Below are 57,671 nucleotides of genomic sequence, written 5' to 3' on the forward strand. Positions count from 1 at the left end.
ATAAACAAAGGCACTTTCCCATTGGAAGTGCCTTTTGCTATTGTGGTCCCATACGACTCAGAATGGTTGCTATTGCAAACTCAACCGTATTAGTTCCTGCTATATCCTAAATACCGCTAATGCATTAACAGTGGTACTCTGCGACTTAGATTATCTCAGCTTAGGTTGGTTATCTTAACGTGCATGTTTAAGCGCGCTGTTCGTATCGAAAAAATGGCAAAAAAGAAAGTGCTCTCTTGATAGAGAGCACTGCAAAATGAAGAGGTTAGGCCATATTGACCCTTTTTATTTAGACCTTATTTAATGCCATATTTGGACAAAATGGCATCGAAGGTTCCATTGGATTTGATTTCCGCCAAACCTTTGTTGTACGCATCAATATACTTTTGCGAATTGGGGTTGGCTTTACCAGATGTCACATGCAGCGGATTTTTAGACAAGGCTTCTTTTGTAAAAGCAAAGTCATCTTGATTCAAACCCGCTTTTTCCATCACAGAAAGTGCAACGAGACGATCTTCTAACGTTAAATCAATACGTTTAGCCAACAGTTTTTTCAGATTGGAGACCAAATCCCCCGCTTCAGGCTTTCTAAAATTAGTGGCCTTTAAAAAGCTGTCGCCATATCCGTAGCCACGAACAATCCCTACAATTTTTCCATCAAGACTGCTCATACCCGTATACTCAAACGGATCACCAGCTCGTTTAATAAACTTCAGTTCGTTTTCTAAATAGGGGTCACTATAAACCAAAAAGTCTGTTCGCTCTTGGGTAAACCAGGTTGCGGGAAGTAAATCTACACGACCTTTTGAGACTTCATCTAGCGCTCTAGACCATGGAAGGATTTTGAATTTGACCTCGTAGCCTTGCGTTTTCATTGCAGCAGTGAGCAAATCAATCGAGATACCATTGCCTAAATCACTTTTCTCCACCACAAACGGTGGCCAAGGATCTTGAGCCGCGGTTAACACCGTGGCGTTGGCTGAAATCGAAAAAGATAGAAAGATAAGTGAAATTACTCGGGTATAAAATTTGACATTCATTTACATATGCCTCCATGCAACCATAAGTGACTGTGAGGCAACGACTCCTTATGCCACACTATAAAAATTATAGTCGCGAATAGCATATATGGTATTTCTACACCTATTTACCCGGTGACTTAGATACCTAAGTTACGACAAGAGCGCTAGCTCGACCCACCTCTCCCCGGAGTATGTGTCAACAGAGATAGGTCGAAAACGAAAACTTACTGCTGAGCGTATATAGATTCAAGCGCCTGAATTCTTCGTTGCTGTTTGGCGCTAAACATGGTCTGGCGTAACTTTTGTACCGCCCTGTTTTTAGCGTCTTGACCCATTGAACTATCAGACTCTATCTTGTCTCGGCGCTTTAGGTAATGGTCAAACGTATTTTGAAACTCCGCCCTTTCGCTGCGAAGGTGCGCTAGCCTATCAGCAGCTGCTGGACCCACCAACTCCTCTTGTTGTAAATATCGGTCTTGCCCAGCCATCTTGTCGGTCTTTTGCAACTGGCCCAAAAGGCTGGCATTTCGATAACTCTTTTGAAGGTTTTCGGGAAGGGTTTGCAGTTCTTGTTGCCATAAGGTGTTGTAATCCGCGTCATTAGCAGCGATCTGCCTGAGCTCCATTTGACGCAGTGCAATATGTCTCAACTGAGCTTCCTCTGAAAATAACTGCTGGCGTTGCTCTGGGGTAAAAAATTGCTTTTGCAGCTCTAAAAGACGGCTATCCAATTTTTTAAGCGCTGCATAGTTGAGTTGCTTAATATTTAAGTTGCCGATATTTTGTAGTGCTTTTCGATACTTAATATATCGGTTAAACAAATCGAGTTTTGCTTGTTCGTCCATGTCCTGCAATTGATCATATTCTTTGAAATGTTGCTTTATTGTGGGTAGATCCGCCTCTCCAAGACCAGATAAAAAGTATTCAAACGTGTCTCTTGGAGAACTTTTGTCCACTTTAGTATCTTGTTGAGAAGTGACCTTATAACTTGAATTAGAGGGGTCTATATCGTGATAAATATAGACCGCACCTACAGCTGATATAACTCCGATCAAAGCGAGTACGGTCTTTTTCATTATTTTATAGCCCTTGCAGTTTTAGTCGATTTGCTTGTTGGCGATATAAGGTTTTGGGGTCAGTCTCAAACAGATCCGTTAAGCCGAGTAAACCATTAATTTCATCTAAATGATTCATTTTATAGTCGTCTCTGATGACCTTACCTAAGTGTGCGCTACACGTGCCCACTAAACCATCATTAGTCCCATCAAACGCCAAACCGAGAATCACCATAAACGCATCTGACGGGTCAAGTGCATTGGTAAAGTTTCTGTCTCCAGTCCAAGAGTAATAGTACACACCGTTGGGTCCCACATAATCCCCTTCCCCACAAGCACTAGTTGGCACGCCCTCTGGATACTTCTTGTTAAACTCAAGCGAACCTTGTGTGGTCAATGATGCTAAAGCCTTCAATGGATCTTGCGGTAAGTCTTGTCCACCGGATAACAAGTTAAGTAATGCCAAAAATGCATTGGTAATTTTCACCGTGATTGCCTCAGGAATTGACCCTTCTGGCAGAGTCCCGCGCACGATGTCAGCAATACGTGAGCCTTTGTTCACACCACCAATGCTTGTTACTGATGCGACCAAATCTGGTGCAACCGATGCTACATAGCGTGCTGTCGGACCGCCATGGCTATGACCGATTAAATTGACCTTCTTAGCTCCTGTAATGGCGAGTACTTCTTGAACTTGTTTTAGTAACTGCTCTCCCCTCACTTCCGTACTATTTGCAGCAGATATCTGGGCAACATACACCGTTGCGCCACTTTTTGTTAACGCTTGAGGAATACCAAAAAAGTAATCCATCCCAGCAAGCTTATCAAAACCAAATAAACCGTGAACTAAAACAATAGGATACTTGGTTGCGGTGTACCCAGAGTCATCGCTACTTGCCTGCGCCGATCCCATGAATACCAATACACTAACTAACATCGAAATTAAGATAGATTTCACAATACCACTCCTTGTCAGACCTCCGATGTGTATTAATGTTACATAAATGATAAATTTTTGTATGTGTGTGTTTTTATATTGAGATCAGGGTAGGATTTTAAGTGTGAACGGGAACATTTCGTTACATTGGTTGTTATCGAATATTGAACACTGTTGTAGCAAAGTGCTTGTTTATCAATGATTAATCTAGGGTTAGTCTCATATTTAGAACACGGCTAGGGTCTGTTCTTTATCTCTCATCTCTTAAATTCAAATAAGGATAACAACATGAAACTGTATTCAGCACCGGGTACTTGCGCAACAGCCATCCATATTGCTCTAGAGTGGATTGGTAAACCGTACGAAGTTGAACACTTAAGTATGAAACAGATGAAAGAGCCAGAGTATTTAAAGCTAAACCCATCAGGTGTTGTGCCTACTTTTGTTAATAATGAGATTCCGTATACGGAAGCAGCCGCTATCCTATTTCACTTGACGGATGCATTTCCAGAGGCAGAACTAGGTCCAGCGGTAGGTGGTGAAAATAGAGCTGAATTTTATCGTTGGATTAGTTTTCTAAGCGGCACTCTCCATCCATATTATTGGTTGCATTTTGTCCCATCGCGATTCACCACTGATGAAGAAGGTACAGAAGCAGTCCAAGAAGCTTCGCACGTCATGATCGACAAAGCGCTAACACAAATCGATAACCACCTTGCCAATAGACCTTACATGTTAGGTGAGAAGAAATCTGTTGTGGATGCACTGCTATATCCGATGGCATCTTGGGGTTATGGTCTGCCAAAACCAACGTCTGAGTATCCAAACATCCATGATTTAGTGAAAAGACTCGCCTCAGAGGAAGCAGTCACTAACGTACACCGCTCACAAGGCACTCACCCGAAAGTGTAGAAAGCGTTAACAAACACAAAAAAGCCAGCAATTCAGTGAGAATTGCTGGCTTTTCTATTTTTAGGGCGAGCGTGTCAATCAGCCGATATGAGTTAAGCCACCCATATATTTTTGCAGTGCTGTTGGAATTGCAACACGTCCGTCAGCTTCTTGGTTATTCTCTAGAATAGCAACCAATGTACGGCCTACCGCCAGACCTGAACCATTCAGTGTATGGAGCAGTTCTGGTTTCTTCTCGCCTTTACGACGGAAGCGTGCTTGCATACGACGAGCCTGGAAGTCACCCATATTTGAGCAAGAAGAGATCTCACGATAAGTGCCTTGAGCAGGTACCCAAACTTCAAGATCGTAAGTTTTACGAGCGCCAAATCCCATATCCCCAGTACATAGGATCACTTTGCGATATGGAAGCTCCAGCAATTGCAGTACTTTCTCTGCATTCTCGGTAATTTCTTCTAACGCTGCGTTCGACTCTTCAGGCTTAGTAATTTGTACTAGCTCAACTTTGTCGAACTGGTGCATACGAATCAAGCCACGCGTATCACGGCCATAGGAGCCAGCTTCAGAGCGGAAACATGGCGTGTGTGCTGTCATTTTGATGGGCAACTCTGCTTCATCAACAATGGTATCACGGACCATATTTGTAAGAGGAACTTCTGCAGTTGGAATCAACGAAAAGCGGCGCGGCTCTTCATCGTTCACTTTTTCCGTCAATGGTTCGGTGTGGAATAAGTCCTCGCCAAACTTAGGCAGTTGCCCTGTACCAAGCAAGCTTTCTTCATTAACCAAGTACGGTACATACATTTCGGTATAGCCATGCTGATCGGTATGAAGATCAAGCATAAACTGAGCAATCGCACGATGAAGGCGAGCAAATTGGCCTTTCATCACCACAAAACGAGCACCAGTGAGTTTCGTTGCGCTAGCAAAATCTAGCCCACCCGCCAGTTCACCTAAATCGACATGATCTTTCACTTCATATGAGTAAGTTTTTGGCTCACCCCAGGTAGAGATTTCTACGTTTTCACTTTCATCTTTACCTTGTGGCACTTCGTCATCCGGCAAGTTTGGAACCGTTAACGTGATCGCCTCTACTTGGGTTTGGATTTCTGCAAGTTGTACCTTTTTAGCATCAAGATCGCTGCCGAGTGTACCAATTTGTTTTTTTATCTCTTCCGCGCCAGCTTTATCACCAGCTGCCATTTTCTGACCGATTTGCTTGGAAATAGAGTTACGCGAGGATTGTAAATTTTCTACTTCTACTTGAAGGGACTTACGTTGTTCTTCAAGTTGACGAATTGTCTCTACGTCTAAGGTGTACCCACGACGCGCTAATTTTGCAGCTGTTTCATCCAGCTCAGTGCGAAGTAATTTAGAATCCAGCATTTCTAATCCTATGCTTTAAGTTACGATAAAACGCATAAAAGCCTTTATGCGTTATAGAAGATATTATTCAGGGTTAAGATAACTAAAAGTAGCTATTTTTCATAGCGCTTTTGTGGGCTTTTTACGTCTAAATTGGCCAAATAATCTAACTTCTCGGCTATTTTTGTTTCTAAGCCCCTATTTGTCGGGAAATAGTAGCGAGTTTGGTCCATTTCAGGTGGAAAATAGTTTTCTCCAGCAGCGTAGGCTCCTGGCTCATCATGAGCGTAGCGGTACTCTTCCCCATAACCGAGATCTTTCATCAAAGCAGTGGGAGCATTTCTAAGGTGATGGGGTACTTCATATTCAGGTAAGTTCCGTGCGTCATTGAGCGCTTGCTTCCACGCCGTATATACTGCATTACTTTTTGGTGCACAGGCTAGATAAACAATCGCTTGAGCAATCGCTCTCTCCCCTTCCGCAGGGCCTACTCTAGTGAAGCAATCCCAAGCAGACAATGCCACTTGCATGGCTCTCGGATCGGCATTACCGATATCTTCAGATGCAATCGCCAATAATCTTCGTGCTATATATAACGGGTCGCAGCCAGCATTTATCATGCGTGCCGCCCAATACAGAGCGCCATCAGGGTTTGAACCACGGATAGATTTGTGGACAGCCGAAATTAAGTCATACCAGATATCACCTTTGTTATCGAAGCGAGATACTTTTTCACCTGCCACTTCCGCCAGCAATGTCAACGTTATGTGTTTTTTGCCACTATCTTCTTCATGAGCCATATCAAACAATAGCTCAAGATAATTCAATGACATACGAGCATCACCATTGACAAGCTCTGCTAACCTTTCCAATACCCCATCATCGATATCAGCGGCTTGCTTACCTAAGCCGCGTTCTTTATCAGAAATGGCCTGATTTAACGCCAATATAATGTCTTGTTGAGATAAAGAAGTCAGTTTGTACACTCTTGCACGTGACAAAAGTGCGTTGTTCAGCTCAAACGAAGGATTCTCTGTTGTCGCACCAATGAAAGTGACCATGCCATCCTCAATGTGCGGCAAAAATGCATCTTGTTGAGATTTATTGAACCGATGAACTTCGTCGACAAACAAGATGGTTCGTTTACCAACAGTTTTATTCTCGCGCGCTTTGTCGATCGCCAGCCGAATATCTTTAACGCCTGATGTAACGGCAGACACCCGTTCAACTTCCGCGTTAGCGTAATTTGCCACGACTTCCGCCAATGTGGTCTTGCCTGTGCCAGGCGGCCCCCAAAGAATCATCGAATGTAGATGACCTGATTCCACCGCACGACGTAGTGGTTTACCTGGGCCCAAAATATGTTGTTGACCAATATATTGTTCGACGTTTGAAGGTCGCATTCGAGCAGCAAGAGGACGAAAATCTTCGCCGCTCGCAAAGTCTAAGTCGTAATTACTCAAACTCAGTTCCTTTGATCATCGACTTCCACACCTTTAGGCGCTGTAAATGTAAACTCACTCAACTTAGGGGTTTTTAGAACCACATTGTTGAATGAGAACAAGCTTTGCTGACCATCTTGTTCTTTTACATTGAAATCTTTAACGATCCCCTTGGCATTGATATCAATTTGATATGTGCCTTGGTTGGAGTCTTTCGCTGTTGAAGTTAATGTGAACACATTCCCTTTTTGAGTCACTTTATAGTTATCCCAATCACTAGGTTGATTACGTGTCAGTAAGATAAAAGGTGTTTGCTGAATCGCCTTTTGCGGATTATAGATAGTCAGTTGTTGAATAGATGGCGTGTAGTACCAAAGCGATTTACCATCTGAAACTAACAAGTTTTCATCAGGTGAAGTCGTAGACCATCGAAACATATCCGGTCTTGCGATATCCACACGGCCCTTGCCTTGCATCAATAGATCGCCATCAGGGCTAATCACTTTCTGCGTAAAGTCCGCTGAAAACCCTTTATTCATCGCAAGACGAGAATTAAGTGCGTCCTTTGGCGAGGCAAAAACAGAAAAACTCAATAGCAGCAGACAGTAAAACTTTTTCATTCATGGAACTCCAACATCAGTACTTAGTGCAATTTAATATAAGAATGGATATAACGGAAATAGTTCGCATTATTTTCCAAAGCACTATTTACCACAGCATTGTTTAAATTTATTACCGCTACCACACACGCACAGATCGTTACGCCCCACATCCTTATATGGGTTGACTTGCTGCGCTTTATTACCGGTCATCACTTCATCGGCAGCCATCGCTACCTCGTTAACCATTAAATCCAGTTGAGGCAATAAATCTTTTAATTGAGGTGGCTCTTCATAGCCGACTTGCTTCATCTGCTCACGGGTTTTTTCTTCATCCAAAGCAAGCATAAAAGTGGTAAGCAGTGCTTGCATCATACGCAGCGTGCCATCGTTCATTTGTTCTTGTTGCCACTGCTGTTCAATCAACGGCCACAGCGTCATAAAACCTTCAGACAATTGAGCTAAATGCTCAGGCTGACCACTAATATCAACAATCTGAGAAATATTATAAGTACTTGATTTCAGCAGCGTGTATTGATTATTGATTTGTGAAACAACTGCGGTATCAATTTCTTTTGACGTATCCTCACCAAATAAACTAGTCAGCCAACTTTCAGGAGACAAGGGTTGGGTAGCAAAGTTGGACGCTAGCACTAATCCTTCTACAAAGTATTCGGATTGGGAAATAGAACTCTCTTTTAAATCTATTAATTGATAAGTCATTGTGATCTTCATTTTTAGGATGGAATCGCGGGCATTATACCCATAAATGAGGCCGCTATGCTCGTTTGATCAAGAATTAGTTGATGATATTTATTCCTCTTTTTGACCGAGGTACCCGGCCAATGATTAGTGACATTTCTCTTTTCTGCCACTACAATTTGCAGCCTTTATATCGAGATACAATCACAGTAAGTCAAGGCAAGTGTAAAATGCGTGTAGTTTTAGGCCCTATGGAGGGTGTTTTGGATCACCTGATGCGTGAAATCCTCACTGAAATCAATGACTATGACCTATGCGTGACGGAGTTTGTTCGTGTGGTGGATCAACTCCTACCTGAACATGTGTTTTACCGCCTATGTCCTGAACTTAAACAAGGTTCTACCACTAAAAGCGGCACACCAGTACACATTCAACTTTTAGGGCAAGATCCAAACTGGATGGCAGAAAACGCCGTACGTGCTGAAAACTTAGGTGCCAAAGGCGTCGATATTAACTTTGGCTGCCCTGCAAAACTGGTCAATAAAAGTAAAGGTGGTGCTGCGTTGCTTCAGCACCCAGACATCATCTATCAAGTAGTGAAGTCTTGCCGCGAGGCCGTATCTAAGCATGTCCCCGTGACAGCGAAAATCCGCCTAGGCTGGGACAACCCGGAAGATTGTTTCGAAATCGTCGATGCCATTGAACAGGCCGGCGCTTGCGGCCTTACGGTACATGCAAGAACCAAAGTTGATGGCTACAAAGCCAGTGAAATTAAGTGGCCTTATATCGATAAAATTCGACAAAAAGTCTCGTTACCTATCACGGCCAATGGGGAAGTTTGGTCTTATGCAGACGGCCAGTCATGCATAGAAACAACTGGGCTGAATTCACTTATGGTGTGTCGAGGGGCGTTCAATGTGCCCAATTTGGGCAATGTGGTGAAATACAATGAGGCCGTCATGCCATGGCAAGAGGTGGTTGAACTGTTACTGCGATATTCTCAGTATGAGATAAAAGGGGATAAAGGGCTTTACTATCCCAACCGAGTGAAACAGTGGTTTTCATACCTACGACAAGAGTACACAGAGGCAGCTGATCTTTTCCGTGAAATTCGTACTTTCAATAAAGCAGCGCCAATTGTTGAGCATATTGAAAATTATAAGGCATTACACTTTGCTGCGTGACTTGTGTATTGATCTATTGAATTCAACTAACGTAATAACACAATTGTGCCAACGGCGGAAAACTCGGATGTTAATTAATGTTACCGTTTGATATATAAGCAATTATATCTTCTGGTATAACACGATGAATCCTAAGACTGGTCTAGAGTTCGGTACTTTTCCTAAAAAATATGATGCAGGTCGAAAGCACTATTCAAATAAGTTATTGGATTTCCTTCCTAAGCAGGGCACTGTTTTAGAAGTTGGTGCAGGTACAGGAAAAGGTACTGACCTGCTTAACACATTGCCCATCTCATTGACTGTGTCAGAGCCTAACAAAAGCATGTGCAACATGCTCATTGATAAGTTTCCTAATTTACCTGTGTTAGCCAAAGCATTTAACGATGTTTCATCACGCTATGATTATGTTGTGGGGTTTCAGTGCTGGCACTGGTTTGGTGAAGAAAAGTATACGACTTTGAGGAAATTGGCACGTCATGGAGGATATTTTATATGGAGATGGTATGAGCTTCAGGACGCTAAGGACATTGAGCAGATTCTAGTTTTATACTCCGATAAAGCGCCACTAGAAAATTGGTTAACTCGACCTTACAACGAAAGAGTCTCAAAAATTTGTGACGAAGTCACATGCCAACAAGAGTTCCAACATAATATTCAAACGTTCCAATTTCCCTCTGTTTGGACCATTCAAGAGTATATTAATCATGCCCAATCGCGAATCGATCACCAAGAATTTGAACTCAGTTTCTGGAAGGCTCTCGAGACATCATTCAAAAACAAGAGGATAAGAGTTATTGAGTCTTATTGCATTTTGAATTTGTACTAAATCTAAGATTGTTTTTTTTGAAAAACAGACTGTAAGTGATGAACACCCCTAGCAACACTATAAAGTGACTGACTCGTATCGCTAAGGGCAGAATATTAATTATGGCTAATTCAGCAACAAACTATCATCAGCAAGCTCTTCTCCTCGGACTTTAGAAAACATCTCGAGTAAGTCTGGCACTTGCATATTCTTTCTTTGATCTCCTGCGACATCTAATACGATTTCACCTTGATGAAGCATAATGGTTCGATTGCCACAGGCTAGCGCATCCTTCATCGAGTGAGTCACCATTAGCACGGTTAAGTTAAACTCTTGCACGATTTTTTTAGTGAGATCGATAATAAATGCTGCCATTCTCGGATCGAGTGCTGCAGTATGCTCATCAAGCAGCAGAAGCTTACTTTCCGACAACGTCGCCATCACCAAGCTCACCGCTTGGCGTTGACCGCCAGACAGAAGACCGATGCTATCACCTAACCTGTCTTCAAGACCGAGCCCCAGAATACTGATTCGCTCTTTAAATAGCTTTCGGCGCTTAGAAGAGAGTGCCATTCCCCAGCCTCTACGTTTACCGCGCATAAAGGCGAGCGCCATGTTTTCTTCAATGGTTAAATCCCCACAGGTGCCAGCAAGCGGATCTTGAAAAACACGTGCGCACTGTTTCGCCCTTTGATCCACGTTTTGCCGAGTTACATCAACCTCATCAATAAGCACTTGGCCACCAACCATTGGTGTCTCGCCAGTGACTGCGCCAAGTAAGGTCGATTTCCCCGCGCCATTTGAGCCAATGACCGTCAAAAACTGATGTTCGGGCACATCGAGTGACACGCCTTTTAGCGCTCGATTTTCCAAAATAGTCCCTTCGTTAAAAGTGACTTGGATATCTTTTAAGCGAATCATACGACGTCTCCTGAATTGCTTGGCTTGTTTTTCAGCGCCGACTTTTCAGTCGGCGGTTTAGGCTTTTTTACCCGAAGTTTTCCTTTGATTTTTGGTGCTATTAGGGCAATGGCGACAAGAACCGCGGTTACAAGGTTTAGATCAGACGCTTGTAGCCCAAACATACCTGAACTTAATGCAAAGGCGACTGCGAGACGATACAGTACCGATCCTAATATCACAGCCAGCACGGCCACCCATATTTTTCGCCCTGGAATAATGGTTTGACCTAATATTACTGCGGCTAGGCCGACCACAATGGTGCCAACTCCTGATGTGACGTCTGCAAAGCTGTTCGTCTGAGCAAATAGCGCACCAGCAAAACCAACAAAGCCGTTCGACAGCGCTAAACCAAAATAGGTATAAAGCCCAATGCTTGCCCCTTGCGCCGATACCATACGAGCGTTGACCCCCGTTGCCCTTAGTCCCAACCCAAAATCACTATTTAGTAGCCGAATGACAAATATTGCTGAGATCAACACCAACACACCCACCACTAACGGACGGATATAGGTTGGATCGCCTATTGTTTCAAATGGTGTCAATATGGTCGATTCGCCAAGAAGAGCAATATTCGGACGTCCCATAATTCGAATATTGATAGAGAATGCCGCAATCATAGTTAAAATTGAGGCCAGTAAGTGCAATATTCCGCATCGTACAGCAAGAAACGCCGTCACCCATCCTGTCGCGGCCCCCGCCAAAATCGCCATTCCAGTAGCAAGCCAAGGGTTAATCCCAGCAACAATGGCAGTTGCGGCCACCGCCGCTCCCATTGGGAAACTGCCATCCACACTCAAGTCAGGAAAATCTAGTACACGGAAAGTGAGATACACCCCTAACGCGACCAATCCGTAAATAAGCCCAATCTCTATCGCTCCAAAAAAAGCAAACGCAGACATACACACTCCTATCTTACTTATTTGGTTTTGGTTGGCTTAGGAAACAAGACTAAGCCAACCAAAGCGATCACTTCACAACCGTTGCTCTATCTAATACAGATTTAGGAATGGTGATACCTAACGCTTTAGCCGCTTTCAGGTTAACAACGAGATCAGAGCCTTTCGCTACTTTCACTGGCAGATCACCGGGATTTTTACCATGTAGGATATCAACGACGTATTTCGCTGTCTGTTGGCCAACTTGATAATAGTCAAAACCTAAACTAGCAATCGCACCGCTTTTCACATAGGAAGTCGCACCACCAAATACTGGTGTTTTCGCTTGATTCGCCGCGACAATCATGCCATCAATCGCACTTGCGACGGTGTTATCCGTTGGCGCATAAATGATGTCGGACTTTGAAGCAATAGCCTGAGTGGCCGATTGAACATCAGCGCTTTTTAGTGCTGTCGCTTCAACCACTTTAATTCCTTGGGCTTTAGCGGCCTTTTTCAGTAATTCAACCAAGGTCACCGCATTCGCCTCACCAGGGTTATACACAACACCGATGGTTTTTAAATTCGGCAAAATTTCTTTCATCAGTTCTACGTGCTGGTTAACAGGCGATAAATCCGATAAACCCGTTACGTTTTTGCCTGGATGTTGCAGCTGAGAGACTAACTTAGCACCGACGGGATCAGTCACAGCAGTAAAAACGATAGGAATAGACTGGGTTGCTGCTGCGAGCGCTTGCGCAGAAGGGGTGGCAATACCAACCAATACATCTGGCTGCTCACCGACAAATTGCCGTGCAATTTGAACGGCAATGGCAGGATTGCCCTGTGCCGTTTTGTATTCAAATTTTAAATTCTTACCTTCGACGTAACCATTTTCTTTTAAGCCGTCTAGCAACCCTTGCCGCGCGGCATCTAGTGCAGGATGTTCGACAATTTGTGAAACTGCGACAGTGACCGTTTTTGCAATCGTTGCGGTGGAAGCCAATAACATTGAGCCCGCCAACACCGCTGTAGCGATTATTTTGCCTGCTTTCATTCTTACTCCTTGAGATAAGCTTACTCGGTTTTATGTTGTGTCTTTGCTTATAAAAAGAACATTAATAGCAACATATGTCCGCTTATGGAAGAATGAAGTTACATGTTTGAAACAAAAAAGAGACTTTTGTATCACATCATGAGTACAGTTGAGCAAAATTGGGTGGTGTTAAGAGATTCAAGCCAGGCTAGGGTTTGTCGGTTCTTTGCGCTTGAATCAAAATGTTTCTAGGGGATATTTGCCTGTCACAGAAAGTAGACAAGGCCACTCGATAACCATGCTCTTGCAAGTACTGTGCTCGATCGTAGACAAGCCACATTTCAAGAGGGCGTTTAAACACGTCTTGGACTAATGTTAACTTTTCCATTTTTTCAAATCGAGCCTTCCCTACCTCATGAAATTCATCGAAGTTATCACTGGGTAATGTAAGTTGGCGCTCGGTTGCCGCCCAATGACAAAACCACTCAAATCCGTTGGATAATAAAGACTTTTTGATGCTGGGAATGGTGATGTGTGCCATGTTCGAGCCCGAGGTACGTAGCATCGCATCTAGCCCTAAACGATAGCTCATTTCTTGCTGTCGATGCCGCTGGACTCTCATTCCACCCGTTACCAGTTCTTGAAGTGGAATTCTCAGCTCTTGCTTGGTGAACTGTAAGGTTGAGCTCTTGCCGATTGAGGAGAGTGGTCGATACGACTCAGAGTCTACTAGGTGATAGCAGCATGGCGCTATGGTAAAAGCAGGTATGTGCTTTTCGACGCCAAACTCCATCAATCTGACATGTAAATCGCCACACGCATGAAGTGCAACCGCGTGTTGCTTATCATTTAAGATAGATTTTGCCTGTAGGCTCAGTGCATCACAATGAACAAATTGCATGGGCAACTTTAACTTATCCGCCTCTCGCTGCCCTGAATCACATAGACACTGCTGATACTCCAAACTGGTGACGTCTTTTGCTGAGCACTGTGCCAGCACTCGGCCTAAATACCCCTTACCAGCACACCATTCCAACCACTCGCTAGGCTCTGGCCCATGTAGTGCTGCAGCGCCCATTGCGGTGATCTGGTCAAGCTTTCGCCCAGGAATGCCATTGGTGAAGCCTCTAGGTAAGCTCAGTCCAGCTAAGTTTGAAGGCGGCAGGTGAGTCAGTTCTGTTAATAAAGAAATATCGGTAACAAAGCCAGCTAAGATGTTTCTCAGCTCCTTAGGCTCGCTTCTCAACTCGGTGACTTCTCGCATAGGTAATGTAGATAGCCAAGAAGATAGCGGTTTGTTTTTTGTATGCCAAAGGCAAGGGGCATTGAGATCGGAGTATCGAAAAGGCGAAAAACGCCAATATTCCTGATGAGCGGTTAACAGACCATCTAATGCAGCAAATTTAGCGTTCATGAATACCCCCAAAATATCCGGGCATTCTAGGGACATTCATGATATTTCACAACCTATTCTATTCAGGTGTGCTTGTCGAAGTGCAAAGTTATCGAACAGGCAGGACTATGTCTTTAAACATTTCCTCTATTTCTAGATTGGACTTAAGCGATAGTGCTTGTTCTACCACAGGGCGAGTCAGGTGCGGAGCAAACCTTTCCATAAAGTCATACATATAAGAGCGAAGGAAAATACCACGTCTAAAGCCAATACTTGTTGTGCTTGGGCCAAAGATATGACTGGCATCGATTGCAACTAAATCGGTGTCATGCATCTCATCAATGGCCATGCTCGCAATCACCCCGACGCCAATTCCCATGCGTACATAAGTTTTGATGACGTCCGCATCTGTTGCGGTAAAGACGACTTTTGGCGTTAACCCTTCACGGCTAAACGCCGTATCAAGCTCTGAACGTCCAGTAAAGCCAAACACATAAGTCACCAGAGAATATGCTGCTAAATCTCGAATAGTGATTTGCTGTTTTTTCGCCAATGGATGGTCTTTAGGCACCACGATGGAACGATTCCAGTGGTAACAAGGCAGCATAATGGCATCTTGGTACAGGTGTAACGCTTCAGTGGCAATAGCAAAATTTGCCGTCCCTTTTGCTATCGCTTCTGACATTTGGCTTGGAGTGCCTTGATGCATGTGCAAAGAAACTTTTGGGTATCTAGCGGTAAACCCTTTAATCACTTCCGGTAGTGCATAGCGAGCCTGTGTATGTGTCGTGGAAATATTCAGTGTCCCCATTTCAGGATGGGTATACTCACCGGCAACGGCTTTTATGCTTTCGACTCTGGAGAGGATCTCTTGAGAAATACGTATAATTTCATCACCAGCGTGAGTCACTTGTGTTAAGTGCTTGCCACTTCTTTCAAAAATTTGAATGCCAAGTTCATCTTCCAATAGACGAACTTGTTTACTTATCCCTGGTTGCGAAGTGTACAAGCTTTCAGCGGTGGCAGAGACATTTAGGTTGTGATTAACGACCTCAACAATGTACTTCAGTTGCTGTAATTTCATTAATTACCTCGTTATCCCGTATTCGTGCCCACAAGGTTGAGCATTTGGGTCTAATATCAATACATTAATGCACAAGTTTAAGACTAATGTGGAGATAAAGAGACTCTGATAGTTTATAATTATTAGTTATAACGCCTAACAGGTGAAATTGGTAGTGAAATTCGATTTGGGTCTTAATATCGCGGGCATTTATGTCACTCACGAGCATTTTTTACATTATTATGCAGAGAATGTTGCCCATAATGCGATTTTTCATTAATAATCAATGAGCGACCGTAGATAAAATCAATTGGTTTGGAAACACCACACTAGTGTCTGTGACCTAGGTATACAAGAGTAAGATACGGATATATGAATATTGGTTTAATAGTAGGTTTAGTTGCCGTCTTATTAGTTCTGGTACTGGGCTATAACATCATGCTGCAGTACAGAGTTAAAATGGAATCCGCAAAGCGGCAAGAAGTCTCAAAGTACGTAGCAATAATAGATGCTACGGAAGAGCTCATAGGCAATGCCCACCACCTTCCCTATAGCAAGGACTTGCTAGTGTGCTTAAACAATCGAATTCTCGATTGTTTAGAGAACATGGCGGACATCGACCCCAAAAATAAACAATGGGCCCAACGAATCGTCAACATGAAGCAGCAAATAAAGCAGCTTGAAGAACAAGGCGGCGGAGAGAGCACAACGTTTAAGGTGCCTCAAAGTGATAAGCAAGCAATTACCATGTTGAAGCTCGTTAAACGCCTTAGAGACACGATTCGAAGTGAACACAATAAAGGACGATTCGATACCCAATCCTTCGTAGAGGAAAACGCACGTTTAGAAACGATGCAAATTCGCATTAATATCGAAAATGTGGTGAAAAGAGCAAACGAAGCAATTGGTCGCGGTCAGCCCGGCACAGCAATACAACTTCTTCGGAAGGGAATCGATGTCTTGAGTTCACGCAATGATAGCTACTCAAATCAAATTCGAGAAAAACTGCAAACCATGTTTAGTGAGTTAGAAGAAACACGTCTAGAAAAAAGTGCAGAAGAGCTACAGCAAATCGAAGAGAAGGAGCGCGAAGACGATATGGACGCACTCTTTGGTGAAAAGAAAAAATGGTAATATAATCCCCAACAACTTGTTTTGCTAAGGTCGCAATCTGCGGCCTTTTTTATGTGTTTAAATAATAATGATTGAAAGTTACCAACAGCTGCTTGCGCCCATTACTCAGTTTTTGCATTGCACAACACCTGACAAATGGGTCGATGAAGCTAAGAAACCAGAGAACCTGAAGATATTGCTCTTGGATCACCTTCACTGTGAACTAAAAGCTGGTCAGTCCGCTATGTTCCTTATTCGTAAATATGCGGTTGATAAAGAGAGCGCGCAACACTTACTGGAATGGTTTAAGCCATACGAAGATTTCGCCTACCGGAAGATAGGGACAGTCGACTCTCTACGAGATAAAAGCCAGATCTCCAAATCTATTATTGCCAAATCAGCCTCATCTTATTCTCAAAATCTGGTTGATAAGATGGTTCGCCTGATTAAGGAAGAGCTACACCACTTTTATCAAGTGCTAGAGATTATGCAACGAAAAGACATTGCGTATGAGCCGATCACGGCAAGTCGTTACGCAAAAGGCTTAATGGGCCATATGGCAACATTTGAGCCTCAAACTCTGATAGATAAACTCATTATTGGTGCTTACATTGAGGCACGCTCGTGCGAAAGGTTCGCCAAAATTGCGCCGCACTTAGAAGATGATATCGCCAAGTTCTACGTATCCTTACTACGGTCTGAAGCAAGGCACTACCAAGACTACCTCTCACTCGCGCAAGATATCGCAAAAGAAGATATCACTGATAGAGTTCGTTACTTTGGTGAAATAGAAGCTGATCTTATCAGCACACCAGACAACGACTTCAAATTTCACAGTGGGTGCCCTACAGCGGCTGTCCAATAAGCATGGCCTAGCACACATGTAGAAATACAAAATGCCCCGAGTCAAAAGCTTAGACTCGGGGCATTTCAATTGTATGTGGGAAAACGTTTCAGCCAAGTGTTCACTTGACCTTGTGTTCTCTTAGCCTCGCTCAAGCTCTTTGTTGATTGACTCTAATACCGCCTGAGGACTATCCGCTTGTGTAATCGGCCTACCTATCACTAAATAGTCAGAGCCAGCTTGCATCGCATCGGTCGGTGTCATAATACGCTTTTGATCACCGGCAGCTGAGCCCGTTGGACGAATACCTGGGGTCACCAGTTTAAACTCACGCCCAAGTTCCTGCTTCAGTGTCGAAGCTTCCATTGCAGAGCAAACGACTCCGTCTAACCCTGAGTTTTTAGTCAGCGTCGCGAGATTTACCACTTGATCTTGCGGAGAGGTAGTGATGCCAATCCCTTGTAAGTCAGCTTGTTCCATGCTTGTCAGCACGGTGACACCAATCAGTAAAGGTCTGTCGTTTCCGTATGGCTCGAGGATTTCTCTCGAAGCCGTCATCATTCTTTCTCCACCACTAGCATGAACGTTCACCATCCAAACTCCTAACTCAGCCGCGGCCTTCACCGCCTTTGAACAAGTATTTGGGATATCGTGAAACTTAAGGTCCAAAAACACAGAAAAGCCTCGTTGATGAAGCTCACGGACGAAATCAGGACCAAACAAGGTAAACATTTCTTTGCCAACTTTTAGGCGACAAGAGCGCGGGTCAACTCTATCAACGAATGACAGTGCGTCGGCTTTATTGTCGTAATCTAGTGCTACAATCACCTTTTGGTCGATCATTTCATCTCCTACATCTATCAGATAAAAAAATACAGCCCCTTTCCCAAACAACCATAACGCTACGATTATGTGGGTATTAAGCTGTACTCTAAGTAAAATACATCATTCACAAGGTTTGGATTACTCCCCATCCAAGCCTCTTATGGGTTTAATCGTCCCCCAACCTTTACAAGATGGGCAATGCCAGTAAAGGGAATGGGTAGAAAAACCACACTGGCGACATCGGTAGTGTGGTTTAGCTTTCAACTGTTCACCCACGAGCTTTTTCAACGTGCTTAAGCTTTCCTTCGCCCTTCCTTCTTCCGCTTCAGCTAAATGGTAGTCGATAAGCCGATAAAAACCCTTCATGGTGGGGTTGATCACCAGTTGTCGCGTCAAAACTTCTTGCGCGGCATCAATTCCATCATGTTGAGCGACCAAGTGGGCAAGCATTAACTCAGCAGAGACACCAGCATTTTTGGCAATGCACTTTTTCAGAAATTGCACCAAGCTCTCTTCTTGCGACAAATGGTAGTAACAATCAGCGAGTGTGGGTAAGACTTCTCCGATAAAATCAATATCCTGATCTAGAACTCTTTCCATGTATTTAACCGTTTGCTTATAGTTTTCAAACTCTAAATACAATTTGCCTAACTGAATGCTTGCTCTGACACACATGGGGTCTTCGGCTAACGCACGCTTATAACATTGGATAGCCTTGTTACTTTCGCCATCAGCATGTTCTTGGGCAGCAACCTCACACCATAAATGGGAGATGGCCCCCTTCATCCTTTTTCGGCCAAGCCTTACCAGCATTGAAGAATAATGAATGGCTTTGTGCCATTCTCGGGTTTGCTGATAAATTGAAACCAACTGTTGCAGCGCGGCTTCTTTATGGTCTGGCTCATCGACGAGTTGTTCAAAGATCTTCTCTGCCCTATCTAAGAAACCAGACACCATGTAGTCACGGGCAAGTTGCTGCAACGCAATGTTTTTTTGTTCTATGGTGAGCCCAGATCGAGAAATCAAATTTTGATGTATCCGAATGGCCCTATCCACTTCACCTCTTGAACGAAATAAGTTTCCTAATGCTAGATGGGTATCAATGGTCTCATCGTCGACTTGGAGCAACTCAATAAAGTGATCCACTGCTTTATCAGATTGGTCGGACAAAAGCAGGTTGAGCCCCGTAACGTATTGACGAGATATTTGATTAGATTGTTTCTGCTTGTCTTGCTGTGCACTGCGATTACCCATGTACCAGCCATAGGCAGCAGCAATTGGCAATAACAAGAAGAGGATCTCTAGCATTAAACAGAAGCCTTAGTTTCTACACTTTTCTTATTGTGTTGATCTTGAGCGGTTTGCGTCGCATTCAGTTTTTTTAGCTGTCTATTAAGTTTACGGACCTGCAATTTGGATTTTAAATGAAGGCTGCCAAAAATAAGTAATGACACTAAGAATCCAATTACAAATACAATTCCTAGCAATGCTGACAAATGAAACTCGCCCTGAGCAATCAAATAATTAAACGTGACTATTGATTGGTTTTGGGCACCTAGCGCTAATGCAATCAAAAACAGCGCTACAACAATAATGATTTTTATAATTCTCATAATACATCACACCTTAATAGATTTAAGCCGCTATGATTATGCAGCAAAATCGGCACACAAACCACGTTTATTCTAATGATTGAACACTCTGGCTAATCTTACATCGATTGGACAAGATTACTGTGATGATAAAAAAGCGGCATACCCTAGCATGCCGCTTTTTTAATCTGAATGGCGAATCAATTGGAAATATTTACTCGCTCACGTAACTCTTTGCCTGGTTTAAAATGAGGTACATACTTCCCGTCTAACTCCACTTTATCTCCAGTTTTTGGGTTACGGCCAACTCTCGGTTCACGATAGTGAAGTGAAAAGCTGCCAAAACCGCGAATTTCAATACGGTCACCACCTTCTAAAGTGGTTGCCATGTGCTCAAGAATATTCTTTACCGCATCTTCGATTTCTTTTGCTGACAAGTGTGTTTGCTCGGTACAGAGTCTTTCAATTAATTCAGACTTAGTCATAGTTTCCCTCATTACTTTCTATATCAAAGAAGGCAGAATCAAAAAAAAAGGAGCCTTTCGGCTCCCTTTTTAGCGATAGTGATTATTCGCCTTTAGCAGCCTTAAACGCATCAGCCATAGCATTACCGAACGCACCTTCTTCAGATTTGTTCAGTGAAGCCATTGCTTCTTGCTCTTCAGCTTCATCTTTAGCTTTGATAGATAGGTTAATTACGCGGTTCTTACGGTCAACACCAGTAAATTTCGCTTCAACACTATCGCCAACACTTAAGATTAGAGACGCATCTTCAACACGGTCACGAGATACTTCAGAAGCACGGATGTAACCTTCAACGCCGTCTACAAGTTCAATTGTAGCACCTTTAGCGTCAACTGCAGTAACAGTACCGTTAACTAGAGCACCTTTTTTGTTTTCAGATACATAAGCGTTAAATGGATCGCTTTCCATTTGCTTAACGCCAAGAGAGATACGCTCACGCTCAGCATCAACTGCAAGTACAACTGCAGAGATTTCGTCGCCTTTCTTGTACTCACGTACAGCTTCTTCACCTGGAACGTTCCAAGAGATGTCAGAAAGGTGAACTAGACCATCGATGCCGCCTTCAAGACCGATGAAGATACCGAAGTCAGTGATAGACTTGATCTTACCAGTAACTTTGTCGCCTTTAGCTTGAGCTTCAGCGAATGACTGCCATGGGTTAGCTTTACACTGTTTCAGACCTAGAGAGATACGACGACGCTCTTCGTCGATTTCAAGAACCATAACCTCAACTTCGTCGCCAACATTAACAACTTTAGATGGGTGAATGTTCTTGTTAGTCCAATCCATTTCAGAAACGTGTACTAGACCTTCAACGCCTTCTTCGATTTCAACGAAACAGCCGTAGTCAGTTAGGTTAGTAACGCGACCAGATAGTTTGTGACCTTCTGGGTAACGCTTAGCGATTGCTACCCATGGATCTTCGCCTAGCTGCTTAAGACCTAGAGATACGCGAGTGCGGTCACGGTCGAACTTAAGAACTTTAACTAGGATTTCGTCACCAACGTTAACGATCTCAGATGGGTGCTTAACACGCTTCCAAGCCATATCAGTGATATGTAGAAGACCGTCAACACCACCAAGATCAACGAATGCACCGTAGTCAGTAAGGTTCTTAACGATACCTTTAACTTCAGAACCTTCTTGAAGAGTTTCAAGTAGTTCATCACGCTCTACACTGTTCTCAGACTCGATTACAGCACGACGAGAAACAACAACGTTGTTACGCTTCTGGTCTAGTTTGATTACTTTGAACTCTAACTCTTTGTTTTCAAGGTGTGCAGTGTCACGGATTGGACGTACATCTACAAGAGAGCCAGGAAGGAAAGCACGGATACCGTTTAGTTCAACAGTGAAGCCGCCTTTAACTTTACCATTGATGATACCAACAACAGTTTCTGCTTCTTCGTATGCTTTCTCAAGAACGATCCAAGCTTCGTGGCGCTTCGCTTTCTCACGAGAAAGTTGAGTTTCACCGAAACCATCTTCTACAGCATCAAGAGCAACGTCTACTTCAGAACCTACTTCTACTTCAAGTTCGCCAGATGCGTTCTTGAACTGTTCAGCTGGGATAGCAGACTCAGACTTAAGACCTGCGTCAACAAGTACAAAGCCGTTCTCGATAGCAACAACAGTACCCTTAACAATAGTACCTTGTTGGAATTCAGTTTCGTTTAAAAACTCTTCAAAGAGTTGAGCAAAAGATTCAGTCATTTAAATAATCTTCAATAAATTAAACAGCCATGGGTATCCTACCGCATGGGGTTATTAACTTCGCTAGTCATCATCCTTGCGACCAACGTTCTAATCTGAATGAGTCAAAGGCTCACTCAGCTTTGATTCGATATATTGTAGTGCCTTTTCTATCACTTCGTCGATACCCATCGACGTGGAATCTAGCACTAATGCGTCTTCTGCTGGTCGCAATGGTGCGACTGGGCGATTACGATCTCTATCATCGCGCAGCATAATTTCGCTTAAAAGGTCGTCAAATCTAACATTTAACCCCTTCTCGTGCAACTGATTATAGCGTCTTCTCGCTCTTTCTTCTGCACTGGCATCAAGAAATATCTTTACTTGAGCCTGAGGGAAAACCACCGTTCCCATATCTCGTCCATCAGCAACAAGACCCAATCCTTTGGCGAAAGCACGTTGACGCCTTAGGAGCGCTTCGCGTACTCGAGGTAATGCCGCCACTGTAGACGCCGCCATACCCGTTTCTTCTTTGCGAAGTTCTTTAGAAACATCTTCGCCTTCCAGAATCACCTTAACCAAGTCTCCCTCTGCGATAAACTGAACGTCTAAATGGGTCGCTAGAGGCACTAAGGCATCTTCAGATTCGAGTTCAACGCCATGGTGAATGGCCGCCAAAGCCAGTACTCGATAAATCGCCCCAGAATCAAGTAGCTTGAATCCCAGCTTGTTAGCCAAGGCCATGCACAATGTACCCTTACCTGCCCCACTTGGACCGTCGACAGTAATAATTGCTGTCTCAGAAGACCCAGTTTCAGAAAACATAGTTAACTCCACTAATAATTGGCCTAATTTGAACAGCAACTAGGCCGATGCTGGCGGGAATTATAGAGGGAATGGCTGTTCTGTGCTAGTCAGATGGTAGAAGTTAGCATAATGATGTTACGTTTCTTTGACCTCACCGCTTTCAATGTCGACTAAAGTAGGATTCGCTCTTTGTTCTTTCCTACGATAGCAATGCCAATACCTTTCACTTTGGTGAGATCCTCTGGCGATTTAAACGCTCCATGTTCTTTTCGATATTGTACTATCGCTTGGGCTTTCTTTAGGCCCACTCCATTCAACAACGCCGCCAGCTCTTCAGCACTAGCTTGGTTAATATTGACCGTGATTTCAATACCTTCATAGTGATCGGCAGATTGATTTGCCCATGTCAAAGATGGAAGGCTAAGGCATAGAATAACGATGAGAGTGAGTGTTTTGCGTAGCTGCATAATTTTTCCTCTTTAATGATCCTAGAGGAAATAGCTTAAGGGGATTTAGATAGAAGTGTTGAGCGAGCAGATTAAAAAGGAACGGACCGCTTTCGCAGTCCGTTCTTTATTACTTATCAATTACATATCTGTGCTTATTGTGTCGCGTCATTACTGATGTTGTATTCAATATCAGTGTGCTTACGCAATTCACCTAGCACTGCAGACATATCTTGCTGAGCATCGTTCTGAGCCAATTGAGAAGCAATCTGTTGGTTGTATTGCGGCTCAACCTTTTGCTCCACCTTGTCCAGTTCCACCACAACAATATTGCCACTCATGTCTTTACTTTGACCATAAACTGGCTTGTCTTTACTTGGTTTTGGCATCGTAAACACTACATCAGCTAGAGGAGAGCGACGAGTGATGTTTTCTGCTTTACTGAACGTGAGTTTATTTTCTTTCAGTAGCTTGTTATCACCCTTGTCCAGACTTTTGACAATCTTGCCTGCTAAGTCGAGCGCATTTTCTTCGCCTTTATCCATAGAAAGCTGTTTTACCACTTTGGCACGAACTTCTTTCAAAGGAATCAACGATTTTTCTCTAGAGCTTTCAACGCGAACCACTACTACGTCCTCTGGTCCAATTTCGATGGCTTTCGAGTTCATACCATCTTCTTTGACTTCAGGGTCCATCAATGCCTGGAATACCGCCTGAGATTGCAACACTTTTGGCGCAGTTTCTTGCGTAATGAATCCCGTTGTGTGGATTGGTTGAGAGATAGCTTTTGCCGCAGCGTCCAATGAGTCTGGGGACTCATACGCAACTTTCTCTAACTTGCTTTGCAATTGGTAGAATTTGTCTGCCGCTTTTTGATCGGTTAGCTCTGATTTAATTTCAGCAGCCACATCTTTAAACGGTTTCACTTGGGCTTTCTTAATCGCATCTAGCTTTATGATGTGATAGCCGAAAGAAGTCTTAACAATGCCAGACAATTCACCCACTTTTTTCAAAGAGAATGCCGCTTTTTCAAACGATGGGGCCATGACACCTTTTTCTATCCAACCAAGGTTACCGCCTTCTTTAGCGCTACCTGGATCTTGAGATTTCTCTTTAGCCAGTTTTGCAAAGTTAGCACCTGCTTGAAGCTGTTTCAGGATTGCTTCCGCTTCTGCTTTGTTATCCTTAATCAGTATGTGACTGACTTCAATTTGAGGCTGTGTTGAGTATTTGTCCAAGTGTTCTTGGTAATACTGTTTCGCCTCTGCATCAGAGACCTTGATTTGTCCTTTCAATTCTTTTGCTGACAACTCTACATAGGCCACTTTCACTTGCGCTGGGCGAGTATAGCTTGCTGAGTGCTGCTTATAGTAAGTTTCGATTTGCTGATCATCAAGTTTAACTTTCTTAGCGAACTCAGATGGAGACAGCGTGATGGTTCTGATGGTACGTGTTTCGCTAATTAGTTTGTTCTGGGCTTCCACTTCGCCTTTCAGCGTAAACGTACTGCCTTGGATAGCAGAAAGCACTTGGTTGCGTAGTAAATCCTTACGCAAATAATCTGCGAACTGATCCGGCGTATAGCCCGCTCTTGTCAGCAAAAATTGGTAGGTTTGTTGATCAAATTTTCCATCTTTCTGGAACTCAGGCAAGGTCAAAATCATTTGACGAATTTGGTTGTCACTAACGCGAAGACCCAGCGAGTGAGCATATTGCTCCAATAATACGTTATTGATCATTCGGTCAAGCACTGACTTTCTAAATGATTTAACGTAGTTAGGATCAGCCAGAAGATTAGAAAAGTAGTCGCCTAACTGAGATTGCATGCGATTGCGTTCGTTTTGATAGGCTTGCTCAAAAGCTTGTCTGCTTATTTTCGTACTTCCTACCGTCGCAGCAGCATCGCTACTACCACGAATCAAATAGCTGCCTATGCCAGCGAAAACGAAAGATAAAATGATCAGGCCAAGTATTACTTTAATCGCGATGCTACTTGCGCCCGCGCGTAATCGATCCATCATAGTATAACTGCTCTCCAGAATCGGAAGTTCAAAAAATTAATATGCGCGATGATATCAGAAAAAGAAATGCGCATCAGTATGATGCGCATAAAATAAAAAGGTTCTATTTAAGTCTAAATAAATTAGACTTGTTTAGACTGCGGTAGCCCTAGTTGCAAGCGTCCTTAAGTGCTTTACCTGCTTTAAACGCCGGTACTTTCGCTTCCGCTATTTGAATCTCTTCACCCGTTTTCGGGTTACGGCCAGTTCTTGCTGCCCTAGTACGGACAGTGAACGTACCAAATCCTACCAGTGCGACTTGATCGCCTGATTGTAATGTATCACCCACCGCTTCAATAAAAGCATCTAGCACACGACCTGCTGACGCTTTAGAGATATCCGCACTTGTTGCAATTTTTTCGACTAGTTGAGTTTTATTCACCGTGATTCTCCTTTGCGCTATCCATTATAGTTTTGTAGGGATAGCTATCCGTTCCATATGCGTATCCAACGTGAACACAGCTTAGAGCTGCCAAGGCTTCAAGCCACGTCGGTAACGTTAGCTCCCCCTAAAAAGACTGACAAGCCTTTTTCGACTAATCAGCCTACTCTTTTACCCAGATTTTGCTACCCATCACTATTTTCTATAGAAAACTCCACACCCGTCGGATCTTGTACTAGTGCTACTTTCAGCACGTCATCTATCCATTGAACTGGGATAACTTTTAGATCAGCAATCACGTTTTCTGGTATCTCTTCTAGGTCCCTTTCATTCTCTTTTGGAATGAGTACGGTAGTAATTCCACCTCGATGCGCCGCAAGCAGTTTCTCTTTTAGCCCACCTATAGGTAACACTTCTCCGCGCAGTGTGATCTCACCCGTCATTGCCACTTCGGCTTTTACTGGGTTGCCCGTTAAGCTCGAAACCAGCGCAGTACACATTGCAATACCCGCACTTGGACCGTCTTTTGGCGTTGCCCCTTCAGGCACATGCACATGAATATCGCGTTTCTCGTAAAAATCTGGATTGACACCGAGTTTTTTAGCTCGCGAACGAACAACCGTCATCGCAGCTTGAATGGACTCTTGCATGACATCGCCCAGAGATCCGGTTTGCGTCAATTTGCCTTTGCCTGGTACCGATTCTGTTTCGATAGTCAGTAGATCGCCGCCTACTTCTGTCCAAGCTAAACCTGTCACCTGGCCAATACGGTTGTTGTCTTCCGCTTTGCCGTAGTTGAAACGCTGCACACCAAGATAATCTTTTAGGTTATCCATATGGACATGGACCGTCTCAAGCTCACTATCAAGCAGGATATTCTTCACCGCTTTACGACAGATTTTTGAAATCTCTCGCTCTAAGTTACGCACACCAGCTTCACGGGTATAGAAACGAATAATGCCAAGAATTGCGGTGTCATCGATGGCGATTTCGTGCTCTTTCAAGCCGTTTCGCTTAATTTGCTTATCAAGTAGGTGCTTTTTAGCAATATTCAGTTTTTCGTCTTCGGTGTAACCTGATAGGCGAATCACTTCCATACGGTCAAGCAACGGTCCAGGAATATTCATCGAGTTCGATGTCGCAACAAACATTACATCCGAAAGGTCATAATCCACTTCTAAGTAATGGTCATTGAATGCGTTGTTTTGCTCAGGGTCTAATACTTCTAACAAGGCAGACGACGGGTCGCCTCGCATATCAGAAGACATTTTGTCGATTTCATCGAGCAAAAACAGTGGGTTTTTCACGCCGACTTTTGACATCTTCTGAATCAACTTACCTGGTAGCGAACCAATGTACGTTCTGCGGTGACCACGGATCTCCGCTTCATCACGAACACCACCCAGTGCCATACGAGTATACTTACGGCCCGTTGCGGCAGCGATAGAGCGACCAAGAGAGGTTTTACCGACACCTGGAGGACCGACAAGACACAAGATTGGACCTTTAAGCTTGTTGATTCGATTTTGTACCGCTAAGTACTCGAGAATGCGCTCTTTCACTCTTTCAAGGCCATAATGGTCTTCATTGAGGACCTCTTCTGCTTTGGCTAGGTTTTTCTTAACCTTAGAGCGCTTCGACCAAGGGACACCAATCATCCAGTCAATGTAGCTTCGAACGACCGTGGCCTCTGCAGACATTGGAGACATCATTTTGAGCTTTTGCAGCTCTTGTTCTGTTTTCTCACGTGCCTCTTGAGGCATTTTTGATTCTTCGATTTTCTTTTTCAGAGTCTCGAATTCATCTGGCGCATTGTCCATTTCGCCCAGTTCTTTCTGAATCGCTTTCATTTGCTCATTCAGATAGTATTCGCGCTGAGATTTTTCCATCTGCTTTTTCACGCGTCCGCGAATACGCTTTTCAACCTGCAGAATGTCAATTTCGGATTCCATCTGACCCATGAGATACTCTAAACGCTCAGTCACGTCGATAATCTCGAGCACCTGCTGCTTGTCAGATAGCTTCAGTGGCATGTGAGCGGCGATGGTATCCGCAAGGCGAGCCGCTTCATCAATACCATTTAGCGAAGTCAGTACTTCTGGTGGGATCTTTTTATTAAGCTTAATAAAGCCTTCAAATTGATTGATTGCACTGCGAACGATGACTTCTTGCTCTTTCTCATCAAGTTCAGGCGTAGGCAGATATTGCGCTTCAGCAAAGAAAAATTCGTTTTCGATAAACTTATGAATTTTTGCCCTTTGCTGCCCTTCAACAAGGACTTTTACTGTACCGTCAGGCAATTTTAACAGCTGGAGTATGGTCGCGACGGTGCCAACCTCAAACAAATCATCAATTTCAGGCTCGTCAGTCTCGGCCTGTTTTTGCGCAACTAACAAGATTTGTTTGTTGTTGTCCATTGCCGATTCTAAGCAATTGATAGACTTTTCACGACCAACAAACAATGGAATTACCATATGCGGATAAACCACCACATCACGCAGAGGCAGTACTGGGATCTCGATACGCTCGGAACGTTCCAAGTTCATATTTTTCTCTCTTCTGCTTTATATCTTATGAGCAGTATATGGGGGCTAATTGGTTGGATTCAAATGAAAGAATAAAAAAAAGGAGGTAAATGATACCTCCTCTTGATATTTAGTTTAATTAATCGGCACCTGCGGCCTGATTGTCTGAATTGCTATAGATAAGCAGTGGCTCTGACTCTCCGTTTATGACTGAATCGTCAATCACTACTTTGCTGACTTCAGAAGAGGATGGCAGCTCGTACATCGTATCCAAAAGAACACTTTCCAGTATCGAACGTAAGCCACGCGCCCCTGTTTTTCGCTCCATTGCTTTCTTAGCTATCGCTCTTAATGCATCTTCACGAAACTCAAGTTCTACTTCTTCTATATCAAACAGTGCACCGTATTGCTTAGTTAACGCATTCTTAGGCTCACGTAAGATTTGAATCAAGGCTTCTTCATCTAATTCAGTTAGCGTTGTTGTTACGGGTAGACGACCGATGAACTCAGGAATTAAACCATACTTCACCAAATCTTCTGGCTCTACCTGAGCAAACAGTTCACCAGCGGTACGAGTTTCGTCTTTAGAGCGTACTTCCGCACCAAAACCAATCCCAGTACCTGTCGCAACACGTTGCTCAATCACTTTATCTAGGCCTGCAAATGCACCACCACAGATAAACAATATTTTTGAAGTATCCACTTGCAAGAACTCTTGCTGTGGATGCTTACGACCACCTTGAGGCGGTACAGACGCGACCGTGCCTTCTACTAACTTCAACAAAGCCTGCTGAACCCCTTCCCCAGACACATCACGAGTGATGGAAGGGTTTTCAGCTTTACGTGAGATCTTATCGATTTCATCGATATAAACGATGCCACGCTCAGCTTTTGCAACGTCATAGTCACATTTTTGCAGCAGTTTTTGGATGATGTTTTCTACGTCTTCACCGACATAACCCGCTTCTGTTAGCGTTGTTGCATCAGCCATAGTAAATGGCACGTCAAGGAAACGAGCAAGCGTTTCTGCGAGTAGCGTTTTACCACTACCTGTCGGGCCAATAAGTAGGATATTACTCTTACCTAGTTCAACACCATCACTGGTCACATCGCCATTACGTAAACGCTTATAGTGGTTATAAACCGCTACAGCTAATACTTTCTTAGCATAATCTTGGCCGATAACATAATCGTCAAGATGATCGCGAATTTCCTTCGGTGTCGGTAATGCTTCAGACTGTTTCTTAGGTAAAACGTCTTTAATTTCTTCACGAATGATATCGTTACATAGATCAACACATTCGTCACATATGTATACCGACGGGCCGGCGATTAGCTTGCGAACTTCGTGCTGGCTTTTACCACAGAACGAACAGTAAAGCAGTTTACTACTACCACTCTCTTTGTTTTTATCTGTCATTCACTAACCTCTTCGCCTCTAATCTTCATGTTTTGAGTGTACATCAAATTGATCCGGTTTGCGCTAAAACAATTAGTCATCGCGTCGATTCAAAACTGCATCAACCAGACCATATTCAACTGCTTGATCAGCCGACATAAAGTTATCACGATCCGTATCTTCCTCTATGGTATCTAGAGGTTGCCCTGTGTGCTCGGCAAGCAATTTATTTAACTTTTTCTTAATAGTTAGAATTTCTTGCGCGTGGATTTGGATATCGGAGGCTTGACCTTGGAATCCACCTAGGGGCTGATGGATCATCACACGAGAATTTGGCAAGGCGTATCGTTTACCCTTGGCACCGCCAGCGAGAAGAAACGATCCCATTGAGCAGGCTTGCCCCATACAGACTGTGCTCACATCAGGCTTAATAAACTGCATGGTATCGTAGATAGACATACCGGCAGTCACACTGCCACCAGGAGAGTTAATGTATAGGAAGATATCTTTGTCTGGGTTTTCTGACTCTAGGAAAAGTAACTGAGCCACGACGAGGTTTGCCATGTGATCTTCAACTTGACCAGTTAAAAAGATAACACGCTCTTTTAGCAGACGAGAATATATATCGTACGATCTTTCCCCTCGTGACGTTTGCTCAACCACCATTGGAACCAATGCGTCTAAAATCGGCGACATTGCATTTTTTTCTTGGTTGCTCATAATTTTATATCCCTAAAATAAATGGTCCGGATGACGACAATCATACGGACCATTGTTAGCAGAATAGTTAACTCTAAGTCAACCATCTGCTTTTTATAACTTGTTATGCCGCAGGCTGTTGTTGATTCATCAAATCATTGAAGCTTACTTCTTTTTCTGAAACCTGAGCTTTTTCGATGATTGCATCAATTGCTTGCTCTTCTAGAGCAACATTACGCATGTTGTTCATCATTTGCTCGTTTTGCTCGTAGTAAGCAATAACTTCTGATGGATCTTCGTATGCTGTAGCCATTTCTTGAATCAGAGCTTTAACCTTCTCGTCATCAGCTTTGATGTCTTCTGCTTTGATCACTTCGCCTAGAAGCAGACCAACAACAACGCGACGCTTAGCTTGCTCTTCAAATAGCTCACGAGGAAGCTGATCAGCCGCTTCAACATTGCCACCAAAACGTTGTGCAGCTTGTTGACGAAGTGCACCGATTTCTTGGTCAATCAACGCTGCTGGAACATCGATTTCATTCTCTTTTACTAGGCCATCAAGCGCTTGCTCTTTGATACGACCTTTAACCGCTTGCTTTAGCTCGCGATCCATGTTTTTACGAACTTCTGCTTTAAGTGCGTCTACACCGCCTTCAGAAACACCAAACTTAGCGATGAACTCATCGTTGATTTCAGGTAGTTCACGAGTTTCAACTTTTTTCACTTTGATTGCGAATTTCGCCGCTTTACCTTTTAGGTTCTCAGCGTGGTAGTCTTCTGGGAACGTCACTTCGATATCGAATTCCATTCCTGCAGTTTTACCAATGATGTCATCTTCGAAACCAGGAATCATACGACCAGCGCCAATTTCTAGTGGGAAGTCTTCTGCTTTACCACCTTCAAATTCTTCACCGTCGATAGTGCCTAGGAAATCGATAGTTGCACGAGTACCGTCTTCTACAGCAGTATCGGCTTCAGTCCAAGATGCTTGTTGCTTACGTAGCGTTTCAATCATCTCTTCTACGTCTTCGTCTTTAACTTCAACCGCAGGCTTCTCTACAGTGATGTTTTCTAGACCTTTGATTTCCACTTCTGGGTAAACTTCAAAAGTCGCAGAGAATTCAAAATCCTCACCTTCTTTAGAATCAACTGGAGCGAATGTTGGTGCGCCTGCTGGGTTTACTTTTTCTTTCACGATAGCGTCGATGAAGTGGCGTTGCATTACATCACCCATCACGTCTTGGCGAACAGCTTGACCATACATTTGAGCAACCATTTTCAAAGGCACTTTACCTTTACGGAAGCCATCGAAACGACGGTTCTTTGCAATTTTGCGTAACTCCGCTGTAACTGCATCTTCGATATTTGCAGCAGGAACAGTAATATTAATACGGCGCTCTAGACCTTCTAGCGTTTCAACAGTAACTTGCATTATTTATTAACCTCAAAAATGGCTCATCTAATTCTGAGCATAGAAATCACAATTTAGAGTGACTTCTTCCTTTAATTTGTGTACTACGGTCTTTAATCTACCCAAAGTTCCGAGACACGATATTTCGTTTAGTTCCTGGAAGGCCAAGGCTTACTTTTACTCTTCAATAAGCAGAAGAATGGTGTAAGTGCTGTCCGGCCATCCCACGGGAAGTGATTTAGACGCAGCATTCTAACGGCCTAAATCTAACCTGTCGAGCCGATCCCCCAGATAGATCGTTTTATATCCGAGTTTTCTGGGCGATCGCTCCAAATTCGCACAAGTTTTCGTACAACGAGTAAGTGGGGACTCAATTGATTTTTTCAAGTGTCGCGTAGGTTTTTTTATTGGGCTCTGGTTCGGGGTAAATACGGCATAAAATAAGGAGAGGGTACCACCGTGGGAAGGAACACGTGTTCTACCCTCTCCTATATCGTTGACAAAGGCACTTGTCGTGCACCTTTTAAGTGGGGGATTCAAATTCAACTCTACAAATAAGTATAGAAGGTTGGAAATAACCTTGTTTCTCTTTTATCAGCATAGTGTCAATTTTGTGTCAGCTTATGACAGACAATGAGAACTTAGAAACGAAAGAACATCACCACCCAAGATTGACTGGAAGTTTAATTCATTGAATCTAAACTAAACATATAAAATCAACATCAGCTAGGGTTCAAACAATGGATACCTCACTGATACTGGGCATTTGATAGTAAAATCAGGATTTTCTCTGAACTTTATCGATGATGGCATTACGTAAAGATTCATTCCCTTCCACTAGAAATATGGTCGAAATGGGACTTTGACACACCTATCACAACTGGATGTATTCAATGGGCTTAATAGCTAAGTTAACGCTTGTGGTCGCAGGCCTAACATCAAGCATCATGCTGATCATGAGCTTGATCACCTTTACCATGACTCACAAAGAGATAGAAAAATCTGTCCATCAACAACTTAATGGTACGCTTGAACTACTTTCAACCATCTTGAAAGAGCAAAATCTAGCGATGGCCTCTATCAACGAGACCACGGCACGCAATCAAGACCTCCCAGCATTAGTTAACTATCACAATTTAAATGGCTTAACTAAAATGCTAGATAGAGTGGTACATGAATATCCTGCAATGAACTATATCCTTGTCGTTGGATACAATGGTAATGTGCTTTCACGCTCAACGATACACCCTCAACCTTCCAGAAATAATAAGTTGTCGGAACTGCGCAACGTTGAATCCAGCCCAAAACTTGCTGCACTTTTGAAGGATCATACCGTGTCGAGTATGCCAGGCCAAGATGACTGGTTACCCGCTTCCACTACAAAAGAAATATCTCAATGGATAGTAAGCCCTATCAAGGCTAACAATCGGCTAGTTGGCTGGGTGATTGCTTCTTATAACTGGAAAAAAAGCTATCAAGACTTAATTGAAAAGTCCTTAAACCAGCTGAAATCGGCTTATCTACCTGTAAGCAATATCACACTACAAACTCGTACAAACAAGCCGCTACTGCTCAGTGCAGACAATCAACCGACTCAAGAAAAAATGGTGAGTGCCTCCAAGTTTTTGCAAATAGGATTGGCCGACTATAACTTGACCATCAGCTTCTCAGAAAAATCGGCACTTCACAGTCTAGACAATATCCAATTTTGGCTCGCCACGCTCGAATTGGGCACAGTATTGTTGTTGTCGTTTTCACTGTTCTTCTTGCTAAAGAATATCATTGTCAAACCCATCACCAGCCTAAAAAATCATATCAATATGCTTGGAGCCAAAGGGCTAGACTATGTTATTCCGCCAACAAGCTCAGAGGAGCTCTCATCCATTGCCTCGTCAATTAACGCGTTGGCTTCACAATTGAAAAGCACCACAACTTCCGTTAGTCGACTTGATGAAGAAATTAAAGAAAAAGAGCATATTCTCGCAGTTCAGGAAACGACAAAGCAAAAACTGTCCGCCATATTAGATACCGCCGCTGATGGTATCATCACCCTCAACTCAGAGGGCCACGTTCTTACCTTCAATCAAGCAGCTCAAACCATTTTTGGTTATTCAGAACAAGAAATGCTACATCAACCTATCGAGAGGTTGATGGATGACGGTACAGATTCAGCGAAACATCGAATTAGAGACTACCTCAATTCCGGCGTTTCAGAATACCTTGGCAATTTAAAGACCGAAGGTGCGTTAAGTATTGAGCTCAATGCGCTAGGAAAGAGCCGTGTTCGGTTCCCTATACTCCTATCTATTGCTCGAGTTGCCACAGAACAAGGGGTGCTATTTTCGGCTATCGTGAAAGACATTACAGAATCAAAAGAAGCAGAAGCAAAACTTATTGAGTCAAAAGAAAAAGCCGAACAAGCTGCAAAGATAAAGAGTGAATTTTTAGCAGTGATGAGCCATGAAATACGCACACCGATGAATGGTGTCATTGGCATGTTGGAGCTGCTAATGGAAAATAATCTGAATAATTCCCAACAACACCAAGCCTACCTAGCACACAATAGCGCTGTATCTTTACTGAACATCATCAACGACATTTTAGACTTTTCTAAAATCGAAGCCGATAAGCTAGAACTTGAGTCGCACCACTTCGACCTTCGCCGAGTACTCGGTGACTTCTGTGAATCCACAGCGGCAAGCCTTTCTAACCCAGATATCGAAATCGTACTGGATACTATTGAAGTAAATCAAACCATGGTACTCGGCGACAGCAGCCGAATCCGGCAGATATTCGCCAACCTCGTGGGTAACGCTGTCAAATTTACCCAAGCAGGTGAAATTATCGTTACAGCAAAGCTGGTCGAACTTTCTGAAAACCAATGGACACTTCAGGCCTCGGTGTCTGACTCAGGAATAGGTATTCCTACCGATAAAATCGCAAACTTGTTTGATAAATTTAGCCAAGTCGATGCCTCTACGACCCGAAAATACGGCGGGACAGGGCTGGGGCTAGCCATTGTAAAAAAACTGTGTTTGATGATGGATGGCAACATCCAAGTGACCAGTGAAGTCGGTAAAGGCAGCACGTTTTCCTTTGAGATCCAAGTTGGCAAATCAAACCAAGCTGAGCTTGTGGTACCCAAAACCGACATCAGCAAGTTGTCCATCTTGGTAGTGGATGATAATGCCGTTAACAGAGAAGTGCTATGTAAACAGCTTGAACACTGGGGAGCTCATGTCTCTCAAGCTTGTGATAAGGAAAGTACATTGGCTCAATTTGAGCGCGCTTCTCGTTCCATTGAAGGGCTTTATGATATTGCATTTCTCGATATGCAAATGCCTGAGTGTGATGGATTGGAGCTATGTAAAGCGATACGATTGCAAAGCGAATGGCAACAGACCAAGCTCATTATGATGACTTCAATGGAAAGTATCGCTAATAACCAAGAGTTCAAGGCATTAGGTTTCTCCGGATATTTTGCCAAGCCAGCCACCACGTCCGACCTATTCAACGCGTTAAATGTCATTGGCAGTGATGACTTCTCTGACAAAGATGCACTGGTGACTCACAACTACCTCACCAGTTTGAAAACAGATACGGATGCTGCTGTAAGCAATACCATTAGCGATAAAACGAAGATTCTGGTCGTTGAAGATAATCGTGTCAACCAGGTGGTGATTCGTGGGGTATTGAAGCAACTTGATGTGCAAGTCGTGTTGGCTGAAAACGGCAAGCAAGCCATCGAAAAGTTGTCAGATGATCAGGAAATCAATTTAATTTTAATGGATTGCCAAATGCCAGAAATGGATGGTTATGAAGCCACGCAAAGAATTCGATTGGGAGAGGCAGGCGAATTGCACGCCAACACCCCAATTGTGGCGATGACAGCCAATGCGATGGAAAGCGACAGGCAAGATTGCTTAAATGCTGGCATGAACGACTTCTTAACCAAGCCGATTAATAAGGCATTAGTCATAAAGAAAATCCATCAATGGAGCAACCTTACCGAGTCAAAGGCATCCTAGCTTTTCTTTTTGCCACGCCCTGAATGTATTTTTAGCTTGGCTTTCATTTTTTGCTTATCGCGATTGCGCCCCCGGCGCGGACGCGGAGAGCCGGGGTTATCACTCTCTGAGATTGGGCTTGGTTCAAACCCGGCCAGCCACTCTTGTGGTATTCGCCTATCTAACAGTCTCTCTATAGGCGCCAAGAGATACTCTTGGTCGTGAGACATAAGTGAAACCGCCAGTCCGTCTCTTCCTGCACGCCCGGTTCGGCCGATACGGTGAACGTAGTCTTCTGCTTTAAAGGGCATATCAAAGTTCACGACCTGGTCGAGTTGGGGAATATCTAACCCTCGCGCCGCAACATCGGTTGCAATCAAGGCACGTACCTGACCGGATTTAAAATCGGCTAACGCTTTGGTTCTCGCACCCTGACTTTTATCGCCATTGATGGAGACAGCCTTTATTCCATCCAGTTTTAGTTCCTTGACCAATTGATCACTACCTTCTTTGGTTTTGGTAAAAACCAATACCTGTTGCCAGTTTCGCGAGCCAATGAGATAGGCAAGTAACGCGGTTTTTTTCTGCTTATCCACCGGGTAAAGCATCTCCTTTACCGTCGCTGCCGTGCTATTTTTCCCCGCCACTTCAACTTCTGCTGGCTGATTTAGCAGCTTATACGCCAGTGCCTTAATCTGAGGGGTAAAGGTGGCAGAGAACAACAAAGTTTGCCGTTGTGAATTGAGATTGCGAAGAATTCTTTGAATATCTGGTTTAAACCCCATATCCAGCATTCTATCAGCTTCATCGAGAACAAAGTGCTCAATATGTTTCAGACTAATGTGACCACAGTGATGGTGATCAAGTAGGCGACCCGGAGTCGCTATCACAATGTCGCACCCAAGCTTTAACGCGTCTCTTTGCGCTTTTATACTCGTTCCGCCATAAACCGCAACACATCGTAGGCCGGTGTCTTTACTAAAACTCACCATAGCTTCATAAACTTGCTGAGCAAGCTCACGAGTGGGCACAAGAACTAAGCAACGTACTTTTTTCTCCGAGTCTTGAGCAATCGGATCGATAAGCATTTGATCAATGATAGGAAGTGAAAAAGCGGCGGTTTTACCCGTTCCGGTTTGCGCAGCGGCTAATAAATCCTTACCCGACAACACCTGAGGGATCGCCTTGGATTGAATTGGGGTTGGCTCGGTATAACCCAATTGCTCTACGGTTTCACACAAAAAAGATGTGCTGAGGCCTAGTTCGCGAAATAGCATATGTTTACAGATACAAGGTGGTAAAAACGGCTCACTTTACACCAGTCAGTACCATACTGAAATCAGAATTCTTCGATTGGTTCAATTAACATGCTCCGCTTTAGCCACTCCGCGACTAAGAAGAGCAACTAATCTCTAGCTTTTTCCCCCACTCGGGAGGCAAACTCGCATACTTTTCATATTCGGGTTGTTCGTCAAAAGGCTTAGTCAGCAACGAGGCCAATCGATGCACCTCGCTGAAATCACCTTCTTCTGCTCGCTCGATGGCTTGCTGAACCAGATAATTGCGCAAAATGTACTTAGGGTTGTGTGTTCGCATGACTTCGCAGCGCTGCTGCATAGTCAATACCTCTCCCGACTCGACTTTGCTTTCCAGTTCTAGGCGTTCAAAATATTGTTTTAGCCAGGGTTGGATTGCATCGACAGAACAAAATAAAGCACAAATAGGCTCGTTCCCCAAAGTGCCCATGTTCGAGAGGTAACGAAAGAAATTTGTATAATCAATGCGCTGTTCTTCTAACAGTAGAAGAAGCGACTCAATCAACGCACCGTCGTGCTCGTGAGGCATGCGCAAACCAAGTTTATTGCGCATTAGCTGATAGTACTTTCGACTCAGTATGGATTCGTATTGATCCAATGCCGATTCCGCGTCCTCTTTTTCAATGAGAGGTGATAACGCATAGGCGAGTGCAGACAGGTTCCACAGGCCAATATTAGGTTGTTGATTAAATGCATAGCGACCATGGTAGTCAGAGTGATTACAAATATAGCCAGCTTCAAAATCATCAATAAAGCCAAACGGGCCAAAATCAAAAGTCTGACCTAATATCGACATATTATCGGTATTCATTACCCCGTGAGCAAAGCCTATGGCTTGCCAATGAGCTATCATCTCCGCAGTAGATTTCACAACCTGGTGAAACCAGTCGACATAAGGTGTTTTGCTATTGGCAAGATCTGGGAAATGCCATTCAATAACCTTGTCTGCTAACAATTTAAGTTCTCTGTGTTGATTGGTATAGAAAAAATGCTCAAAATGGCCAAAACGGATATGAGTTTCAGCAATACGGATTAGCATCGCCCCTTTTTCCTGCTTTTCTCGATAAACAGGCGTATCACTGGCAATTAAACCAAGTGCCCTCGTTGTGGGGATGTTTAGTGCAAACAGCGCTTCACTGCACAAATACTCGCGGATGGAAGATCGTAACACAGCGCGACCATCGCCCATTCGTGAATATGGCGTGATACCTGCGCCTTTTAAGTGCACGTCATAAACGCACTTATCTTTCCCTTCAATCTCACCAAGCAACAACCCTCTGCCATCACCTAATTCTGGATTGTAACCCCCGAACTGATGACCCGCGTATTTCATTGCTAAAGGTTCAAAACCTTGATGTAAAGCCGAACCATCGAGTTTTGGCAACCATCGAGACAAGCTATCGACATCATCGGGAAATTGAAGCAGATCCGCCAGTGTTTTGTTCCAAATTACCCATTGGGAATTGGTTAACGGCTGGGGAGCAAGGCGGGTATAAAACGAACTCGGCAGTTCAGAAAAGCGGTTAGAGATGGCAAGGGTATCGAGGTTAGACATGTGTCAATCCATAAGTACTGATATGGAGCAACGTTAGCACACTCTGAGTCGGTCAATCTAGCAAAGATCGACTACCGCAAGCGGTAGCGTCTCTTTATACACGACTACTGAATAATCAATAGGACACAGAAAATACCTAGTAAAGAAAATATACAGGTTTTACTGATAAGCCCAAGATTGGTAGGTTGGATCATTTCTTGATGTTGCATTAGCTAGCCTCTTTTTTATTACGTTATTGTTACAGTATTGTGAATTTTAGCTAACATCTCAACAATTAGAGTATTAATTTTTTATTTCAGAGTGGGCTTTCAGCGACAGCTTTGGACGATAAAATCAGTTGTACATGGTCAGCCTTCTGCCCACCAATCTGATGCCTCCGCTCTCCACCGAAGATTGCCTTTGTCGCACTTCTGCTTCCGCCGACACATTAGACAATCCAGAGCGAGCCACGAACATCGAGCTGCTACGTTGCCGAATTCCATCTTGCGCAAGATTCAAATTGTTGCTGCGCATTACAACGCCACTTTTATTTACCCGCACCGCAACGTTATCTAGATGATTGACAACGGACTCCACACTCTGAGCACTTGAGTGCACAGACTCTTGACTGACTGACACTCGGTTGTCTACAACCTCTGTGTCTTGAGCTGAACATTTAAACCGCTCTAGAGAAAACCCCAGCCAGCTTGCCTCGTACTTTTTCTTTACCCCACCAATATCAATCTTAAATCCAGGGTAATATTGTACATACTCGCCACCGTATAACTTATTGGTGAAAGGGCCGGCCAAGCTGGTGTAAAAACCAATAACCCAATCGTCTTTGTTGCCAATGGTGGTTGAATTCCATTCTGCGGACTCAAACTTAAATTTACCGTCTGTCGACGAAAACGTAATTCCTGGAAACTCACCTTTTTCTTCACTCATACCACTCGTTTCCTGAACAATAAAGTCAATAAGAAGTCAGAACTAAAATGGTACACCACCATATGCAACAAATTATTACAATTTAATTAATTTCGCCCGAACTATTGTTACTTATACCCTCTCCCTCATTAGGCAAGGTGCAAGACTCGGAGCCAAATTAAAGGTACTAGGCTATAAACCGCCAGACACATCAATAAAGGTACCGGTACTAAAACTCGATTGTTCCGATAGTAACCAAGCAATGGCGTTCGCCACTTCCTCGGCAGTGCCACCTCTTTGTAGAGGAAGTCGCTTACCTACCCTATCTGGTCGGTTAGGCTCACCTCCGTCAGCGTGCATGTCGGTGTAAATGACACCGGGCCTCACTCCGTTAACTCGAATTTTTTGACTCGCTAGCTCTTTGGCCAAACCAATGGTTACTGTGTCTATGGCCCCTTTAGACGCCGCGTAGTCGATGTACTCGTGTGGAGAGCCTGTTTTTGCCGCCATTGAAGAGACATTAACAATAGCGCCGCCCGATACCATTTGTTCCACCGCTTCCCTAGCGCATAGTAAATAACTGGTCACGTTGGTGGTCAATATTTGGTTGATCCTGTCTGCATCCAAATCCAGTAACGATGCCTGCTGTTTTAATATGCCCGCATTGTTCACCAAATGAGTAACAGGTCCGAGTTGCTGAGCGACTAATTTAAACATCTCAATCACTTGATGCTCATCAGAAACATCCGCTTGAATTAAGATGCCCTCAGCGCCAGTATTGCGTACATCTTGAAGTACTTTCTCTGCCTCTGCGCGGTTAACTCGATAATTGATAACAACAGAATAGCCTTGAGTCGCCAGCAACTTCGCTGTTGCAGCGCCTATCCCTCGGCTCGCCCCTGTCACTAATACGACCTTATTCATTGGTGATTCCCTCAGCGATTACATTCACAGAAAAAACAAGAAAAGCATAATCTTAAGGGATTGGGAAGTGGTTTGAACATGCAATAGCAAAAAGCCCCTGACTCGATGAGTCAGGGGCTTTTCTAATATGGCACGCCCTGAAGGATTCGAACCTTCGACCACATCCTTAGAAGGGACGTGCTCTATCCAGCTGAGCTAAGGGCGCGCTACAGGAGGGAATTATACGAATTGAAGTTACGAGATCAATGCCTTTATATCACTTTTTGATTCAAGTGCTTAAAAAAGACGCACAACTGATAAATGCGCGCAAATAAACGACAAAGCAAACGTTTGCCTATAGATGTTCATTGAATTTTTTGCGACAATGCCTGCGAACTTATCGACCACCTACCTGAAGGAAAGTCATGACTGCCCAAAACATCGACGGTAAACTGATCTCGCAAACTGTTCGCTCTGAAGTTGCAGCTCGTGTGAAAGCACGCACAGAAGCGGGGCGAAGAGCCCCTGGCCTTGCTGTTATATTGGTTGGAGAAGATCCAGCTTCACAAGTCTATGTTGGGAGCAAACGCCGAGCATGTGAAGAAGTCGGCTTTGTTTCCAAGTCCTATGACTTACCCGCATCTGCCACGGAAAAAGAATTGTTGGATCTGGTAGATACATTAAATGAAGACGGTGAAATTGATGGTATTTTAGTCCAACTTCCTCTTCCTGCAGGGATCGATACAACACATGTATTAGAACGGATACTGCCAGAGAAAGACGTGGATGGTTTCCACCCTTATAACGTTGGAAGACTTGCCCAGCGCATTCCAAAGCTTCGCTCTTGTACACCTAAAGGCATCATCACACTGCTCGATCGCTACAACATTCAACTGCGCGGCAAACATGCTGTGATTGTCGGCGCTTCCAATATTGTCGGCCGACCTATGACACTAGAGTTGCTGCTAGCAGGATGTACCACCACAACGTGTCATCGATTTACCAAAGATCTTGAAAGTCACGTTCGCCAAGCTGATGTTGTGGTCGTGGCCGTAGGCAAACCCAATTTTATTCCTGGAGAATGGATCAAAGAGGGCGCTGTCGTTGTTGATGTCGGCATCAATCGACTTGAATCGGGTAAGCTAGTGGGCGATGTTGAATACGATACAGCAAAAGAAAGAGCAAGCTATATTACTCCGGTACCAGGGGGCGTGGGCCCAATGACAGTAGCAAGTTTGATCGAGAACACAATGATAGCTTGCGAGCAGTATCACACCAAGTAATATCATCACACCGAAACAAAACGATAAAGGCTCCGAGTTCGGAGCCTTGTAGCGACGGATATTTAAAATTTACGGATCAAACTTAATCGCATCCGCTAAATGCGTCACTGCCGTTGCAAAATAGTAAGAACGATTCCACTTCATCAGCACTTGATAGTTGTTGTAAATCAAATACACACGCCCCCCCAAATCATCGGGCATGATCAACCAGGCTTTGATGTCGTGTTTGCCAAGGTTTGGCAAAGGCTTACCATCGTATTTCGTAATGCCTAGCTTACTCCACTCTTGCAGAGTTTTCGCCTTGTCCTCTTCTCGTCCTGCGAGTTTGCGATCAAAACCTTTTGGCAGCATGACTTGACGCCCCCATGTATGAGTCGCATCCCAACCAGACTTGTGCAAATAGTTCGCCGTGGAAGCAAAGACATCATCAGGGGAAGTCCAAATGTCCTTTCTGCCATCACCATTACCATCTGCGGCATAAGCGATATAGGAACTAGGCATAAATTGGCATTGCCCCATTGCACCAGCCCATGAGCCCTTCATGTCGGCAACTTGAATATGCCCTTCTTGCAATATTTTCAGCGCCGCCATGGTCTCACTACGGAAGAACTTTTCTCTTCGCCCATCGTAAGCCATTGTTGTCAAAGCATCGATAACATTGTATGAGCCAGTAAACTTACCAAAGTTACTTTCCACTCCCCAAAGCGCTACAATAAATCGAGGCTGGACTGAATACTTTGCGCCGATCCTTTGTAAATCAGAGTAGTACTTTTTGTACAGCGCTTTGGCTTGTTTTACTTTCCATTGAGGCACTGCACGAGGAATGTATTCGTCGAGAGTGAGTCTCTTTTCTGGCTGGTTTCGGTCAGCTTTCACCGCGCGAGGGACATATTTTACGTTTTCAAACGCTTCAGTCAGGATACGATCAGAAATGCCATCAGAACGTGCTTCTTTTTTTAGCCCTTCAACATACTGCTCAAAACTCGCATCGGTTGCGTTTGCATAAGAAGAAGTGGCCACACCTAGACCTAGTAGAAATGTTATGATTTTTTTCAAATTGCCCTCCTTGAGCAATTTTATGCCGAGTTGTCGGATTTCTTTTGCTGAGCTTTTCGCTTCTTGTGTGCTTCAAGAAGATCTTCTGGAGGAGGCGGTAATTGCAAGAAAAAGCCATCAGAATCGAAAGACTCTTTCACTTTTTCAACGCTTACTCTAGCCAGCTTACGTCCTTCTAACTTTATCACCATTACGAACATAGGTTTGCCAAACATTTGCATTAGCGTGTCAGGGACTTGTGAAAAGTCATCCTTCTTTGGCAAATAAAGATAGGTACCTTCTTTTTTAGAGCTTTTGTAAATTGAACAGAGCATCGATTACCTTAAATTATCAAATTCTCATCAGAAATAGTGAATTTCGTAAATGTTTAGCTATTTTTTCGACTAAATCACTTAAATAACGACCAGATAGCTTGTAGAGCCAATGTGGGAAATATAACATGATAACTCTACATACAAACAAAACTCTATACATTAAAGCAAGCGTTATTGAGGTCATATACTAAATGTCACAAACTCCTGACCTAAAAGGAAGCAGTTTTACCCTGTCGGTCCTCCATCTTTCAGACAACGAAGTGGAGAAATCTATCCAGTTTTTGAAAAAAAAAGTGGAGCAAGCGCCGACATTCTTCACTTCTGCTCCTGTCGTAATCAATATCGCCAATGTGGCTGGTGAGGTAGACTTTTCTGAGCTAAAGAAAGGCATCAAGGAAGCGGGACTTATTCCGGTAGGCATCACTGGCAGTAAGGACGAACATACACAATCCTTAGCGTCACAAGCAGGATTTGCTATTATGTCTTCCAGCAAACCGCCCACGAAAGCCTCTAACTTGGTGCCAACGAAAGTGGTACGAACACCTATCCGTTCAGGACAGCAAGTTTATGCGAAAAACGCAGATTTAGTCGTACTGAATCATGTCAGTCCTGGTGCTGAAGTCATCGCAGATGGCTCTATACATATTCACGGTACGCTGCGTGGACGCGCTATAGCCGGTGCAAGTGGTTCAACCGACGCAAAGATTATTTGCAACGATTTACAAGCTGAGCTGGTGTCCATCGCTGGCAACTACTGGCTCAGCGATCAAATTGATAGTGAAGTGTGGCAAAAGAAGGTCATGCTTAGTATGTCCGAAGACATGTTGCACTATGACATACTTACTATCTAGAACATAAGGAAAACGTAATGGCACGCATTATTGTTGTAACGTCAGGTAAAGGTGGTGTAGGGAAAACCACGTCTAGCGCGGCAATCGCTTCAGGGTTGTCTTTGAAGGGAAAAAAGACCGCGGTCATCGATTTCGATATTGGTTTAAGAAACCTCGATCTTATTATGGGCTGTGAACGCCGTGTGGTGTATGACTTTGTAAATGTGATTAACGGTGAAGCAACGTTAAACCAAGCTTTGATCAAAGATAAACGTACGGATAACTTGTTCGTATTGCCCGCTTCTCAAACACGAGATAAAGAAGCGCTCAATAAAGATGGCGTAAAGCGAGTCTTGGATGAGCTCGACGAAATGGGGTTTGATTTTATTCTCTGTGACTCTCCTGCAGGTATCGAACAAGGTGCGCTGATGGCACTGTACTTTGCCGACGAAGCCATCATTACCACTAACCCCGAAGTGTCATCGGTTAGAGACTCAGATAGAATCTTAGGCATTCTAGATTCTAAATCTAGGCGCGCCGAAGAAGGGCTAGAGCCTGTAAAACAACATCTATTACTCACCCGTTATAACCCGGTGAGAGTGACTCAAGGTGAAATGCTTAGTGTCGAAGACGTAGAGGAAATTCTGCATATTTCGCTACTCGGAGTGATTCCAGAGAGCCAGGCAGTACTCAATGCTTCTAACAAAGGCGTTCCTGTCATTTTCGATGAAGATTCAGACGCAGGAATGGCCTATCATGATACTGTGGAGCGATTACTTGGTGAGCAAATAGACTTCCGCTTTCTAACAGAGCAGAAGAAGGGAATCTTTAAACGTCTATTCGGAGGCTAACGCGGAATGTCATTATTAGAGTTTTTCCGGCCGCAAAAGAAAACATCAGCTAGTCTGGCAAAAGAAAGGCTGCAAATCATCGTCGCAGAAAGAAGAAGTGCCGATGACCCAGCACCAAGTTATCTGCCACAATTAAAAGAAGACATTTTAAAGGTGATTGGCAAATACGTAGACGTAGAGCCCTCGATGGTTGATCTGTCGTTCGAGCAAAAAGACGATGATATTTCAGTACTGGAGCTCAACGTCAAATTACCAGATGAAGACAAATAGCCAGAAAGATAAATTAAGGGAGCGTTTTCATCGCTCCCCTACCCTTTTCAGCTAACTATTTAATCAACTTATCGAGTTTTTCTCCAAGCAACTCTAAACGCCAACCTTGCATAAGATCAGGCAAACGAGAAGGATCTCGATTCAGTTTCCAAACCCACTTAATGAGTTGATTTAACTGCTTTTTAGAAGCGAGAAATTCTGTTGTTAGCCCCGAGTTCATCGAAGCTCGCTTCACTTCATCTTTAAGTTGTTTGAACAATTGCTTGTATCTTGGTTCATCGACAAGACGCTCAATTCGGTCCGGGTATTCCTCTGTTGGTGTCGCTTGCTTGACTAATGAAATCACCTTTGAACCATGACGACGAATCGCGCGAGGGTCTATTCCCTCTCTTTCCATTGTTCTAGTGTCGGTTATTGCCAGCTTTGCCACAGTAAGGAGTTCTGCTTCACGAAAGACAAAGTTCATCGCCAAGTCGCGTTTTATTGCTTCTTCATAACGCCACTTAGCTAAGCGTTTTAAAATTGCTAACTCCCTCGGGCGAAGTTGCCACGCACCTTTTATGTCTAGATAAGCAAGATCAGCATCAAGCTGTCTTGTACGCTTGCGAACAATTAAGTCACTTTCTTGCTGCGTTGCATCCCACCAACCAAGCTGAACCACTTTACTATGCAGTGTTTCAAACAGTGGGTACAAGTAATACACATCAGCCGCCGCATAGTCTAATTGCTTGTCAGTTAAAGGACGAGCTGTCCAGTCGGTTCTCGACTCACTTTTATCAAGTTCAACGTTCAAAAATTCTTTAACTAGCGCGGCAAACCCAGTAGAAACACCATTGCCTAAAAATGAGGCCATGACTTGTGTATCCACTAGAGGCATAGGTACACAAGAAAAGGCATTTTGAAACACCTCTAGATCCTCTCCACAAGCATGCAGCACCTTAAGCACGGATACATCTTGCAGCAGCTCAACAAACGCTGTCATATCAGAAAGCACTAGGGGATCGATGAGGGATAAGGTCGAGCCATCATAAAGCTGAATAAGGCCCAGTTGAGGGTAATACGTACGTGTACGCACAAATTCGGTATCAAGCATGACTACATCACAACGGCGAGCCAGCTCACATGCGGATTCGAGATCAGACTGTGTGGTAATTATTCGATAATTCACTGAAATCCCATTCAGGTTATAATTCTGTATCTTAGTCGTTATAGAGCAATGGCTTCGCTTAGTTTCCTTCGCGAGTCATTGATACAGTGCATACTATCACTATTCGTAATTCGAATCTTGTCAATTTAGGATATGGTGCAAATTTGTTTGAAACGGGTGTTTTTTGTAAGCAAGGTTTTTTAAGCGTTAAAAACAGGGCTATTGGTCAGCCAACCAATAGCCCTGATTTCACCAGGGCGTGTTGACCTAGCTATTTTCCCCGAAAGAGCTAGGCACTTTTCTCCATATGCGCATTTTTCTCAATCAAGGCATCATTTTCCGCTTTTAACTCTCTACGGAGTATTTTACCTACGTTGGTTTTAGGTAAGTCATCGCGAAACTCGATCAGTTTCGGAACCTTATAACCGGTCAAACACTCTCTACAGTGAGACAATAGCTCTTCTTTCGTCAATGTCGGATCAGATTTTACGACAAAGATTTTGACAATCTCACCGGATTTCTCGTTTGGCTCTCCAATGGCGGCCACTTCGAGTACTTTCTCATGACCTGATACTACATCTTCTACTTCATTGGGATACACGTTAAAACCAGACACCAAAATCATGTCTTTTTTTCTATCCACTAGATGCAAAAAACCCTGATCGTCGAACTGGACAATATCGCCAGTTGAAAGCCAACCGTCTTGATTGATCACTTCTTTGGTTGCCTTCTCTCTTAGCCAATAGCCTTGCATCACTTGAGGCCCCTTCACCAATAGTTCGCCTTCACCGTCATAACCCACATCATTGCCATTTTCATCCACAATTCGAATATCCGTAGACGGCACTGGTAAACCAATGGAGGCGTTATACTCGGTTAAATCGTAGGGGTAAGCGGAAACCAAAGGCGCGCATTCTGTTAAACCATAGCCTTCAAGCAAGTTGACACCCGTTGTCTCTTTCCATCCCTGAGCCACCGAGCGATGAACAGACATACCACCACCTACTGCCAACTTAAGGTGTGAGAAATCTACCTCTCGAAAATCTTCGTTGTTAACTAATGCATTAAAAAGTGTGTTCACACCCGTGATTGCCGTAAACGGAAATTTCATTATCTCTTTAACAAACCCCGGAATATCTTTCGGGTTGGTAATAAGTAGATTCCTCCCACCTAACTCCATGAATAGAAGGCAATTAACGGTCAAAGCAAAAACATGATAGAGGGGTAACGCAGTTACTACATTTTCCTTACCTTCTCTGAGAACCGGGCCGTAAATAGCTTTGCATTGTAAGACGTTTGCCACCATATTTCGATGAGTCAGTACCGCGCCTTTTGCAACACCTGTCGTACCGCCTGTGTATTGCAAAAATGCAATATCTTCACCTGATATAAACGGCTTAACGTATTGTAGTTTTCTACCTTTTCGAATTGCCAATCGCATCGAGATAGCGCCGGGTAAATGATATTTTGGCACCAATTTCTTCACATATTTGACAACAAAATCAACCAAAGTACCTTTAGCCCTAGGTAACATTTGTCCTAGGCTGGTTAGGATGACGTGCTTAACTGGTGTATTGTCTACCACCTCTTGCAGGGTTTTAGCAAAATTGGACACAATAACTATTGCAGATACATCAGCGTCATTGAGCTGATGTTCAAGCTCGCGAGCGGTGTAGAGTGGGTTCACGTTAACCGCGATCAGTCCTGCACGTAACACCCCGAATAACGCGATCGGATACTGTAGTAAGTTTGGCATCATAAGTGCCACGCGCTCACCTTTTTTCAGCTTTAGCTCATTTTGTAAATACGCAGCAAAAGCCCGACTTCTCTCCTCTAATTTACGAAACGTCATCACCGTGCCCATGTTTTCAAAGCCGGGCTGGTCTGCAAACTTGCTGATTGATTGCTCAAACAGTTCTACAAGTGACGTGTACTGATCTGGATTAATGGTATCTGGTACGCCTTCTGGGTAACGTGCTAGCCAAGGTTTGTCCACACTCTACTCCTAATTATTGTTGTTGTACCCAACTCAAGTTTCATACTTGCGCTGCTTGGCTCTGCCGAGCTTGTGGGCATTGGACGAGAAGATTCAGCCATATCCAATCATCAGTTGCAACCAGATTCAAACACATGTTTAAATTTTGTTAACCAAGCCTAAAATTGATAACGCAACAGCATGTGAATTTTCCAAATGGCAATGATGCCCACCTGCAACTGTGCGTACTTCATATTTCAAATTGCTCAGCTGAGAAAGTCGTTGCCGAAGCTCTGGGTAGCCATCCTCACCCAAAACAATTAGGTGTAAAGATTTGATATTTTTCACTATTTCATCAGCATGCTCAAAAGACATTCGGTAGATGGATTCACATTGTAGCTTAGGGTCATGTCGCCAAATATATTCACTACCTTGCTTTTTCATTCCTCTGAGTACGATAGGCTCTATCTGATCCGGCAATAGCCGATTGACTTTGGCACGTAACGAGGTTGCCTGCTCTAACGATTCATAATGACGAATAGGTTTATCTTTAAGTTTACTGCGATTGACTATCCCAGCTCTTAGTCGCTCAACAGCATGGGAAGCTTGCTCAGGAAGAGGGCCCGCACCTTCAATTTGTACCAAAGCAGTAATCAGCTCTGGAAATGCCGAGCTTACACAGCTAGCAATTAACGCCCCAAGCGAGTGCCCAGCAAGCACGACACGCCGATGAGAAAAATGCGTCGAAATCAGCTGATAAATATCATCGATGTAATCATGGAAAAGATAATAGTTTCCAGCAGCCTTGTGAAAAGACAGTCCGTGGCCTGGTAAATCAACCGCACATAAATGCAGGTTGGGTAACTGAGAGTGGATGGACTCCATTAACGTGGAAAAACTGGCGGCATTATCTAACCAACCGTGTAAGAATAAAACCGTCACCGTGGAAAGATCCACATCGCCTATTTCCAAACTGGCGAGGTGACCACCAGTGATTTGATATTCGTTATTTTGTATTTTCATTTGATTTCGGTAACCACTCGACCTTGTTGAGGTCCATAATATTGATGACAATAGAGGCCTAGACATGGATAGGTATAAAACGGGCCGTCAACTACCACTCGCTTTTGGACTCGCCATAGATAATAGCCAGCCGCTTCCATCGTTGGAAAGTGATATTCATAGTCGCCCACCTTGGCGATTTCCGGCTTTAAGCTGGTTCCAAGCACCGTGATCAACCTCCCTTTCGCAAAGGTAACTGGGTCTAGAAAACCTTTTACATAGACGATAAAACGGCCTTTCGCTTCTGCGTGCAGATTTGGTTGACCCGCTGAGTTAATAGGTAGATTGACCACTTCAATTCGCGTCTTCTGACTTAAATTTGTGACCTTGGCAATAACCCCTCCCAAACGGACTTCTTTACCTATATCATCACGTGAGTCTGACCAAGCTCGATAGTGAGTAATCACATCGGGGGTACTGGCCTTTAATGTAGCTGGCAATGAAGCACATGCGCTAAGCAAGGCGGTGGCGAGCAAGATCACTAAGTATTTGTATGATTTATTTGCCATAATAGGTTCTCATTGGTCTACTAGAAACGATAATAACGCTGGTGAAGAAAAAGCACCATACTTGCCCAAAGGAGTGAAACATGTGTTTAAAAAGACTAGTCTGGGCCACCACTTTGACCTTAGTCGCCATCGTTGTTTGTTACTATTTTATTGATAAACCAGCAGCAGAATATGCTGCGACAGTCAATTTTCGCCAATACCCTGTCTTTTCTTGGTTCGCCTCAACCCCTGTTTATATTTCTTATTTAACAGCGATATTTGTTGTTGTGTCTATATTTTGCCTCGTGTGGGAACGACGAATTCACAAATGGATGATGTGCTCAATACTGGTCGCTGTCAGCTTAATGTTATCGACGATTGCAAAAAACATATTGAAATTTGTATTTGGGCGTTATTGGCCAGCGACATGGAAAGATGCTAACCCCTCATGGTTAGATAACCATGAATATGGGTTTCATCCATTCCATACTGGTGTCTGGTATCAATCATTTCCATCTGGCCACGCCACAGCGATACTCGCCTCCATGACCGTCATTGGATTGTTCTATCCTAAACTAAGGAGCATCGCGTTGTTTTTAGTAGCTATCACTTTAGTTGGCCAGTTAGCTATGTATTATCATTTTGTCAGCGACCTCATTGCTGGTGCCTATTTAGGCGCTCTTTTTGGCTTCAGTACAGTTCACCTTGCACGCCGTCACCCCATCTACCATCATGTTGTGACAAGATGAAAGGGTTTGAACAAGTAGAGATCACCCAGTTACTTCGGGATGAAGGATTCAGAACGAGCCGATCAGACTCCACTCCACCCACTTCATCTTTTTGGACATTTTTATTTTCATGTTTCCTAACCATGGTAAATACTATTAGTGATATACCCAAGTTACTTCAAGATGCAGAATTCAGAGCGATGTGAGCGGCCCAACTAAGGAGAAGGTCTGCTGGAGCGACATTGCTTTCTAAACCAACGAGTGAGTCAAATAGAAATGATGAGGGGCACTAAAGGTGAAAAACGTATTACTTGCTATTACACTTTTATTTTCGTCAATTGCTGCCGCTAAAGAGCTGACCCTCGTTACCGCCGAAATCCCTCCCTACTCAATGATAGAAAACGGCGTACAAACAGGTGTATCTGTTGACGTGGTTAAAGAAATGGCTCGTAGGGTAGGACAAAATGATGAGTTTATATTTTTACCTTGGCCTAGAGCTCAGATCACAGCATCAAAAAATAGCGCATATGGCATAGCACCACTCTCTAGAACACCTAGCCGAGAAGAAAAATTTACTTGGGTCGCGCCAATTCCAGAGATTAACAATGATTACGTGCTCGTTGCACTTGACTCACAAATAAATATCCACGACTTAAGTAGTGTCATCAACCTTTCAGTTGGCGTCCAACGCGGTACACCTGCACAACTGTTATTAGAGAAAGCTGGCTTCAGTAATATTCAACCCGTCACTTTCGAAGACCAGAACGTGGAAAAGCTGAGGAAAGGACGGATTAAACTATGGGCAATTCCTCGGCTTGTCGGAAAATATGTTTATAGAACAAATGGCTACAACCCCAACGAGCTTAACTTCGGCTACGTATTGTCCAAACCAATTATCTACTTTGCGGCTTCAAAAGATATATCTGAGGCGGATATTAAGAAATGGAAGACTGCTCTCAAAGAAATGCGCCATGATGGCACATTTGAAAAAATACTCTCTAGATATTGATAAACCTTCTCTAGAACGAAATTTTTATTTTCGTTTGTTATACCATCAATTTTAACCATTATTGATAGTTAATTAAGCAGATTCACGTCAAATAAAAATCATTTTTTATTAATTGTTTAAATAGTAATAAGAATAATTACATTTAATTGGTATTAGGGGCGCTTGTACGATGTGGAACATAGTGAAGAATTAGAAAACACGTCTACTTAATCTAATGACAACGCTGGATGACTATTTTTCAAACAAATATAAGCAATTCAACCTTAGCTATGCTTTACTATTTATCTTTCTAACTCACATTTCTCGTGATACATATTACAGTTTTATAACTTTAGGTTGCCAACCAACGCAACAATCGGCATAATCTTTACGACGCTCACGTAAAGGCCCCACAAATATATTGTGGCGTGATTTTTACGCCCGAGATTACCCAATTTGAAGAGGCGGGTAAACATGTCAGTTGGCTATAAACAACACTCTATATAAGGTGTTGCGCTATAAGTCCTATATAACACATATAGCAATAACTAAAATAAGGCCTCATAAAATGAGGCCAACTTCTCCTCAAATTACTTCGCGACTAGCCCACTTATCGCTTTCACGCAAAATGACCTCAGTTTCATCATCGTTTTCAAAACAAAAAGCGTCGAGAATCAAACTCTTTTTTACACAGTATTTGTCAGACTGGGTCATGTCATTGATTGCTAAATTTACATAAAAATTAACACCTTGCAAGGTTAAGTGTTAGTTTTTATCCATTCCTTGATATTAAGTAGATATGCATCACATTTTACTATATTTTTCGCATAAAAATTTAACTCCAGTGCTTAACGCTGATATATAGAGGGGCTTATGAAAACGACATCCGCTCAACGAATAGAAAATATAAAAAATAACCTGTCTTACGCGATAAAAAGCAGAAATGAAACCAAAAAGTCATTTTCTGAAATTAGTGGTATTAATCGTACAACTATTTACCAAATATTAGATGGGAAAGTAAATCGTATTCAGCACCAAACCGTCGAGAAAATAGCCAATTTTTTTGGAACTACTTGCTATGTTATTGAGGAAGGCTGCGTCGAATCGCTAGAGATAAAAAATAACCAAACTTCTAAAGAAGGAAATAAAAACCCGATTGCGGTACCGATAATTGACGAGCACAACTTTACTTCGCACTGGGAAAAATATATCGGAGAACTCATTGTTCAGTTCCCACTGACCTACTACTTGTATGATGAATGTAACCTTATCGCTCTACGCGTTAACAAAGTGCTAAAAAAATATTTCAGTGGCAATACGCTTCTAATTATTAATCGTCTAAAACATAACAATGAAGACCAAATAGTGATAATCAATGAAAATAATGAGCTGGATGTAAAAACCAGCCACTATAAGTTAAAAAGTAACGAAAGACTGATCGGCAGTATCAGAGAGGAAAGGTTCGATGGCTAATAAGCGATACAAACTCATAGGCTTTAAAAATAGAGGCGTCAATATCATGATCCTCGCATCAGGGAAACATGCCAGTTATCCCCTAGAAGACATCTTAAATACAGAAGTTGCTGATGATTTATCTCCGAGGGAAATCAAAGAGATTTGTAGAAAACTATACACACCAAAAGGATTTCAGGGCTCCTATGATATCAAAGACCGCAAAGAATCGTATTGGCTTACTTTCACAGTCATCATCGCGATATTAAGCGCTGTGTTCACTTTATCCAACATTACCGGGGTCAAACCGATCCAGCTGAGTGACGGATTCATCATACCTTTTGCGATATTTCTTTACCCCATTTCCTTTATTCTGGTTGATATGCTCAACGAGTTTTATGGACTTCGTTACGCTAGAATGGCGATTCTAATATCCACAGTTATTAATGCCTTGATGCTCATTGTACTTAACTTCAGTAGTTATGCGCCAACCATTACTGGCTGGGATACAATGAACCAGAGTTACAAAGTCATTGTACATTCAATCAACTCAGTATTTTTGGCATCCATGCTGTCTTATTTTGTTTCTGAAAACGTTAACGCCTATTTATTGCAAAAAATTAAGTACCTCACCAATGCAAAACTACTATTTGTCCGCGTGTTTTTTAGTACATTCTTTGCCTCTATCATCGACAGCGCAATCTTTATTTTCATGGCCTTCAGTGGTGTATTAAGCCACGATGTTCTGATGAGCATGTTCATCTGCCAGGTTATCGTTAAGACAACGTATGCAATTTTTGGCATCGGCCCTATCTACTTCTGCCGATCTTTATTCACCAAATACATTCTTGGCAACACAACGCATGCCAACTTAACTCCACAACGCTCATAAAGGCTAACAAATGGATTATTCCAAAAATTTAGGTAAGAAAACCGACTATATTTCCACTTACACCCCCAGTCTACTTGACCCTATTCCAAGAGCAGGTGGTAGAGCGAACATAAAAGCATTCACCAACGAGCACCTCAAGGGCTACGACCTTTGGACAGGATATGAGCTATCGTGGCTGAATTCAAAAGGTAAGCCTTGCGTAGCAGTCGCAGAGTTTTATATCCCATCGAGCAGTCCAAATCTCATTGAGTCTAAATCATTTAAGCTGTATTTAAACTCGTTCAACCAAACGAAATTTGATGACAAGGAAAAGGTCATTGAAGCGCTTATTTGCGATTTAAGCCAAGCTGCTGGTGACGATGTGAAGGTAAAGCTGTTCAATGTTGAAACGTCTTACAAGATGGAAAACAGTAATGCAGGGTTTGAGTGCATCGACGAACTGGATATCAGCATCGACTCCTACGAGTATAACGAAGATAGTCTACTCAATAGTGCCCAAGGAGGTATCATTGAAGAAAACCTATGCTCTCACTTGCTGAAATCGAACTGCTTGGTGACCAACCAACCAGACTGGGGAAGCGTGTACATCAAGTACGAAGGCCAAGCCATTGATAAAGAAAAGCTACTCAGGTATATCATATCGTTTAGAGATCACAATGAATTTCATGAACAATGTGTAGAGCGTATATATACCGATATAAAGCGCTGTTGTAACCCAACAAAGTTGACCGTGTTTGCACGCTATACACGACGCGGTGGTTTAGATATTAATCCATTCCGCAGTGATTTTGAGGACACAATGACGGTAGAGCGTATTTTTAGGCAGTAGTTAATCGCCCAACTATAGATGGCTATCACTCCTCATAGGCCTACTGTGAGGAGTGACTGGCCATCCTCAAATATAAATATCCACCCCAATAAGACGGGCTAACTCTTCTCGTTTGCTCTGATTAAGAACATCTAAGTAATGAGACATGGCTTTTGGGTTTTCACCTGGAGGAAAATCATATTGGAGGTTAGAGTATTGCGCATCAGGCTGCGCTACGCTGCGAATGGACTGAGAGATAGCATTAGCCACTTTTGTTGGCTGCACCGTTGACGAACTATCTGGGGCGCGAGTGTCTTGCGCCCTTTTTTTAGCGGCTTTTGATGTCTTCCTTGTACTGGAGACATTAGAAGGAGGCAATCCGTTAATCGAAACCATAGGCGTTTTCTGCTCCTCAAACCAACTGTCATTGATGACATATCAACAAACCGTCATGTGGCGATCAAACGTCGTTTACTCCCTGCCTGGTATTTTCTTCCATGCAACGTTATCACGCAAATACACCGGACTGGCATTTTCAGCTACGACCGTATTGCCTTTTTCCAGCTCGAACTTGGCTAAATAGGCAATATCTTGCGCTTCTGGCAAATTGATACCACCTTCAACTCGAGTCAAAGACAATCCGGATAACTCTTGTTCATAAGCGCTCCAGCCAGTGCCTGATTGCACCCAACTCGCATCATCTCGATCCGTGTTGTCTACCAATACGCTCGGTGGTATCACACACTCTGCGTCCACCGCCAACCATTCGCCATTTTTCTGACGGCTCAACCTTGCCCAATAGACTTCTTGCATTCGCGCATCAATAGCACAAGCCACATGCTCAGCGCCCGTATTTCGATAACTCCCCTGTGCCAATGCCGTTAAGGTTGAGATGCCAATCATGGGGAGCTCTGCACCAAATGCTAAACCTTGTGCAATTCCGATGCCAATACGTACACCAGTAAAGCTTCCAGGCCCTCTACCAAACGCTAAGGCATCTAAATCTGATAACTTCAATCCCGCGTCTGTCAATACTGCGTCCACCATTGGCAGTATTTTTTTTGTGTGATCTCTAGGTACGATCTCACTACGCTCAAATAGTTGCTCTCCGACAAGTAGCGCTACTGAACAATTCTCAGTGGCTGTATCCAAGGCTAAAATTTTTACACTCATTGACTTCTCTAATGTGTTCATCACGGCAGTAGTATACCCAAGTCGCTTCAAGATGCGAGTTTCAGCGAGAGAGAAGACTTAGTTCTCTTTTAAAAAACGCATTATTCTCTCCAAGTCACGCGTCCTCGGAATTGGGGGTAAGCTGGCGAGAAATATACCTCCATAATGGCGTGTGACCAAACGATTATCACAGATAATGAGTGCACCTCTATCGTGTTGATCTCTTATTAGTCGCCCAACCCCTTGTTTCAGTGAAATAACTGCATCTGGAAGTTGAACTTGAGAAAATGGATCGCCACCTTGAAGCCGGCAATCTTCTATTCGAGCTTTGAGCAATGGATCATCTGGGGCAGTAAAAGGGAGTTTATCAATGATGACACAACTTAACGCATCACCTCGAACATCAATGCCTTCCCAAAATGCGCCCGTTGCAACGAGAAGCGCATCTCCGAGCTCCATGAATTCCGCGAGCGTTTTTTGTTTACTGGTTTCACCTTGTACCAGCACTGGTAATTCAAGTACTTGCCTAAATCGATCCGCCAACTCTCTCATCATGGAATGGGAAGTACAAAGAAAAAAGCAACGGCCTTTGTTTTGCTCTATGACTGGGGTTAACATCTCGACCAGCTTTTGGGCCAATCCGGCACTATTGGGCTCAGGAAGATAACGTGGGACACAGAGCCTTGCTTGGGACTGATAATCAAAAGGGCTGGGTAAATGCAAATGCTGTTTCGGTTGAATGCCCAACCTCGAAGTGAAGTGGCCAAAGTCGTCGTTAACTGACAACGTGGCGGAAGTAAACACCCATGCCCCTGACTGCTCTTCAATGTGACTATGGAATTTGTCTGCGACAGATAAAGGAGTTACATGAAGAGTAAAATGTCTTGGCGTGGTATCAAACCAGTACGAATAACCTGTGATAGAGACATCGCAAACTCGAATGATGCGCCCCTTGATTGTATTCGCCCTTTCAAACGCGGCATCAAGAAGCTGGCTTCTCCCTAAGGCTATTTTCATCACTTCAATAGTAAAATCTAACGCATCGATTAGGCGCTCTACTTCTAACTTGATTGCACTCGACTGTATCGCCTCGCGCCAATTTCCTCGAAAACCCGAATCTCCTAGAACAATACGCAGATCAGACGCACATTGAACCAATTTTGCACTGACTTTCTGCAATTGCCGCATATCTTTCGCTTCGGTTCGATACGCCAGTTCGATGTCTTTTGCTAATTCATGGACTTGTCGACTCGATATCGATTGGCCAAAATAATGGCTTGCAATATCAGGCAGTTGGTGCGCTTCATCGAAGATAAATACCTCCGCTTCAGGAATCAGTTCACCAAACCCTGTCTCTTTAATGGCTAAATCCGCTAAAAATAAATGATGGTTGACCACAACGAGATCGGCATCCATCGCTTTTCTGCGAGCTTTGAGGACAAAACAATCACTATAACTTGGGCACTCCTTTCCCAAGCAGTTTTCGTTAGTGGAGGTAATGGCTGGTATCACATGACTATCTTCAGCAAGGTCATCACACTCTCCCAAATCTCCAGATTTGCTTTCGCTTGACCAACGACGCACTTTAACCAGTTGGGTTAACATTCCGGGATCAGCATCTCCACTGTGGCTTTCGACCAATTGCTTACTCAACCTTTCTAAACACAAATAATTAGAGCGCCCTTTAAGTAGCGCAATTTGCCCATAGAATCCTAGTGCATTCGCTATCAAGGGTAGATCTCGATGAAATAACTGCTCTTGTAGGTTTTTGGACCCAGTACTGATAATGGCCTTTTTACCACTAAGAAGTACCGGTACAAGATAGGCAAACGTTTTTCCTGTCCCTGTACCCGCCTCTACAACCAATTGAGATTGCTCACCAATGGCTTGATATACCGCTTCCGCCATGTCGGTCTGGGCTTGTCGTGATTGATAACCAGGAATGGCCTTTCCTAGTGCACCATCAGAAGAGAACGTTTTCGATATCATAACTGGGT

Annotated in this window: 53 protein-coding genes and 1 tRNA gene; 15 read left to right on the plus strand and 39 right to left on the minus strand. The window is 43.5% G+C overall.

Features of this window, described 5'->3' with window-relative positions:
* Positions 1–296: 296 nt before the first annotated feature.
* From M9194_RS16445 to M9194_RS16455, 3 genes are all read right to left on the minus strand, one after another.
* Entirely contained in the window at positions 297–1,040 is a 744-nt protein-coding gene (locus M9194_RS16445) for a substrate-binding periplasmic protein (RefSeq protein ID WP_250613774.1), read from the minus strand.
* A 206-nt stretch (positions 1,041–1,246) separates the two neighbouring features.
* Positions 1,247–2,098: a lipase secretion chaperone gene (locus M9194_RS16450; RefSeq protein WP_250613775.1), complete on the minus strand. Its 852-nt coding sequence runs from the start codon at positions 2,096–2,098 to the stop codon at positions 1,247–1,249.
* A gap of 4 nt (positions 2,099–2,102) precedes the next feature.
* The gene (locus M9194_RS16455; protein WP_284676622.1) at positions 2,103–3,014 is read right to left on the minus strand and encodes a lipase family alpha/beta hydrolase; all 912 of its coding nucleotides are present in this window, start codon (positions 3,012–3,014) and stop codon (positions 2,103–2,105) included.
* Between the two features lie 288 nt (positions 3,015–3,302).
* Here M9194_RS16455 and M9194_RS16460 point away from each other — a divergent pair, with 288 nt between their 5' ends.
* Positions 3,303–3,926 carry a glutathione S-transferase family protein gene (locus M9194_RS16460; protein WP_250613777.1) on the plus strand — a complete coding sequence of 208 codons (624 nt, stop codon included), beginning with the start codon at positions 3,303–3,305 and terminating at the stop codon, positions 3,924–3,926.
* 78 nt (positions 3,927–4,004) lie between these two features.
* Here M9194_RS16460 and serS read toward each other — a convergent pair whose 3' ends face one another.
* The 4 genes from serS to M9194_RS16480 form a co-directional block, all read right to left on the minus strand.
* On the minus strand, positions 4,005–5,312 hold the full coding sequence (gene serS / locus M9194_RS16465) for a serine--tRNA ligase (protein WP_250613778.1): 1,308 nt from the start codon (positions 5,310–5,312) through the stop codon (positions 4,005–4,007).
* Positions 5,313–5,404: 92 nt separating this feature from the next.
* On the minus strand, positions 5,405–6,754 hold the full coding sequence (locus M9194_RS16470) for a replication-associated recombination protein A (RefSeq protein WP_250613779.1): 1,350 nt from the start codon (positions 6,752–6,754) through the stop codon (positions 5,405–5,407).
* A gap of 2 nt (positions 6,755–6,756) precedes the next feature.
* Entirely contained in the window at positions 6,757–7,353 is a 597-nt protein-coding gene (gene lolA / locus M9194_RS16475; RefSeq protein WP_250613780.1) for an outer membrane lipoprotein periplasmic chaperone LolA, read from the minus strand.
* 84 nt (positions 7,354–7,437) lie between these two features.
* A complete protein-coding gene (locus M9194_RS16480; protein WP_250613781.1) occupies positions 7,438–8,055 on the minus strand; it encodes a YecA family protein in 618 nt (205 codons plus the stop codon).
* Between the two features lie 209 nt (positions 8,056–8,264).
* On the opposite strand from M9194_RS16480, the gene dusC reads away from it, so the two are divergent.
* Both dusC and M9194_RS16490 read left to right on the plus strand, forming a co-directional pair.
* The gene (gene dusC, locus M9194_RS16485; protein ID WP_250613782.1) at positions 8,265–9,218 is read left to right on the plus strand and encodes a tRNA dihydrouridine(16) synthase DusC; all 954 of its coding nucleotides are present in this window, start codon (positions 8,265–8,267) and stop codon (positions 9,216–9,218) included.
* A 124-nt stretch (positions 9,219–9,342) separates the two neighbouring features.
* Positions 9,343–10,044: a class I SAM-dependent methyltransferase gene (locus tag M9194_RS16490; protein WP_250613783.1), complete on the plus strand. Its 702-nt coding sequence runs from the start codon at positions 9,343–9,345 to the stop codon at positions 10,042–10,044.
* 105 nt (positions 10,045–10,149) lie between these two features.
* Here the strand turns inward: M9194_RS16490 and M9194_RS16495 are convergent, their stop codons facing one another.
* From M9194_RS16495 to cysB, 5 genes are all read right to left on the minus strand, one after another.
* Complete coding sequence (locus M9194_RS16495) at positions 10,150–10,944, minus strand: ABC transporter ATP-binding protein (RefSeq protein ID WP_250613784.1); 795 nt, start codon at positions 10,942–10,944, stop codon at positions 10,150–10,152.
* On the minus strand, positions 10,941–11,885 hold the full coding sequence (locus M9194_RS16500) for an ABC transporter permease (RefSeq protein WP_250613785.1): 945 nt from the start codon (positions 11,883–11,885) through the stop codon (positions 10,941–10,943). Before M9194_RS16500 ends, M9194_RS16495 begins: the two co-directional genes overlap by 4 nt.
* 67 nt (positions 11,886–11,952) lie before the next feature.
* Positions 11,953–12,918 (minus strand): ABC transporter substrate-binding protein, encoded by a 966-nt coding sequence (locus tag M9194_RS16505; RefSeq protein ID WP_250613786.1) that lies wholly within the window; start codon positions 12,916–12,918, stop codon positions 11,953–11,955.
* Between the two features lie 187 nt (positions 12,919–13,105).
* Positions 13,106–14,311: a methyltransferase gene (locus M9194_RS16510; RefSeq protein WP_250613787.1), complete on the minus strand. Its 1,206-nt coding sequence runs from the start codon at positions 14,309–14,311 to the stop codon at positions 13,106–13,108.
* Between the two features lie 88 nt (positions 14,312–14,399).
* On the minus strand, positions 14,400–15,374 hold the full coding sequence (cysB, locus tag M9194_RS16515; protein ID WP_250613788.1) for an HTH-type transcriptional regulator CysB: 975 nt from the start codon (positions 15,372–15,374) through the stop codon (positions 14,400–14,402).
* Positions 15,375–15,725: 351 nt separating this feature from the next.
* Between cysB and M9194_RS16520 the strand changes: the two genes are divergently transcribed.
* A complete protein-coding gene (locus M9194_RS16520) occupies positions 15,726–16,487 on the plus strand; it encodes a DNA repair protein (RefSeq protein ID WP_250613789.1) in 762 nt (253 codons plus the stop codon).
* Positions 16,488–16,554: 67 nt separating this feature from the next.
* Positions 16,555–17,331 (plus strand): tRNA isopentenyl-2-thiomethyl-A-37 hydroxylase MiaE, encoded by a 777-nt coding sequence (gene miaE, locus M9194_RS16525; protein ID WP_250613790.1) that lies wholly within the window; start codon positions 16,555–16,557, stop codon positions 17,329–17,331.
* Positions 17,332–17,451: 120 nt separating this feature from the next.
* Here the strand turns inward: miaE and pyrF are convergent, their stop codons facing one another.
* The 13 genes from pyrF to tig form a co-directional block, all read right to left on the minus strand.
* Positions 17,452–18,153, minus strand: a complete 702-nt coding sequence (pyrF, locus tag M9194_RS16530; protein WP_250613791.1) for an orotidine-5'-phosphate decarboxylase — start codon at positions 18,151–18,153, stop codon at positions 17,452–17,454.
* A 120-nt stretch (positions 18,154–18,273) separates the two neighbouring features.
* Positions 18,274–19,443 carry a lipopolysaccharide assembly protein LapB gene (lapB, locus tag M9194_RS16535; protein WP_250613792.1) on the minus strand — a complete coding sequence of 390 codons (1,170 nt, stop codon included), beginning with the start codon at positions 19,441–19,443 and terminating at the stop codon, positions 18,274–18,276.
* Positions 19,443–19,748 carry a LapA family protein gene (locus M9194_RS16540; RefSeq protein WP_250613793.1) on the minus strand — a complete coding sequence of 102 codons (306 nt, stop codon included), beginning with the start codon at positions 19,746–19,748 and terminating at the stop codon, positions 19,443–19,445. Before M9194_RS16540 ends, lapB begins: the two co-directional genes overlap by 1 nt.
* Before the next feature lie 179 nt (positions 19,749–19,927).
* Positions 19,928–20,212: an integration host factor subunit beta gene (ihfB, locus tag M9194_RS16545; protein WP_250613794.1), complete on the minus strand. Its 285-nt coding sequence runs from the start codon at positions 20,210–20,212 to the stop codon at positions 19,928–19,930.
* 82 nt (positions 20,213–20,294) lie between these two features.
* The gene (rpsA, locus tag M9194_RS16550) at positions 20,295–21,965 is read right to left on the minus strand and encodes a 30S ribosomal protein S1 (RefSeq protein WP_250613795.1); all 1,671 of its coding nucleotides are present in this window, start codon (positions 21,963–21,965) and stop codon (positions 20,295–20,297) included.
* 90 nt (positions 21,966–22,055) lie between these two features.
* Positions 22,056–22,769, minus strand: coding sequence for a (d)CMP kinase (gene cmk / locus M9194_RS16555; RefSeq protein ID WP_250613796.1), 714 nt, complete (start codon positions 22,767–22,769; stop codon positions 22,056–22,058).
* Between the two features lie 152 nt (positions 22,770–22,921).
* The gene (locus tag M9194_RS16560) at positions 22,922–23,218 is read right to left on the minus strand and encodes a ComEA family DNA-binding protein (RefSeq protein ID WP_250613797.1); all 297 of its coding nucleotides are present in this window, start codon (positions 23,216–23,218) and stop codon (positions 22,922–22,924) included.
* 134 nt (positions 23,219–23,352) lie between these two features.
* Positions 23,353–25,218 carry a peptidylprolyl isomerase gene (gene ppiD / locus M9194_RS16565; RefSeq protein WP_250613798.1) on the minus strand — a complete coding sequence of 622 codons (1,866 nt, stop codon included), beginning with the start codon at positions 25,216–25,218 and terminating at the stop codon, positions 23,353–23,355.
* 148 nt (positions 25,219–25,366) lie between these two features.
* The gene (locus M9194_RS16570) at positions 25,367–25,639 is read right to left on the minus strand and encodes an HU family DNA-binding protein (RefSeq protein WP_250613799.1); all 273 of its coding nucleotides are present in this window, start codon (positions 25,637–25,639) and stop codon (positions 25,367–25,369) included.
* Positions 25,640–25,824: 185 nt separating this feature from the next.
* Positions 25,825–28,185: an endopeptidase La gene (lon, locus tag M9194_RS16575; protein ID WP_250613800.1), complete on the minus strand. Its 2,361-nt coding sequence runs from the start codon at positions 28,183–28,185 to the stop codon at positions 25,825–25,827.
* A 118-nt stretch (positions 28,186–28,303) separates the two neighbouring features.
* Positions 28,304–29,584, minus strand: a complete 1,281-nt coding sequence (gene clpX / locus M9194_RS16580; RefSeq protein WP_250613801.1) for an ATP-dependent protease ATP-binding subunit ClpX — start codon at positions 29,582–29,584, stop codon at positions 28,304–28,306.
* A gap of 72 nt (positions 29,585–29,656) precedes the next feature.
* Positions 29,657–30,283 carry an ATP-dependent Clp endopeptidase proteolytic subunit ClpP gene (gene clpP / locus M9194_RS16585; RefSeq protein WP_250613802.1) on the minus strand — a complete coding sequence of 209 codons (627 nt, stop codon included), beginning with the start codon at positions 30,281–30,283 and terminating at the stop codon, positions 29,657–29,659.
* 103 nt (positions 30,284–30,386) lie between these two features.
* Positions 30,387–31,694 (minus strand): trigger factor, encoded by a 1,308-nt coding sequence (tig, locus tag M9194_RS16590; protein ID WP_250613803.1) that lies wholly within the window; start codon positions 31,692–31,694, stop codon positions 30,387–30,389.
* 872 nt (positions 31,695–32,566) lie between these two features.
* On the opposite strand from tig, the gene M9194_RS16595 reads away from it, so the two are divergent.
* Complete coding sequence (locus M9194_RS16595) at positions 32,567–35,701, plus strand: response regulator (RefSeq protein WP_250613804.1); 3,135 nt, start codon at positions 32,567–32,569, stop codon at positions 35,699–35,701.
* Here M9194_RS16595 and M9194_RS16600 read toward each other — a convergent pair.
* The 5 genes from M9194_RS16600 to M9194_RS16620 form a co-directional block, all read right to left on the minus strand.
* On the minus strand, positions 35,698–36,957 hold the full coding sequence (locus tag M9194_RS16600) for a DEAD/DEAH box helicase (RefSeq protein WP_250613805.1): 1,260 nt from the start codon (positions 36,955–36,957) through the stop codon (positions 35,698–35,700). The two genes, M9194_RS16595 and M9194_RS16600, sit on opposite strands and share 4 nt — an antisense overlap.
* Before the next feature lie 115 nt (positions 36,958–37,072).
* Positions 37,073–38,551 (minus strand): protein adenylyltransferase SelO, encoded by a 1,479-nt coding sequence (locus M9194_RS16605; RefSeq protein WP_250613806.1) that lies wholly within the window; start codon positions 38,549–38,551, stop codon positions 37,073–37,075.
* Between the two features lie 333 nt (positions 38,552–38,884).
* Positions 38,885–39,475, minus strand: a complete 591-nt coding sequence (locus M9194_RS16610) for a hypothetical protein (protein WP_250613807.1) — start codon at positions 39,473–39,475, stop codon at positions 38,885–38,887.
* A gap of 171 nt (positions 39,476–39,646) precedes the next feature.
* Positions 39,647–40,378 (minus strand): SDR family oxidoreductase, encoded by a 732-nt coding sequence (locus M9194_RS16615; protein WP_250613808.1) that lies wholly within the window; start codon positions 40,376–40,378, stop codon positions 39,647–39,649.
* 128 nt (positions 40,379–40,506) lie between these two features.
* Positions 40,507–40,583, minus strand: a tRNA-Arg gene (locus M9194_RS16620).
* A 199-nt stretch (positions 40,584–40,782) separates the two neighbouring features.
* Here M9194_RS16620 and folD point away from each other — a divergent pair.
* A complete protein-coding gene (folD, locus tag M9194_RS16625; protein ID WP_250613809.1) occupies positions 40,783–41,640 on the plus strand; it encodes a bifunctional methylenetetrahydrofolate dehydrogenase/methenyltetrahydrofolate cyclohydrolase FolD in 858 nt (285 codons plus the stop codon).
* Between the two features lie 69 nt (positions 41,641–41,709).
* On the opposite strand, the gene M9194_RS16630 is transcribed toward folD, so the two are convergent.
* Entirely contained in the window at positions 41,710–42,687 is a 978-nt protein-coding gene (locus M9194_RS16630) for a lytic murein transglycosylase (RefSeq protein ID WP_431769416.1), read from the minus strand.
* Positions 42,688–42,716: 29 nt separating this feature from the next.
* Positions 42,717–43,010, minus strand: coding sequence for a YcgL domain-containing protein (locus M9194_RS16635; RefSeq protein ID WP_250613811.1), 294 nt, complete (start codon positions 43,008–43,010; stop codon positions 42,717–42,719).
* Between the two features lie 191 nt (positions 43,011–43,201).
* Between M9194_RS16635 and minC the strand changes: the two genes are divergently transcribed.
* From minC to minE, 3 genes are read left to right on the plus strand one after another with little or no spacing between them, the layout of a single operon-like run.
* Positions 43,202–43,861 (plus strand): septum site-determining protein MinC, encoded by a 660-nt coding sequence (gene minC, locus M9194_RS16640; RefSeq protein WP_250613812.1) that lies wholly within the window; start codon positions 43,202–43,204, stop codon positions 43,859–43,861.
* Between the two features lie 17 nt (positions 43,862–43,878).
* Positions 43,879–44,691, plus strand: coding sequence for a septum site-determining protein MinD (gene minD / locus M9194_RS16645; RefSeq protein ID WP_250613813.1), 813 nt, complete (start codon positions 43,879–43,881; stop codon positions 44,689–44,691).
* 6 nt (positions 44,692–44,697) lie between these two features.
* Positions 44,698–44,961: a cell division topological specificity factor MinE gene (minE, locus tag M9194_RS16650; protein ID WP_250613814.1), complete on the plus strand. Its 264-nt coding sequence runs from the start codon at positions 44,698–44,700 to the stop codon at positions 44,959–44,961.
* A gap of 55 nt (positions 44,962–45,016) precedes the next feature.
* On the opposite strand, the gene rnd is transcribed toward minE, so the two are convergent.
* From rnd to M9194_RS16670, 4 genes are all read right to left on the minus strand, one after another.
* Positions 45,017–46,129 (minus strand): ribonuclease D, encoded by a 1,113-nt coding sequence (rnd, locus tag M9194_RS16655; protein WP_250613815.1) that lies wholly within the window; start codon positions 46,127–46,129, stop codon positions 45,017–45,019.
* 268 nt (positions 46,130–46,397) lie between these two features.
* Positions 46,398–48,104, minus strand: a complete 1,707-nt coding sequence (fadD, locus tag M9194_RS16660) for a long-chain-fatty-acid--CoA ligase FadD (protein ID WP_250613816.1) — start codon at positions 48,102–48,104, stop codon at positions 46,398–46,400.
* A 138-nt stretch (positions 48,105–48,242) separates the two neighbouring features.
* Positions 48,243–49,100, minus strand: coding sequence for an alpha/beta hydrolase (locus tag M9194_RS16665; protein ID WP_431769417.1), 858 nt, complete (start codon positions 49,098–49,100; stop codon positions 48,243–48,245).
* Positions 49,101–49,102: 2 nt separating this feature from the next.
* The gene (locus M9194_RS16670; RefSeq protein ID WP_250613818.1) at positions 49,103–49,654 is read right to left on the minus strand and encodes a Slp family lipoprotein; all 552 of its coding nucleotides are present in this window, start codon (positions 49,652–49,654) and stop codon (positions 49,103–49,105) included.
* 80 nt (positions 49,655–49,734) lie between these two features.
* Here M9194_RS16670 and M9194_RS16675 point away from each other — a divergent pair, with 80 nt between their 5' ends.
* The 5 genes from M9194_RS16675 to queF all read left to right on the plus strand — a co-directional run bounded on the left by M9194_RS16675 (position 49,735) and on the right by queF (position 54,522).
* Positions 49,735–50,382, plus strand: a complete 648-nt coding sequence (locus M9194_RS16675; protein WP_250613819.1) for a phosphatase PAP2 family protein — start codon at positions 49,735–49,737, stop codon at positions 50,380–50,382.
* 274 nt (positions 50,383–50,656) lie between these two features.
* Positions 50,657–51,370 (plus strand): substrate-binding periplasmic protein, encoded by a 714-nt coding sequence (locus M9194_RS16680; protein WP_250613820.1) that lies wholly within the window; start codon positions 50,657–50,659, stop codon positions 51,368–51,370.
* An 852-nt stretch (positions 51,371–52,222) separates the two neighbouring features.
* A complete protein-coding gene (locus M9194_RS16685) occupies positions 52,223–52,822 on the plus strand; it encodes a helix-turn-helix domain-containing protein (RefSeq protein WP_250613821.1) in 600 nt (199 codons plus the stop codon).
* A complete protein-coding gene (locus M9194_RS16690) occupies positions 52,815–53,693 on the plus strand; it encodes a queuosine precursor transporter (RefSeq protein ID WP_250613822.1) in 879 nt (292 codons plus the stop codon). The genes M9194_RS16685 and M9194_RS16690 overlap by 8 nt, the downstream gene beginning before the upstream one ends.
* Before the next feature lie 10 nt (positions 53,694–53,703).
* Positions 53,704–54,522, plus strand: coding sequence for an NADPH-dependent 7-cyano-7-deazaguanine reductase QueF (queF, locus tag M9194_RS16695; RefSeq protein WP_250613823.1), 819 nt, complete (start codon positions 53,704–53,706; stop codon positions 54,520–54,522).
* Between the two features lie 66 nt (positions 54,523–54,588).
* On the opposite strand, the gene M9194_RS16700 is transcribed toward queF, so the two are convergent.
* The 3 genes from M9194_RS16700 to yoaA all read right to left on the minus strand — a co-directional run bounded on the left by M9194_RS16700 (position 54,589) and on the right by yoaA (position 57,663).
* A complete protein-coding gene (locus M9194_RS16700; protein WP_250613824.1) occupies positions 54,589–54,897 on the minus strand; it encodes a chromosome partitioning protein ParA in 309 nt (102 codons plus the stop codon).
* 75 nt (positions 54,898–54,972) lie between these two features.
* Positions 54,973–55,674, minus strand: a complete 702-nt coding sequence (gene tsaB, locus M9194_RS16705; protein WP_250613825.1) for a tRNA (adenosine(37)-N6)-threonylcarbamoyltransferase complex dimerization subunit type 1 TsaB — start codon at positions 55,672–55,674, stop codon at positions 54,973–54,975.
* Between the two features lie 78 nt (positions 55,675–55,752).
* A complete protein-coding gene (gene yoaA, locus M9194_RS16710) occupies positions 55,753–57,663 on the minus strand; it encodes a DNA repair helicase YoaA (RefSeq protein WP_250613826.1) in 1,911 nt (636 codons plus the stop codon).
* Positions 57,664–57,671 lie beyond the last annotated feature (8 nt).

This window comes from Vibrio sinus (genome assembly GCF_023634645.1).
Classification (GTDB): domain Bacteria; phylum Pseudomonadota; class Gammaproteobacteria; order Enterobacterales; family Vibrionaceae; genus Vibrio; species Vibrio sinus.

Excerpts from the sequence above, each read along its gene's own strand:
- rpsA (WP_250613795.1), bottom strand. The coding sequence starts at position 21,965 with ATGACTGAATCTTTTGCTCAACTCTTTGAAGAGTTTTTAAACGAAACT.
- M9194_RS16595 (WP_250613804.1), top strand. The coding sequence starts at position 32,567 with ATGGGCTTAATAGCTAAGTTAACGCTTGTGGTCGCAGGCCTAACATCA.
- M9194_RS16480 (WP_250613781.1), bottom strand. The coding sequence starts at position 8,055 with ATGACTTATCAATTAATAGATTTAAAAGAGAGTTCTATTTCCCAATCC.
- cysB (WP_250613788.1), bottom strand. The coding sequence starts at position 15,374 with ATGAAATTACAGCAACTGAAGTACATTGTTGAGGTCGTTAATCACAAC.
- clpP (WP_250613802.1), bottom strand. The coding sequence starts at position 30,283 with ATGAGCAACCAAGAAAAAAATGCAATGTCGCCGATTTTAGACGCATTG.
- M9194_RS16635 (WP_250613811.1), bottom strand. The coding sequence starts at position 43,010 with ATGCTCTGTTCAATTTACAAAAGCTCTAAAAAAGAAGGTACCTATCTT.
- minD (WP_250613813.1), top strand. The coding sequence starts at position 43,879 with ATGGCACGCATTATTGTTGTAACGTCAGGTAAAGGTGGTGTAGGGAAA.
- M9194_RS16560 (WP_250613797.1), bottom strand. The coding sequence starts at position 23,218 with ATGCAGCTACGCAAAACACTCACTCTCATCGTTATTCTATGCCTTAGC.
- serS (WP_250613778.1), bottom strand. The coding sequence starts at position 5,312 with ATGCTGGATTCTAAATTACTTCGCACTGAGCTGGATGAAACAGCTGCA.
- queF (WP_250613823.1), top strand. The coding sequence starts at position 53,704 with ATGGATTATTCCAAAAATTTAGGTAAGAAAACCGACTATATTTCCACT.
- M9194_RS16460 (WP_250613777.1), top strand. The coding sequence starts at position 3,303 with ATGAAACTGTATTCAGCACCGGGTACTTGCGCAACAGCCATCCATATT.
- dusC (WP_250613782.1), top strand. The coding sequence starts at position 8,265 with ATGCGTGTAGTTTTAGGCCCTATGGAGGGTGTTTTGGATCACCTGATG.
- M9194_RS16510 (WP_250613787.1), bottom strand. The coding sequence starts at position 14,311 with ATGAACGCTAAATTTGCTGCATTAGATGGTCTGTTAACCGCTCATCAG.
- miaE (WP_250613790.1), top strand. The coding sequence starts at position 16,555 with ATGATTGAAAGTTACCAACAGCTGCTTGCGCCCATTACTCAGTTTTTG.
- M9194_RS16690 (WP_250613822.1), top strand. The coding sequence starts at position 52,815 with ATGGCTAATAAGCGATACAAACTCATAGGCTTTAAAAATAGAGGCGTC.
- cmk (WP_250613796.1), bottom strand. The coding sequence starts at position 22,769 with ATGTTTTCTGAAACTGGGTCTTCTGAGACAGCAATTATTACTGTCGAC.
- M9194_RS16610 (WP_250613807.1), bottom strand. The coding sequence starts at position 39,475 with ATGAGTGAAGAAAAAGGTGAGTTTCCAGGAATTACGTTTTCGTCGACA.
- M9194_RS16605 (WP_250613806.1), bottom strand. The coding sequence starts at position 38,551 with ATGTCTAACCTCGATACCCTTGCCATCTCTAACCGCTTTTCTGAACTG.
- clpX (WP_250613801.1), bottom strand. The coding sequence starts at position 29,584 with ATGACAGATAAAAACAAAGAGAGTGGTAGTAGTAAACTGCTTTACTGT.
- lolA (WP_250613780.1), bottom strand. The coding sequence starts at position 7,353 with ATGAAAAAGTTTTACTGTCTGCTGCTATTGAGTTTTTCTGTTTTTGCC.
- M9194_RS16455 (WP_284676622.1), bottom strand. The coding sequence starts at position 3,014 with ATGTTAGTTAGTGTATTGGTATTCATGGGATCGGCGCAGGCAAGTAGC.
- M9194_RS16520 (WP_250613789.1), top strand. The coding sequence starts at position 15,726 with ATGAATATTGGTTTAATAGTAGGTTTAGTTGCCGTCTTATTAGTTCTG.
- M9194_RS16700 (WP_250613824.1), bottom strand. The coding sequence starts at position 54,897 with ATGGTTTCGATTAACGGATTGCCTCCTTCTAATGTCTCCAGTACAAGG.
- M9194_RS16670 (WP_250613818.1), bottom strand. The coding sequence starts at position 49,654 with ATGGCAAATAAATCATACAAATACTTAGTGATCTTGCTCGCCACCGCC.
- tsaB (WP_250613825.1), bottom strand. The coding sequence starts at position 55,674 with ATGAGTGTAAAAATTTTAGCCTTGGATACAGCCACTGAGAATTGTTCA.
- M9194_RS16615 (WP_250613808.1), bottom strand. The coding sequence starts at position 40,378 with ATGAATAAGGTCGTATTAGTGACAGGGGCGAGCCGAGGGATAGGCGCT.
- minC (WP_250613812.1), top strand. The coding sequence starts at position 43,202 with ATGTCACAAACTCCTGACCTAAAAGGAAGCAGTTTTACCCTGTCGGTC.
- lon (WP_250613800.1), bottom strand. The coding sequence starts at position 28,185 with ATGAACTTGGAACGTTCCGAGCGTATCGAGATCCCAGTACTGCCTCTG.
- M9194_RS16500 (WP_250613785.1), bottom strand. The coding sequence starts at position 11,885 with ATGTCTGCGTTTGCTTTTTTTGGAGCGATAGAGATTGGGCTTATTTAC.
- M9194_RS16675 (WP_250613819.1), top strand. The coding sequence starts at position 49,735 with ATGTGTTTAAAAAGACTAGTCTGGGCCACCACTTTGACCTTAGTCGCC.
- ihfB (WP_250613794.1), bottom strand. The coding sequence starts at position 20,212 with ATGACTAAGTCTGAATTAATTGAAAGACTCTGTACCGAGCAAACACAC.
- lapB (WP_250613792.1), bottom strand. The coding sequence starts at position 19,443 with ATGCTAGAGATCCTCTTCTTGTTATTGCCAATTGCTGCTGCCTATGGC.
- ppiD (WP_250613798.1), bottom strand. The coding sequence starts at position 25,218 with ATGATGGATCGATTACGCGCGGGCGCAAGTAGCATCGCGATTAAAGTA.
- M9194_RS16685 (WP_250613821.1), top strand. The coding sequence starts at position 52,223 with ATGAAAACGACATCCGCTCAACGAATAGAAAATATAAAAAATAACCTG.
- M9194_RS16490 (WP_250613783.1), top strand. The coding sequence starts at position 9,343 with ATGAATCCTAAGACTGGTCTAGAGTTCGGTACTTTTCCTAAAAAATAT.
- pyrF (WP_250613791.1), bottom strand. The coding sequence starts at position 18,153 with ATGATCGACCAAAAGGTGATTGTAGCACTAGATTACGACAATAAAGCC.
- folD (WP_250613809.1), top strand. The coding sequence starts at position 40,783 with ATGACTGCCCAAAACATCGACGGTAAACTGATCTCGCAAACTGTTCGC.
- minE (WP_250613814.1), top strand. The coding sequence starts at position 44,698 with ATGTCATTATTAGAGTTTTTCCGGCCGCAAAAGAAAACATCAGCTAGT.
- M9194_RS16495 (WP_250613784.1), bottom strand. The coding sequence starts at position 10,944 with ATGATTCGCTTAAAAGATATCCAAGTCACTTTTAACGAAGGGACTATT.
- M9194_RS16505 (WP_250613786.1), bottom strand. The coding sequence starts at position 12,918 with ATGAAAGCAGGCAAAATAATCGCTACAGCGGTGTTGGCGGGCTCAATG.
- yoaA (WP_250613826.1), bottom strand. The coding sequence starts at position 57,663 with ATGATATCGAAAACGTTCTCTTCTGATGGTGCACTAGGAAAGGCCATT.
- tig (WP_250613803.1), bottom strand. The coding sequence starts at position 31,694 with ATGCAAGTTACTGTTGAAACGCTAGAAGGTCTAGAGCGCCGTATTAAT.
- M9194_RS16450 (WP_250613775.1), bottom strand. The coding sequence starts at position 2,098 with ATGAAAAAGACCGTACTCGCTTTGATCGGAGTTATATCAGCTGTAGGT.
- M9194_RS16540 (WP_250613793.1), bottom strand. The coding sequence starts at position 19,748 with ATGAGAATTATAAAAATCATTATTGTTGTAGCGCTGTTTTTGATTGCA.
- M9194_RS16445 (WP_250613774.1), bottom strand. The coding sequence starts at position 1,040 with ATGAATGTCAAATTTTATACCCGAGTAATTTCACTTATCTTTCTATCT.
- M9194_RS16600 (WP_250613805.1), bottom strand. The coding sequence starts at position 36,957 with ATGCTATTTCGCGAACTAGGCCTCAGCACATCTTTTTTGTGTGAAACC.